This window comes from Parasphingomonas zepuensis (assembly GCF_036663735.1).
Classification (GTDB): domain Bacteria; phylum Pseudomonadota; class Alphaproteobacteria; order Sphingomonadales; family Sphingomonadaceae; genus Sphingomonas.
This window is the reverse complement of sequence record NZ_JAXOJO010000008.1, coordinates 57152-113924: the sequence shown is the minus strand read 5'-3', so window position 1 is coordinate 113924 and position 56773 is coordinate 57152. Positions and strand designations below refer to the sequence as shown.

At 66.5% G+C, this 56773-nt stretch carries 55 protein-coding genes (2 of these 55 cut by a window edge); 24 read left to right on the top strand and 31 right to left on the bottom strand.

Annotation, left to right across the window (positions count from 1 at the left end; genetic code table 11):
• The 5 genes from U1769_RS23265 to U1769_RS23245 all read left to right on the top strand — a co-directional run.
• Positions 1-629 carry the 3' portion of a response regulator transcription factor gene (locus U1769_RS23265; protein ID WP_332720499.1) on the top strand. The gene continues 115 nt to the left of window position 1, outside the view, so only the last 629 of its 744 coding nucleotides appear in the window; its start codon lies off the left edge, out of view; its stop codon occupies positions 627-629.
• A complete protein-coding gene (locus tag U1769_RS23260) occupies positions 626-1945 on the top strand; it encodes an ATP-binding protein (protein ID WP_332720497.1) in 1320 nt (439 codons plus the stop codon). The genes U1769_RS23265 and U1769_RS23260 overlap by 4 nt, the downstream gene beginning before the upstream one ends.
• Positions 1946-2042: 97 nt before the next feature.
• Positions 2043-2738: a carbonic anhydrase gene (locus tag U1769_RS23255; RefSeq protein ID WP_332720495.1), complete on the top strand. Its 696-nt coding sequence runs from the start codon at positions 2043-2045 to the stop codon at positions 2736-2738.
• The gene (locus tag U1769_RS23250) at positions 2735-4249 is read left to right on the top strand and encodes a SulP family inorganic anion transporter (protein ID WP_332720494.1); all 1515 of its coding nucleotides are present in this window, start codon (positions 2735-2737) and stop codon (positions 4247-4249) included. Before U1769_RS23255 ends, U1769_RS23250 begins: the two co-directional genes overlap by 4 nt.
• 158 nt (positions 4250-4407) lie before the next feature.
• Entirely contained in the window at positions 4408-5223 is an 816-nt protein-coding gene (locus U1769_RS23245) for a TorF family putative porin (RefSeq protein ID WP_332720493.1), read from the top strand.
• A gap of 46 nt (positions 5224-5269) precedes the next feature.
• Here U1769_RS23245 and U1769_RS23240 read toward each other — a convergent pair whose 3' ends face one another.
• The 10 genes from U1769_RS23240 to U1769_RS23195 form a co-directional block, all read right to left on the bottom strand.
• Complete coding sequence (locus U1769_RS23240) at positions 5270-6976, bottom strand: hypothetical protein (protein ID WP_332720492.1); 1707 nt, start codon at positions 6974-6976, stop codon at positions 5270-5272.
• A 163-nt stretch (positions 6977-7139) separates the two neighbouring features.
• The gene (locus tag U1769_RS23235; protein ID WP_332720490.1) at positions 7140-9041 is read right to left on the bottom strand and encodes an asparagine synthetase B family protein; all 1902 of its coding nucleotides are present in this window, start codon (positions 9039-9041) and stop codon (positions 7140-7142) included.
• Positions 9038-9391 carry a hypothetical protein gene (locus U1769_RS23230; RefSeq protein ID WP_332720489.1) on the bottom strand — a complete coding sequence of 118 codons (354 nt, stop codon included), beginning with the start codon at positions 9389-9391 and terminating at the stop codon, positions 9038-9040. Before U1769_RS23230 ends, U1769_RS23235 begins: the two co-directional genes overlap by 4 nt.
• A 159-nt stretch (positions 9392-9550) precedes the next feature.
• Entirely contained in the window at positions 9551-10234 is a 684-nt protein-coding gene (locus U1769_RS23225) for an SdpI family protein (RefSeq protein WP_332720488.1), read from the bottom strand.
• Complete coding sequence (locus U1769_RS23220) at positions 10231-10527, bottom strand: autorepressor SdpR family transcription factor (protein ID WP_332720487.1); 297 nt, start codon at positions 10525-10527, stop codon at positions 10231-10233. The genes U1769_RS23225 and U1769_RS23220 overlap by 4 nt, the downstream gene beginning before the upstream one ends.
• Positions 10528-10536: 9 nt before the next feature.
• Positions 10537-11208: a helix-turn-helix domain-containing protein gene (locus U1769_RS23215; protein ID WP_332720485.1), complete on the bottom strand. Its 672-nt coding sequence runs from the start codon at positions 11206-11208 to the stop codon at positions 10537-10539.
• 74 nt (positions 11209-11282) lie between these two features.
• Positions 11283-13187 (bottom strand): TonB-dependent receptor, encoded by a 1905-nt coding sequence (locus tag U1769_RS23210; RefSeq protein WP_332720484.1) that lies wholly within the window; start codon positions 13185-13187, stop codon positions 11283-11285.
• Between the two features lie 35 nt (positions 13188-13222).
• Positions 13223-14179: a hypothetical protein gene (locus tag U1769_RS23205; protein ID WP_332720483.1), complete on the bottom strand. Its 957-nt coding sequence runs from the start codon at positions 14177-14179 to the stop codon at positions 13223-13225.
• 1 nt (position 14180) lies between these two features.
• Positions 14181-15368 carry a hypothetical protein gene (locus U1769_RS23200; RefSeq protein WP_332720482.1) on the bottom strand — a complete coding sequence of 396 codons (1188 nt, stop codon included), beginning with the start codon at positions 15366-15368 and terminating at the stop codon, positions 14181-14183.
• Positions 15369-15535: 167 nt separating this feature from the next.
• The gene (locus U1769_RS23195; protein WP_332720481.1) at positions 15536-15751 is read right to left on the bottom strand and encodes a hypothetical protein; all 216 of its coding nucleotides are present in this window, start codon (positions 15749-15751) and stop codon (positions 15536-15538) included.
• 403 nt (positions 15752-16154) lie between these two features.
• Between U1769_RS23195 and U1769_RS23190 the strand changes: the two genes are divergently transcribed.
• Entirely contained in the window at positions 16155-16811 is a 657-nt protein-coding gene (locus U1769_RS23190) for a flavin reductase family protein (RefSeq protein ID WP_332720479.1), read from the top strand.
• A 327-nt stretch (positions 16812-17138) separates the two neighbouring features.
• On the opposite strand, the gene U1769_RS23185 is transcribed toward U1769_RS23190, so the two are convergent.
• The 4 genes from U1769_RS23185 to U1769_RS23170 form a co-directional block, all read right to left on the bottom strand.
• Positions 17139-19064, bottom strand: a complete 1926-nt coding sequence (locus U1769_RS23185; RefSeq protein ID WP_332720478.1) for a S9 family peptidase — start codon at positions 19062-19064, stop codon at positions 17139-17141.
• Between the two features lie 243 nt (positions 19065-19307).
• Positions 19308-19625: a hypothetical protein gene (locus tag U1769_RS23180; protein WP_332720477.1), complete on the bottom strand. Its 318-nt coding sequence runs from the start codon at positions 19623-19625 to the stop codon at positions 19308-19310.
• A 713-nt stretch (positions 19626-20338) separates the two neighbouring features.
• Entirely contained in the window at positions 20339-20776 is a 438-nt protein-coding gene (locus tag U1769_RS23175) for an HIT family protein (protein ID WP_332720476.1), read from the bottom strand.
• A gap of 157 nt (positions 20777-20933) precedes the next feature.
• Positions 20934-21797, bottom strand: a complete 864-nt coding sequence (locus tag U1769_RS23170; protein ID WP_332720475.1) for a lipase family protein — start codon at positions 21795-21797, stop codon at positions 20934-20936.
• Between the two features lie 269 nt (positions 21798-22066).
• Here U1769_RS23170 and U1769_RS23165 point away from each other — a divergent pair, with 269 nt between their 5' ends.
• From U1769_RS23165 to U1769_RS23145, 5 genes are all read left to right on the top strand, one after another.
• Positions 22067-22657, top strand: a complete 591-nt coding sequence (locus tag U1769_RS23165) for an RNA polymerase sigma factor (protein WP_332720474.1) — start codon at positions 22067-22069, stop codon at positions 22655-22657.
• Positions 22635-23657, top strand: a complete 1023-nt coding sequence (locus U1769_RS23160; protein WP_332720473.1) for a FecR family protein — start codon at positions 22635-22637, stop codon at positions 23655-23657. The genes U1769_RS23165 and U1769_RS23160 overlap by 23 nt, the downstream gene beginning before the upstream one ends.
• Positions 23658-23751: 94 nt before the next feature.
• Positions 23752-26865, top strand: coding sequence for a TonB-dependent receptor domain-containing protein (locus tag U1769_RS23155; protein ID WP_332720472.1), 3114 nt, complete (start codon positions 23752-23754; stop codon positions 26863-26865).
• 12 nt (positions 26866-26877) lie between these two features.
• Complete coding sequence (locus tag U1769_RS23150; protein ID WP_332720471.1) at positions 26878-27816, top strand: glycerophosphodiester phosphodiesterase; 939 nt, start codon at positions 26878-26880, stop codon at positions 27814-27816.
• 94 nt (positions 27817-27910) lie between these two features.
• Complete coding sequence (locus U1769_RS23145) at positions 27911-29473, top strand: alkaline phosphatase D family protein (protein ID WP_332720470.1); 1563 nt, start codon at positions 27911-27913, stop codon at positions 29471-29473.
• Between the two features lie 68 nt (positions 29474-29541).
• Here the strand turns inward: U1769_RS23145 and U1769_RS23140 are convergent, their stop codons facing one another.
• The 3 genes from U1769_RS23140 to U1769_RS23130 all read right to left on the bottom strand — a co-directional run bounded on the left by U1769_RS23140 (position 29542) and on the right by U1769_RS23130 (position 32298).
• Entirely contained in the window at positions 29542-29997 is a 456-nt protein-coding gene (locus tag U1769_RS23140) for a hypothetical protein (protein ID WP_332720469.1), read from the bottom strand.
• Between the two features lie 157 nt (positions 29998-30154).
• Positions 30155-30721 carry a nucleotide synthetase gene (locus U1769_RS23135; RefSeq protein ID WP_332720468.1) on the bottom strand — a complete coding sequence of 189 codons (567 nt, stop codon included), beginning with the start codon at positions 30719-30721 and terminating at the stop codon, positions 30155-30157.
• The gene (locus U1769_RS23130) at positions 30718-32298 is read right to left on the bottom strand and encodes a toll/interleukin-1 receptor domain-containing protein (protein ID WP_332720467.1); all 1581 of its coding nucleotides are present in this window, start codon (positions 32296-32298) and stop codon (positions 30718-30720) included. The genes U1769_RS23135 and U1769_RS23130 overlap by 4 nt, the downstream gene beginning before the upstream one ends.
• A gap of 207 nt (positions 32299-32505) precedes the next feature.
• Between U1769_RS23130 and U1769_RS23125 the strand changes: the two genes are divergently transcribed.
• Positions 32506-32886 (top strand): hypothetical protein, encoded by a 381-nt coding sequence (locus tag U1769_RS23125; RefSeq protein ID WP_332720466.1) that lies wholly within the window; start codon positions 32506-32508, stop codon positions 32884-32886.
• A gap of 52 nt (positions 32887-32938) precedes the next feature.
• Complete coding sequence (locus U1769_RS23120; protein ID WP_332720465.1) at positions 32939-34111, top strand: patatin-like phospholipase family protein; 1173 nt, start codon at positions 32939-32941, stop codon at positions 34109-34111.
• Positions 34112-34130: 19 nt separating this feature from the next.
• Here the strand turns inward: U1769_RS23120 and U1769_RS23115 are convergent, their stop codons facing one another.
• Positions 34131-34991, bottom strand: a complete 861-nt coding sequence (locus tag U1769_RS23115; RefSeq protein WP_332720464.1) for an NAD(P)-dependent oxidoreductase — start codon at positions 34989-34991, stop codon at positions 34131-34133.
• 186 nt (positions 34992-35177) lie between these two features.
• Between U1769_RS23115 and U1769_RS23110 the strand changes: the two genes are divergently transcribed.
• The 3 genes from U1769_RS23110 to U1769_RS23100 all read left to right on the top strand — a co-directional run bounded on the left by U1769_RS23110 (position 35178) and on the right by U1769_RS23100 (position 37027).
• The gene (locus tag U1769_RS23110) at positions 35178-35351 is read left to right on the top strand and encodes a hypothetical protein (protein ID WP_332720462.1); all 174 of its coding nucleotides are present in this window, start codon (positions 35178-35180) and stop codon (positions 35349-35351) included.
• 324 nt (positions 35352-35675) lie between these two features.
• Positions 35676-36440 (top strand): winged helix-turn-helix domain-containing protein, encoded by a 765-nt coding sequence (locus U1769_RS23105; RefSeq protein ID WP_332720461.1) that lies wholly within the window; start codon positions 35676-35678, stop codon positions 36438-36440.
• Between the two features lie 137 nt (positions 36441-36577).
• Positions 36578-37027 carry a nuclear transport factor 2 family protein gene (locus U1769_RS23100; protein WP_332720460.1) on the top strand — a complete coding sequence of 150 codons (450 nt, stop codon included), beginning with the start codon at positions 36578-36580 and terminating at the stop codon, positions 37025-37027.
• Between the two features lie 185 nt (positions 37028-37212).
• Here the strand turns inward: U1769_RS23100 and U1769_RS23095 are convergent, their stop codons facing one another.
• On the bottom strand, positions 37213-38613 hold the full coding sequence (locus U1769_RS23095; RefSeq protein ID WP_332720459.1) for an epoxide hydrolase family protein: 1401 nt from the start codon (positions 38611-38613) through the stop codon (positions 37213-37215).
• 174 nt (positions 38614-38787) lie between these two features.
• A complete protein-coding gene (locus tag U1769_RS23090; RefSeq protein WP_332720458.1) occupies positions 38788-39729 on the bottom strand; it encodes a 3-keto-disaccharide hydrolase in 942 nt (313 codons plus the stop codon).
• 130 nt (positions 39730-39859) lie between these two features.
• On the opposite strand from U1769_RS23090, the gene U1769_RS23085 reads away from it, so the two are divergent.
• On the top strand, positions 39860-40663 hold the full coding sequence (locus U1769_RS23085; protein WP_332720457.1) for a TspO-related membrane protein: 804 nt from the start codon (positions 39860-39862) through the stop codon (positions 40661-40663).
• A 134-nt stretch (positions 40664-40797) separates the two neighbouring features.
• On the top strand, positions 40798-41088 hold the full coding sequence (locus tag U1769_RS23080; RefSeq protein ID WP_332720456.1) for a PqqD family peptide modification chaperone: 291 nt from the start codon (positions 40798-40800) through the stop codon (positions 41086-41088).
• A gap of 54 nt (positions 41089-41142) precedes the next feature.
• On the opposite strand, the gene U1769_RS23075 is transcribed toward U1769_RS23080, so the two are convergent.
• On the bottom strand, positions 41143-42036 hold the full coding sequence (locus U1769_RS23075) for a LysR family transcriptional regulator (protein ID WP_332720455.1): 894 nt from the start codon (positions 42034-42036) through the stop codon (positions 41143-41145).
• A 94-nt stretch (positions 42037-42130) separates the two neighbouring features.
• On the opposite strand from U1769_RS23075, the gene U1769_RS23070 reads away from it, so the two are divergent.
• The 4 genes from U1769_RS23070 to U1769_RS23055 are packed head-to-tail and all read left to right on the top strand — an operon-like array spanning position 42131 to position 44464.
• Positions 42131-42868: an SDR family oxidoreductase gene (locus U1769_RS23070; protein WP_332720454.1), complete on the top strand. Its 738-nt coding sequence runs from the start codon at positions 42131-42133 to the stop codon at positions 42866-42868.
• On the top strand, positions 42868-43773 hold the full coding sequence (locus U1769_RS23065; protein WP_332720453.1) for an SDR family NAD(P)-dependent oxidoreductase: 906 nt from the start codon (positions 42868-42870) through the stop codon (positions 43771-43773). The genes U1769_RS23070 and U1769_RS23065 overlap by 1 nt, the downstream gene beginning before the upstream one ends.
• Complete coding sequence (locus tag U1769_RS23060; protein ID WP_332720452.1) at positions 43770-44225, top strand: DoxX family protein; 456 nt, start codon at positions 43770-43772, stop codon at positions 44223-44225. The genes U1769_RS23065 and U1769_RS23060 overlap by 4 nt, the downstream gene beginning before the upstream one ends.
• 26 nt (positions 44226-44251) lie before the next feature.
• Positions 44252-44464: a tautomerase family protein gene (locus U1769_RS23055; RefSeq protein WP_332720451.1), complete on the top strand. Its 213-nt coding sequence runs from the start codon at positions 44252-44254 to the stop codon at positions 44462-44464.
• Positions 44465-44471: 7 nt separating this feature from the next.
• On the opposite strand, the gene U1769_RS23050 is transcribed toward U1769_RS23055, so the two are convergent.
• The 8 genes from U1769_RS23050 to U1769_RS23015 form a co-directional block, all read right to left on the bottom strand.
• Complete coding sequence (locus U1769_RS23050) at positions 44472-45767, bottom strand: cation:proton antiporter (RefSeq protein WP_332720450.1); 1296 nt, start codon at positions 45765-45767, stop codon at positions 44472-44474.
• A 42-nt stretch (positions 45768-45809) separates the two neighbouring features.
• On the bottom strand, positions 45810-46586 hold the full coding sequence (locus tag U1769_RS23045; protein WP_332720448.1) for a sulfotransferase family protein: 777 nt from the start codon (positions 46584-46586) through the stop codon (positions 45810-45812).
• On the bottom strand, positions 46583-47470 hold the full coding sequence (locus tag U1769_RS23040; RefSeq protein ID WP_332720446.1) for a S8 family peptidase: 888 nt from the start codon (positions 47468-47470) through the stop codon (positions 46583-46585). The genes U1769_RS23045 and U1769_RS23040 overlap by 4 nt, the downstream gene beginning before the upstream one ends.
• Before the next feature lie 34 nt (positions 47471-47504).
• Positions 47505-49691 (bottom strand): cyanobactin maturation protease PatG family protein, encoded by a 2187-nt coding sequence (locus U1769_RS23035; protein ID WP_332720445.1) that lies wholly within the window; start codon positions 49689-49691, stop codon positions 47505-47507.
• A gap of 194 nt (positions 49692-49885) precedes the next feature.
• Entirely contained in the window at positions 49886-50347 is a 462-nt protein-coding gene (locus U1769_RS23030; protein ID WP_332720444.1) for a hypothetical protein, read from the bottom strand.
• A gap of 207 nt (positions 50348-50554) precedes the next feature.
• On the bottom strand, positions 50555-51856 hold the full coding sequence (locus U1769_RS23025) for an OmpP1/FadL family transporter (protein WP_332720443.1): 1302 nt from the start codon (positions 51854-51856) through the stop codon (positions 50555-50557).
• Between the two features lie 44 nt (positions 51857-51900).
• The gene (locus tag U1769_RS23020; protein ID WP_332720547.1) at positions 51901-52317 is read right to left on the bottom strand and encodes a DUF2147 domain-containing protein; all 417 of its coding nucleotides are present in this window, start codon (positions 52315-52317) and stop codon (positions 51901-51903) included.
• 300 nt (positions 52318-52617) lie between these two features.
• Positions 52618-53739 (bottom strand): phosphatase PAP2 family protein, encoded by a 1122-nt coding sequence (locus tag U1769_RS23015; RefSeq protein WP_332720441.1) that lies wholly within the window; start codon positions 53737-53739, stop codon positions 52618-52620.
• Positions 53740-53950: 211 nt separating this feature from the next.
• Between U1769_RS23015 and U1769_RS23010 the strand changes: the two genes are divergently transcribed.
• Entirely contained in the window at positions 53951-54355 is a 405-nt protein-coding gene (locus U1769_RS23010) for a hypothetical protein (RefSeq protein ID WP_332720440.1), read from the top strand.
• A 10-nt stretch (positions 54356-54365) separates the two neighbouring features.
• Here the strand turns inward: U1769_RS23010 and U1769_RS23005 are convergent, their stop codons facing one another.
• Positions 54366-54929: a TetR/AcrR family transcriptional regulator gene (locus tag U1769_RS23005; RefSeq protein ID WP_332720439.1), complete on the bottom strand. Its 564-nt coding sequence runs from the start codon at positions 54927-54929 to the stop codon at positions 54366-54368.
• 90 nt (positions 54930-55019) lie between these two features.
• On the opposite strand from U1769_RS23005, the gene U1769_RS23000 reads away from it, so the two are divergent.
• Positions 55020-55706 (top strand): glutathione S-transferase family protein, encoded by a 687-nt coding sequence (locus U1769_RS23000; protein ID WP_332720438.1) that lies wholly within the window; start codon positions 55020-55022, stop codon positions 55704-55706.
• A 58-nt stretch (positions 55707-55764) separates the two neighbouring features.
• Here U1769_RS23000 and U1769_RS22995 read toward each other — a convergent pair whose 3' ends face one another.
• Positions 55765-56773, bottom strand: the 3' end of a protein-coding gene (locus U1769_RS22995; protein WP_332720437.1) for a TonB-dependent receptor. 1388 nt of this gene lie beyond the right edge of the window; the window shows 1009 of its 2397 coding nt (coding positions 1389-2397); its start codon lies off the right edge, out of view — the gene reads right to left on this strand; the stop codon is at positions 55765-55767.

Here is a 56773-nt window from a genome sequence, read left to right as displayed (position 1 = left end):
ATGTCGTCCGCCCTGCCTCGGCCGCGCCGGAGATGTGGCAGGCACTGAAGTCCGGCCCGGTCGATCTCATCCTGCTCGACATCATGCTCCCCGGCACCAGCGGGATCGAGCTGTGCCGTCAGCTGCGCAAGACCAGCGACGTGCCGATCATCTTCGTCAGCGCGAAGGGCAGCGAGACTGACCGCGTGATCGGTCTCGAGCTGGGCGCCGACGATTATCTCGCCAAGCCGTTCGGCACGCGCGAGCTGACGGCGCGAGTGCGGGCCGTGCTTCGGCGCGGTGCCCTCGACCGCAGCAGCGGCGAACGCGAGCAGGGCGTGCTCAGCTTCGACGGCTGGACCGTCAACCTGCCGCGCCGCGAGCTGCTGTCGCCGGCCGGCGCGGTGGTTGAGCTCACCGGTGCGGAATTCGACCTGCTGATCAGCCTGCTCGACAATGCCGGTCGCGTCATCGCGCGCGAACGGCTGATCGAATTGTCGCGGACCCGCATGGCGGACAGCTCGGATCGCAGTGTCGATGTGCTGGTCAGCCGGTTGCGCCGCAAACTGACCACCGGCGACAAGGCCGCACCGATCGTGACGGTGCGCGGTATCGGCTATATGTTGAACACGGGCGTCAGCCGAAGTTGAGGCAATTGGTCCGCCCCTCGATCGGCCTGCTTGGGCAGATCGTGGCGATCCTGCTGCTGGTGGTCCTCGTCGAATTTACCGCCAGTACCATCCTCTACGAGCGCGCCAGCCAGTTCTCGGCGAGCGACGACCGCGCCCGGCGCCTGGCCGAGCATCTCGTCATTGCGCGCCGCCTGGTCGCAGAATTGCCCGCTGAGCAGCGACCCGCGATGGCGGCTGAGCTCTCGACCGACCACTACATGATCGCCTGGGAAGGCAGCCGTCCGCCGCCCCCACCATTGGCCCCGGCGCTCGACCAGATGCGCGAACAGGTGGTGTCGTGGGAGCCCTCGCTCGCGCCGACCGACCTGCGATTCCGCCTGGTACCTTTCGGCAATCGCTCCGTGGTGGTGGGGGGCGTAACCCTGCCCGACGGCACCTGGCTGCATTTCCAGACGCTCAAGCCGGTCGGGAATTTCGATTTCGTCGGCAACCGCATCCTGGTGGCCTCGCTGCTCGCCCTCGCTGTGCTGTTGCTGGGCGGCCTGCTGATCCGCCGCACCCTGCAGCCCATGCGCCTGCTCGCCGACGCGGCTGACCGTTATGGCGGACCTGAGCAGGTCCAGGTCAAGGAGGCCGGGCCCGGCGAGGTACGGCGCGTGATCGGCGCGTTCAACCGGATGCAGGCGCGTATCCACCGGCTGATCGTCGATCGGACGCAGGCGCTTGCCGCGGTGGGCCACGATCTGCGCACGCCGCTCGCGCGGTTACGGTTGCGCGCTGACCGGGTCGGCGAAGCGGACTTGCGTGAGACGATCCATGGCGACGTTGCCGAGATGGAGGCGATGGTCGACTCGTTGCTGGCGTTCCTCGGCGGAGAGGGGGATGCCGAAACACCCGTCCTGGCTGATCTCGCCGTGCTGTGCGCGACCATTGCCGACAATGCGTCCGATACGGGCCATGACGTGCGGTATGCGGGCCCGGCCCACCTTGAGACCTTCATCCGGACATCGGCGATGCGCCGGGCAATCGGCAACCTCGTCGAGAATGGCCTGCATTACGGCGATGCCGTGGTCATCACCCTGGCGCAGCGGGCCGGCCGGATCACCATCCGGATCGAGGATGATGGCCCCGGCATTCCCCATGAATCGCTCGAATCGGTGCTCGAACCGTTCGTCCGGCTGGATAGCGCGCGCAGCCGCGACACCGTTGGCTTCGGCCTGGGGCTGCCGATCGTCGTGAAGGCGATCGAGAATGAGGGTGGCTCGATCACCTTGTCCAACCGTCGCGAAGGTGGTCTGCGCGCCGAACTCGTCCTGTTCGCGCGGGAGACATAATTCCTTACAAGGATGCGGCGTCGCAGCAAAACTGGATTCCTAGATACCCTGCCTAAGCCGCCCCACCTGTCGGGGCGGGCAGCAGGAGTTCGGACCAGTGAACGATCTTATCGGCCGCGTGCTCAGCTTCGAGAAGCAGATTTTCCCTAATCAGAGCGCGCTTTATACAAAGCTTGCCACCGATGGGCAGAGCCCCAAGGCCCTCATGATTTCCTGCGCGGATTCGCGCGTGGTGCCTGAACAGATCATGCAGGCTGCCCCAGGCGACCTGTTCGTGTGTCGCAACGCGGGCAATGTCGTCCCGCCCTTTTCCAACGCCAATGGCGGCGTTTCCTCGACCGTCGAATATGCCGTGGTCGCGCTGGGCGTCCGCGACATCATCGTGTGCGGCCATTCCGGTTGCGGCGCGATGAAAGCGCTGATGAACCCCTCCAGCCTGGAGCGCATGCCCAATGTCGCGGCCTGGCTGCGCCACAGCCATGCCGCTGCGAGCGTCGTGAACGAATGCTATCCGGAAATGGACGAGGCGGAGCGCGTCCACACCGCCGCGCTGGAGAATGTCGTCGCCCAGATCGCGCATCTGCGGACTCATCCGTCGGTCGCCTCTGCGATCGCTCGGGGTGAGCTTGCGCTGCACGGCTGGTTCTTCGACATCCACCAGGGCACGATCCTGGCGCTTGACGGTCTGTCCGGCCGCTTCATGCCGATCAGCGACGATCGTCCGCTGCCGATCGCGTTGCCCGCGGCGCAGCGCCTCGCTTCCGGCTCCGCCTGGCTCGAGGCGGCCGAATGAGGATCGCGGGTTTCGAACTGCCGTCGTTCAGCGTGTTTTCGCGCGACTTTACTGCCTCGATCGTCGTCTTCCTGGTCGCGATGCCCCTGTGCATGGGCATCGCGATCGCGTCGGGTGTGCCGCCCGAGCGCGGGCTGATCACGGGGATCATCGGCGGTCTGGTGGTCGGCGCAATCGCCGGATCGCCGCTGCAGGTCAGCGGCCCGGCCGCCGGCCTCGCCGTGATCGTATTCGAGCTGGTCCGCGACAAGGGCCTGTCGGCGCTTGGGCCGATCCTGATTCTCGCCGGGCTCATCCAGGTGATCGCCGGTATCATGCGGCTGGGCGGATGGTTCCGCGCCATCTCTCCCGCCGTGGTCCACGGCATGCTCGCCGGCATCGGCGTGCTGATCGTGGTCGGGCAATTCCATGTCCTGTTCGACGCGCAGCCGCTGTCCAGCGGCCTTGCCAATATCGCGGCGATGCCGGGCCGTTTGCTGGGGCTGTCGTTCGACGTCTCCACGGTCGAGCGCGCCTTTGCCATCGGCCTGCTCACCATCGGCACGATGCTTGGATGGGAAAAATTCCGTCCGGCCGCGCTCAAGCAGGTGCCCGGCGCGCTGATTGGCGTGGTCGCCGGTACGCTGACCGCTTTCCTGCTGGGCCTGGATGTGACCCGGGTCGATGTGCCCCAGTCGATCGGCTCGGCGATCTCGCTGCCTGGCGCCGATCTGCTCTCCCGCTGGATGGATCCGTCAGTTGTCGTCGCGGCGCTTGCCATTGCCTTCATCGCCAGCGCCGAGACCCTGTTGTCCGCCGCCGCAGTCGACAAGATGCATGACGGCGTGCGCACTGACTATAACAAGGAGCTTCGCGCCCAGGGCGTCGGCAATCTGTTGTGCGGCGTCGCTGGCGCCTTGCCGATGACCGGCGTGATCGTGCGCAGCTCCGCCAACGTGCAGGCGGGCGCGACGACACGGCTGTCGACCATGCTGCATGGTGCCTGGATTCTCGGTTTCGTGGCGCTGCTGCCGTGGCTGCTGCGCGAGATCCCAATGGCGGCGCTGGGTGCGGTGCTGGTGGTGACGGGCTGGCGCCTGGTGAGCGTTGCGCATGTCCGGCATCTGTTCGGCAGCTATGGCGTGTTGCCGGCCGCGATCTGGGCGATCACCCTGATCCTGGTGGTGGTGGAGGATCTGCTGACCGGTGTGCTGGTCGGTATCGCCCTGTCGCTGCTCGAACTGCTCCCCCATGCCCGGCGCCTGCGCCTGAAGGTTGCGGCGCATGATGATGAGGAAGGTCGCGCGATCCAGTTGTCGGGCAGCGCGACATTCGTGACCCTGCCCAAGCTCTCGGATGCGCTCGAAGGCGCCTCGACGGGCGAGAAGGTGCGCCTCGATCTGTCGCGCCTGGCGACGATCGATCACACCTGTGCCGAGTTACTGAAGGACTGGCTGGCGCGTCGTCGCGCGGCGGGACAGGCCGTCACCGTCATCGGCGGGTCCCCCAAGACCGCGGCCTTCGCGACCTAAGCAACAATTCGTTACGAAGCAGCAATCACGGCGAATCCGTGACTCGCTAGATGATTCCTGACCGGGCCGACCGTTTCCCGCCACCGATTCCCCGCGGTGGCGAGAGCAAATGGCGGACCCGGCGCAGGCGGGACCCTAACAATCAAAAGGGGTGTCCCATGAAAACTCTCTACCTCCTGAGCGCTGCCATGCTGTCCGTGGCTGCAATGCCCGCGGCTGCACAGGATACAGCGCCGCCGCCGCCGATCACGGTTAGCGGGAGCGTCGGCCTCGTCACCGATTACCGGTTCCGCGGCGTATCGCAGAGCGACAAGGAAATGGCCGTGCAGGGCGGCATCACCGTCGCGCATGAGAGCGGCTTCTATGCCGGCGTATGGGGCTCGAACCTGGCTGGCTGGGGCACGTTCGGCGGCTCCAATATGGAGCTCGACCTGATCGGCGGATTCAAGATGCCGCTCGCTGGCGGCACGCTCGACGTCGGCCTCACCTGGTACATGTATCCCGGCGGCGCCGATAACACCGATTTCGCTGAGCCTTATGTGAAACTGAGCGGCACGGCCGGCCCGGTCAACCTGCTCGCGGGTGTGGCGTTTGCGCCGAAGCAGGAAGCACTCGGCAATTTCTCGAACACGCCGCAGAGCAACGGGCAGAGCAAGCATAACCTGTACCTCTGGGGTGACGCGAGCGCCGGCATCCCGGGCACGCCGGTTACCGCCAAGGCGCATATCGGCTATTCCGACGGCAATCCCGGCCTGGGGCCGAATGGGACGAGCGTGGCGCCGACCGGCGAATATTTCGACTGGATGCTTGGCCTCGATTATGTGCTCGGCCCGGTCACGCTCGGCGCGGCCTATGTCGATACCGACATCACCAAGGCCGAGGCAGCGTATCTGCAGCCCAATTTCTCGAGCACCAAGGACGGATCGTCGATCGCTTCCGGCAAGGTCGTGTTCTCCGTGACCGCAGCCTTCTGACGATTGGGCGCCGCCATGAGCCGGGGGGCTCATGGCGGCGCCGACCCTATCGGGCGGGGGCGCGCAGCGCGCCCGTCAGCGGTGCGACCGGCGCGGTGCCGCCGCCGGCATAGCTCGCCTTCTGGCTGAGCAGCCAGGAGAAGTCGGCGGTCAGCTGGCCCGATTGGTTGCCGGTGCCGCTCGAAGGATCATAGCTGGTCCAGATCCCGGCCGAAGAATGGCAGCCGGTGCAGCTTTCGGTGATGAAGGTCTGGGTGTTGACGCCCGGCGTCACTGGGTTGCCGAGATTGTTGAGCGTCGAATTCCACACCGGCGGCTCGACCGCCCCGGTCGGGCAGGTGAAGCTGTTCGGCGTTTCCTCGCCCTTGCAGGCCGGCTGATTGCCCTTCTGGAAATAGGTTTCCATGGTGATGTTGGTGAGGAAGGCCGGCGTCGGGCGACCGCCCGGCTTGTTGGTGATGGCGTCGGGCAGGCCGCCATCCCAAGGCGAGGGCGCCGCGCCGGGATCGGTCGGCCACTGTGTGTCGATCAGCTGATAATATTGCCAGACGCTGCCCAGCTTCGCGAGAACCGCTTGTGCTTCAGCGTTCAGCCGTTGCTTGTCCGCCGGGATCGGGATCGCGCGCCAGGCCTGGGTCGGGATGCGCGGATAGACGCCGCTGACCTTCTCCGGCAGTTGATTGACCGCGCAGATCGGGCAGTTGGTATCCGTGAAGGACGGCCGGAGTTTCGGATGTGCCACGGCATCTGCCTCCAGATTGTCGACCTGTTCGAAGGTCGACCAGATCCATTGCGGCGACGTCGAGCTCTTGTGGCCGATATGCATGCCGACCATGCCGACCGTCACCTTGCGCTCGACCTGTGCGCCGTCGGGCCCCTGATCGATCACGACCGCCGGCATGGTGTAGAAGCGGCTGAAATCGTCCTTGCCCTCCTTCAGGATGCGCCAGGCGAATTTCAGCTCGGTCGAACCGCTCCAGTCCTTGTCGGGCGTGCCGAACGGCATCGCCACCTTGCCGCCCGCTGAGTTGAAGGCGACCTGGCCGTTGATGTTGTAGAGCTTGTTCGCGCAGAGATACGCGACCTCGGTCGGGTCGATCAGAATCTCGTAATAGACGAACTCCCCGTTCTGATCGATCAGCGGCCCCGAAAACGCCTGATCGATCTCGCCGAGATTGGCGGCATTGAGCTCGCCCACGGCCGAGATGACGCCAAGGAAGCGCGTCTGGCGCGAATCCGCGTTCGCCGTCGCCTGGGCGGAGAAGGCCTTCAACCCGCGGCTGACCGGTTTGCCGAGGTCCCGGTGCAGCACGAGATTGCGGGCGCCGGCCTTGGCCTGGCAGGCTGCCGGTGTCGCCCCATCGGCCTGGAAGATCGCGCTAGAGGCGGGCCACAGCGTCCAGTGCGGCGCGCCGAACGCGGTATCGGTCAGCTTCGGCGCGGCCTTGCCCTCATTGTCGGTCGGCCAGTTCAGCGCGAGGAACAACTGCCACGAATAGAGATCGAATTCGCGCTGCACCTCCGCAAACTTTTGTTCCTTTTCGAGCCGCGACTTGAGCGACACATCGACGTCGCCGGGGAATTGCGCGGTGATGTCGGGCGCGAAATTCGGGAAGGCGGCGAGATAGGAAGGGCCGGCCGGCTTCACCGGCTTCGCCGTGCAGGCAGCCAGCAAGCCGATCGCCGAAATCGCCGCGACCATCGCCGCAGCCCCGCGCCGGCCGATCCGGCGCCGCTTGATCGAGAATGTCATTATCGTCCCCTATGTCGAATTCACTGAATTCGGCGACGATGACGCTGTCGCCGGCGTTCGCCTCCCGCCAGCGGCGGGGCGCGACGGGGGACGATATGCCTCCGCGATTCAGATGCAACGGGAGACGAAATCGTTTCGGTGCGAAAGCGTAACGGGTTTGGGGTTATTCGTTCGATCGCGTCGCGCGGCGGAGGAAATGGCCGCTGGCGAGGGCGCGGAGCAGGCCAAGGCGATAGCGCGTGGTGATCCGGGGCTGCTCCCAGCCCTGCGCCGGCCAGTCCTCGATCATCTGTCGTAGCCTGGGCAGATCGAGAAGCGTTCGGGTGTCGGCGCAGGCGTCCAGCCGCGCCAGTTCCGCCGCCAGCAGATCGGGCGCGGCGGCCATGCCCAGATGCCAGTCGGCCGCCTGCAGGCCCTTGCTGCGCGACTGGACGACGGCCGCGGGCAGGCGATCCGCCAGGCTATGGCGGGCCAGTGCGGCAGATTGGCCGTCGCGGAAATACTGGTCCTCCGGAACCGACAGGCAGAATTCGACGAAACGCCGGTCCGCCGTCGGATCGCGCTGATCGATACCCCAATGGGCGAGGATGCCCTTGGCATAGTTCGCCGGATCGACGTGGCGGAGCGCGGCGAGGCGATCGGCGTGGCTGTCGGCGCCGCGATTGGCCGGGGGTCGGAATTGCGGCAGGCCAAGATCGGTGCGCAGGGCCGGGTTGAGCAAGGTGGCGTCGAGCGGATCGGCGGGGTCGCTGCGCCTGAACCAGCCGCGTATCCGGCGGGTCGGTGCTGGGCCGATGATCTGCGCGACTACGCCGGCCACGCTGCTGCCCGCGCGGCGCAGAGCGTAAGCCTCGCGCGCCAGCCGCAGGAAGCGGCCGCGCCGTAACAGCGCCGGCAGCAGCCGGGCGCCGTCATAGCTGAGCGTCAGGTTGCCCATCTGGCCGGTGAGCATGACGGTCAGGCCACGGGCCCTGGCGAGATCGGCGATGTGATCGGACCAGACCGCGTTGCACGGGTTCGGCACCGGCTGCTCGTAGAGGTGGAAGGCGCGGTCGAGGCCGTCGAGCGGGGAGCGGCCCTGCGTGTGGACCAGCACATGATCGATATTCGGGTGGAGCGCGGCGGTCTCGGCCGCGAGCGGGCCCTCGTCGATGATCCGGCCGGACGGGGCGATGCCGTCGAAGCCGGGCACGGGCACGGCGGTGAAGGCAATGACCCGGCGGTCGGTGCCTGACAGGAGCCGCGCCGCCGTCGCGGTGACGGCACTGCTGTCGATCCCGCCGCTCAGCTGCGCCCCGACATCGCCGGCGCCGCGCAGCCGCACCGCGACGGCGCGGTCGAGTTCGGCGCGCAGCCGGGCGTGATAGTCCGCCGCACGGGGCAGCTCGAGCAAGGCGGGGCTGGGGTTCCAGTGGTGATGATGGGTGATGCCGGCACTGGTGACGACGGCATATTCGCCCATGCCGATCCGGGCGATGTGGCGGAAGCTGCTCGACCGGGGATCGGTTGGGAGCAGATCGAGCGTGCGGGCGAGCGTATCGGTATCGGGCTCGTAGGGGATTTCGGGGAGGGCGTGCAGGCCCTTGGGCATCGAGGCGAAGGCGAAGCAGCGATCGCTGCGGTGATAGTGGAGCGGCTTGCCGCCCAGCGCGTCGCGCGCGAGGATCCAGCGCGGCTCGGCTCGGTCCCACACGGCGAAAGCGTAGCTGCCGTAGAGGTGGTCGAAGCAGTTCAGCCCCCAGCGCTCGAACGCGGCGAGGACGAAGGCCGCATCGCTCATCTCGGCCGCGCGGGAATCGAGGACGAGGGCGGCGGCCAGATCGTCTCGATTGTCGAGGAAGGCGTCGGCGACTAGCGTGAAGCGGCCGTCGCGGCTGATCAGCGGTTGGGTGTCGAAGCGATCTTCGGGCAGAATCCGCTTGAGCTGGCGGCCCATTGCCACATTGCTTTCGGACCAGGCCGCCATGTGATCCGGCCCGTAGAGCCGCTGCGCCGCGAGCATCCGGTCGAGCGGATCGCGGGCGGGGCAGCCATCGGTGTACCAGAGCCCGGCGAGCGCGGTCACACGGCTCCGGGCCGGACGATGCTCATCATCCCGCCGGGCTGGAGGATGACGACCCAGTCAAGCGCCCGCTCGCCCTTGCCGGGGGCGCAGTGGGCGGTCCAGGCGTGGCGGCCCCCGACAGGGGCGTGGGGGGCGGAGCCAGTGACGGCCTCGCAATCGCCGCCGGCGTCCTTGATCGCCTTGAACAGGACGGCGTCGCGCTGCTGCTCGGTGAGGGCGTTGATGCGGTCGGCGTAATAGTCCTTCTCGGCGGGCGCCGGCGTCGCCTGGGCGGCATTGTCGGCGGCGGGGGGCGGCTGGCAGCCGGCGAGCAGGAGGGTGAGGGCGGAAGCCAGGGCTGCGGTCTTCATCGGTGCGCACTCCGGTTGGGCGGACGACCCTGGGAATGAACGGGGAGGGCGGGGGTCGTCAATGCCATGGGAGTAACCGTACACGGGAAGGCCATGTCCGGGAGTCGATTTTTTGCCTTATATCATTGATATATAACGATATTGAATCCGGACACCGAATCAGCGATCGTCCCGCAGAATCTTGTGCGTCGGGCCAGTCGGGCCGGGCGAAATGACGGCCGAATAGACGATCGCGGCGATCGCGGCGGCCAGGGCCGGCAGGAGCAGGGACATCACCGCGAACAGGCGGTCCTGGAACAGCCAGCCGCCCAGGATGGCGATCCCGCCAGCTGCCACGAGCCAGGTGCCGACGACCCGGTGAGTCCGATCCCAGACCCGTTCGTTCCGCACCGTCCAGGGCGTGCGTACGCCAAAGACAGGGTTGAGGCGGACCTTGGGCAGATAATTGCCGACCACGACGAGCAACGCGCCGCTCACCACGACGCAGGCGCGGACAATGTCGATGCCCGTGCCCATTACGCCGGCGAGCAGGATCAGGTGAAGCGCCAGCAAGGTGGCGAGCACACCATGCCACACAAGCATGTAAGCGAGCGTGGAGCGGCTCAAGGCACCCTGCATCCGGGCGATCGTCGGGAGGGTCGCGAAAACAAGCCCGACAAGGGCCGTGGTCGCGGGAAGCAGGAACAGGATAAAATCCGGGAGCTGCCCGGGGATCGTCTTGCCGAGGATGGTCATGTGCAGGCCAGCCGACTCTCCGCGCGGCGCAGTGCGCACCCAGGCCGTGGCGGCCATCATGAAGGCGACCACCGCTACGGTAAGCGCAACGGACCTGGCATGTCTCATGTCTGGGGTTCCTCGGCCGGCGACCGGCGGCCAGTGGCAAAACCGAACGCATCCATCGATTCGAGCAGCGCCTCTTCGAGCACCGAGGCATTGAGGCGATAGATCAGGGTCGTGCCGCGGCGCTGCACCTCGACGAGACCGGCATCCCGCAGCGCGTTGAAATGGCCGGTCATGGTGGGCTTGGACGAGTCGAAGCGATCGGCGATGTCGCCGGCGCTCATTTCGCGGTCACGCAGCAGCCGCAGGATCGCGCGGCGTGTCGGGTGGGACAGGGCCTTGAAGACCTTAGACATGGTGCCCGCTCACCCCGCCGCACCACCGGGACGGGCCGTCAGCGGGCGCAGCAAGTGTTCGTCCGAACCGGCCATGACGTTCAGTACCGTGGCCTCGTCGCAGCCCGCGGCCGCGAGGCAATGGCCCATGCTCGAATCGATGTACATCGCCTGGCCCTGGCCCAGCATCGCCGGATCGTAGAATTCGGTGTGCACGGCGATCCGCCCACTCAGCACATAGATGAATTTCTCGCCGGAACAGCGGACGAACGGGCCGGTTTCCGACGCCGTGGCACGAAGCCTGGTGATCACCGGGATCATGCGCTTCCGTCGAAGCTCGGGGCAGAGATAATAATAGTCGCGGTCCGGCGCCTCCACATGGGCGGCACGATCCAGATCGCCAAGACTGCGGCGACCAGTTACGGACGGCCCGGCGCCCTTGTCCGTCTGGGCAAGCAATTCGGCCATGGACAGGCCGAGGCGCTGGCTCACCGCACAGACCTTGTCATAGCTCAGGGTCAGCCGGCCGTGTTCGATCTTGGACAGGGTCGAAACGGGAATGCCGCTCTTCAGGCTCATTTCCTTGAGCGTCCAGCGTTGCCGGCCGCGCAGGTTGCGGAGCAGCACGGCAAGCGTCGGGGGCGCAACGGACCCGCCATTCCCTCGCCCGACTGCCTGCACGTCCGTCGCGTGATGATCCACGCCGCATCTCCGATCGAATTTAGGCGAATCGCTAATTAGGGTTTAAACTAACGAACCGGCATTGCAACATCGCCTCAGTTCAGCCTGAGGCCGAGGCGGACGGTGCGGCCGGGGGCGGGGAGGCCGAGCTGGGGCTCGACGCGGGTGTCGGCGAGGTTGTCGACGCGGGCGAACAGCTCGATCCGGGACAGGCGATAGCCGAGGCGGGCGTTGACGCTGGCCGAGCGGCGCAGCGGGAAGAGCGCGCCGGCGGGATCGGCCGAATAGGCGCGGCCGGTGAACTGCGCCTCGACCCCGGCCGACACCCCGGCGGGCGGCGCGTAGCTGGCGGCGACGGTGGCGAGCAGCGCCGGCTTCTCGGCCAGACGGTTGCGCTGGCCAGCGGGCGGAGGTTTGCGGCGGACACGCGACCAGGTCGCGTTGCCCGACAGAGCGAGATGGCCGAACACTCGCCAGTCCGCGCCGAGCTCGATCCCGCGCACGGTGGAGCCCGGCAGGTTGAAGCGCTGGCGGAGCTGGCCGACATTGCGCTGATCGATCGTGCCGGTGAGATCCTGGACGAAAGGGATGAGATGGAAACCGCCGGCCGGACCGCGCCATTCGGCGCCAAGCTCGGCCGTCACGATCCGCTCTGGCCGGAGCGCGGGATTGGGCAGGAAACGGCTGATGCCCTCCCCGAAACGCTCGCGCATGGTCGGCGCGCGCATCTTGCGGCCCGCCGCGCCGCGCAACCGCCAGCCGCTACCGGCATCGAACACCAGCCCGACGCGCCCGGTCCAGTCGTGCGCGGCGGGGACCGGCGGCTTGTCTCCGGTGCGCAGGTAATCGACCCGGTCATAGCCGAGGCCAATCTCCCCCAGCAGCCCCGGCGCCAGCGCATATTCGAGTTCCGCGCCGATACTCCAGGCGCGCTGGCGATAGAGCAGGGCGGCGGGCAGGACGGCCGGCGGCGCGCCGGCGACATAGGCGATGTCGCGCTGCCGGTGCGTGGAAGCGAGCAGGTTGAACGATCCGACCAGGGTGGCCGGGCCGGTGCGGTGGGTGAGCAGCTCGCGCACGCCCCAGCTGCGATCGCGATCGACCTGCCGCGCGGTGATGCGGGCGTAGGCAGCGCTGGCATAGCTGTCGATCGTCTGGCCGAAACGCTGGTGCCAGAACGCGCTGTCGAGCCGGGTCGTCGGGCCGAGCCGGCTCGCGACCGAACCGACGAGCAGACTGTGGCGGATCGCGGGATAGCGCCAGAAGCGCGCGCCCGATGCGCGGTTGCCCTCCGGCGCGATGCCCTTGTCGCCCCAGACATGGAAGGCAGTGAAGCGCAGATCCTGCCCGGCGAGCGATCCCTGAACCCGACCGAACAGACTGGACAGCTCGCGATCGGTGTTGGTGCGCAGGCTCGTGCCGGGCTGGGAAAAGGGGAGGTCGGCGCGCCGCGACAGGGGTTCGCCGTCGCGCCGCGCATAGCTGCCGCCGAGCAGCGCCGGGCCGAGCGGGACCGCGAGGTGCGCCTCGGCCAGATCGCCCGAGCCATAGGCTGCGCCAGCGGCAAGGCCCGGGGCGGGCGACAGGCTGATCGCGCCGAGCGCGTTGACGCCGTAATGCGGGGCGAGCGGGCCGGCGGCCGTCCGCACGCTGCCGATCAGCCCGGCGGGCAGCAGCGACAGATCGAGCCGGTTATCCCAGGGGATGTTGATATCGGCCCCTTCGTAGAAGATCGCGACCTGGCGCTCCGCGGCGTTGCGCAGGAAGGCGATGCTCTCCCCGCGCGAATTGACCGGGACATGGACGGCCGGCAGGCGGCGCAGCACATCCTCCGCGAATATTCCGTCGAGCGCCGCAACCGCAGCGGCATCGAGCGCATGGCGCGTCTCGAACGAGGCCGCCCCGGGGGGCTCGCGATAGCCGCGCACGACGATCGATTCGGACAGCGGGGGATCGGCGCCGGACGGCTCCTCCTGCGCAGCGGCGGGAAGCGCGACCATCGCCAGCGCGAGCGGCGCGAACCGGCCGGCCGGGCTCAGGGATCGCGGCCCGTCGGGTGGCGGCCGATGCCCACGGCGGCGATCAGGCCGGAGGATGCTGCGCCAGTCGCATCCAGGTGGCAATCATTGCATTCGATCAGCTGAGCGCTTTCGATGTCATGGATCTCATTATGCTGGTGGCTCGAATCGGTGACCCAGCGGCCAGTGAGGTTCATGATGCAGCCACGCGTGATCGCTTCGCCGCGCTCGTCGAAATCGCTCGCCGCATCGATGATCCAGCCGATTCCGGCGCCGATCGAATTGCCGACGATGCCGCCCAATGTCGCGCCCGCGAGCACCGCGATCGCGACGATCAGCAGGCACAGGGCAGCGCCGATGCCGAAGGTGAAGATGCCGATCGCGACACAGGCGGCGATGCCGAGCGCAGCGCCGGCCACCGCGCCGGCGGTCGCGCCGACAGCGCCGCCGATCGCGGCCGCATCGCCGATGGCGGAGCCGATCTCGCAATGCAGGATCGACCGGCCCGACGACGGATCGACGACCTTTTCGGCGGGGCCGTTGCCCGGCGCATCGCGCGTGCGCACTTCATCGATATCGAGCCCGGCGACGATCGGCGCGAGCACGGCCCAGCGCGGCTCCCCGATGTTGAAGGTCCAGTCATTGTCGTTGAACGGCGGATAGCCGGTGTTCTTGCCGGCGCACTGGACGCAGCCGGAAATGGTGATCGTGCGGGGATCCTGCACGTGCAGGCGATCGAACCAGTTGACCGCCCAGCCGATGAAGAAGGCGAGCACGGCGCCGGCCAGCGCGGCGACGCCGATCGCGGCGAGCGCGGTGCCGAGCGTCGCGAAGCCGCCGGCGAGGATCAGTTCGACGATGACATAGCCAGCAAAGGCGCCGGCGCCGCCAAGCACCCAGGCGATGACGCGCCCCGCCGCCGAATCATAATCGCCGACGCCGGGGACTTCGGGCGTGGTACCGCATCCGGCCATGTCAGCCTCCTCTCGTGATGAGCAGGGTCACGCCGCCAGTCGGCACGCCGCCCTGGCGCACGCTGACGTTGAAATGGCCCGGCGGCCCGGGATCGTCCGGCGCGGCGACATCGAGCCGGACGTCGCGGTAAGCCTCCCCCGGGAGGAAGGCGAAGAGCGGCGGCGTGACGGTGGCGGGCCACACCGGCGCCTGGCCGGCAAAGGCGGTGGCGGGATCGAAATCCTTGCCGATCTTGTCTTCGAACACATAGGAATCGACCGTGACTTCGACCAGGTGGCAATCGATCCGGTCACGCTTCGGATCGCGGCCGCGGCGCGCGTTGCGGCCCCGGGCGAGCGCGGCATAAGCGGATTCGAAGAACAGGCCGGCCAGCGCGCCGATCGCGTAGCCGAGCACGAGCAGATAGAGGAAACGCAGGACCAGCGGGGTTTCGGCGACGGCCAGATCGTGATGGCCGCCATGGAACAGGAACAGCGCGGCGACCGCGCCGACCATGCCCCAGCCGAGCAGCACCCGGTGCGGCCGCAGCACCGGCCCGCCACCTTCGCGCACCGGCGGGCAATCGCCGGGATATTGATTGAAGACGCGGATTTCCCGCGTGACCGGCGAGTGGGCGGCATGGACCTGAGTGTTGTTCCAGCCGCGATTATTGGCGGGATTGCCGTCTTCGGGATGCGCCAGATCGACCTCGATGCAATAGTGGCCGGGCAGATCGGGCGTGCGCCACGGCACGGCGACCGTCGCGGTGCCGGGCCACAAGGGCACATCGGCCGGGACCGTCGCGATGGCATGCCGGATCTGCGCGCCGGCGCCGAATTCGATCCAGTCGACCGCCACCTGCGTGCCCAGCGCCGGCTTGTCGCGCGAGGAATTATGCACGGTGATCTCGACGACGTAATCCGTGCCGACGGCGAGATCATAGGTATATTGTTCGACCCCGTTGAGGAAGATTTTGACGTCGGGATTGTCCCAGGTGACGGGCTGGCCGAGCTGCATCAGCATGAACTGGCTGTAGATGCAGGGATCGGGCTTGCGGATGACATGGCCGGGGACGACGACGCAGGGATCGCCATAGGGCGTCTTGCGCTCCTTCAGGACCCGCCAGATGCTGCACAGGATGCAGCCGCGGCGCCATCGCGCCGCTCCCCGGATCGTTCCCTGCTCGCCTGCCGGCCCGCAACATCCCATATCCGCACCTCCCGACTCTTTGGCCAGACGCTTCCGCGCGGGCTTGCGCGGTGGCGCGGCCCGGCCTGACCGGAGCATGTCGGCCGACAACGGCATCGGCCCGCCCCGGCTTTCGGTATCGCATCGGGAAAGCCGAAAACCGCGACGTCGGTTTTCAGCCCGATGCCCTATGTCCGCCCGGCACCCGGCGCGCGATCATCCTTGCGCGATACGAGTCCGATGGCGGCATCCAGCACAAACCAGGTTGCGAGGAACGCCCCGCATTCAAGCAGGAAGCTGTGGAATTTATAGAATATCTCGGCGATCAGCAGCGCGGCCAACAGGCTTGGCAATTGCCGCTTCAGCAGCTCGCCGCGATCAAGTCTGACAAACAAGCTATACATTCGGACAAGCTCCCGAGCTGTACCGTAGATATGCTATCGCAGATGAACGACTCTAATGGTTAATGTTATAGACGATTTTGGGTAGGATTTATACCGGGGAATCGTGAATTGGGACCAGTGTGGGGGTTTGTCTTTGGGGTGGAGGCCGAAATGGGCGGTGGTTCGTCGGGTGTTTCCGACAGGTCGGCGGCCAATCTCGGCCTGCAGGCGCGGCGACACGATCCGAAAGCCGAGGTTCCTTCACGTCGGGGCGTTGGACACGAAGGGGTGGAGAACGGACTTCCATCGCCACCGTCCGAAAATTTCTTAGACGCAGGCGCAAACACGACGTATAGGCCCGAGATCGAACACGAAACCGGAAATTATTCCGGTTCTTCCAGCTTGCCAGGGGACTTGCGCCATCATGAGAGAATTTCACTCCTATCGCCCGGCCGCGGGCCATCGTCTCAAGCATGAGCCAGCCAATTCGATCGTCGCGCCCCGCCCGATCGGCTGGATCAGCACGGTCAGCACGGAGGGGGTCGCCAATCTCGCTCCGTTCAGCTTGTTCAACATCTCCAGCTATCGCCCGCTGATCATCGGCTTCTCCTCCGGCGGGGAGAAGGACAGCGTCCGCAATGCGCGGGAAACCGGTGAATTCGTCTGGAACCTGGTTGGCCGCGATGTCACCGACGTGATGATCCTGACGGGGGACGAGGTGGGCCCCGACGTCGACGAGTTCGACATGGCGGGGATCGAGAAGATCGCCTCGATCGATGTCGCACCGCCGCGCGTGGCGGCGAGCCCCGCCCAGTTCGAATGCAAGGTGACCGAGATCGTCCACCTCAAGGATCTGGACGGCGTCCCCAGCGACTTCCGGATGGTGTTCGGCCAGGTCGTGCATGTGCACATCAATCAGGAATGCATCCTCGACGGCATCTATCAGACCACCCATGCGGTCCCAGTGTCGCGCGGGGGCGGTCCGGCCGATTATTATGAGGCGCGTGCCGATGCCCTGGTTCAGAAATGGCGGCGCGGCCCGATCACGCCGGTCAACCGCAAGCGAGAGTTTTCCAAGTGACTTGCCCGCTCGAAATGCGCGCTTGAGGAGAATCCGGTCTCACCCGTTCTAACAGATGACGACGGGAGCCGAGAGCACGACGACGGCGTGGAGGACGCTGGGCATCTTCACAGGGCCTAGCCACGCTTCCCCAAGTCTTTCAGGCGGACGACATCGGCAACGACGACGTTTGAAGCGGTTGACGGGTGTGAAACGTCAGTTGCCAGGTCTTTTGGATTTGCAGGACGATGGACTGGGATTGGGGTGGTTAGCTGCCATTTTCCGCCGCCTGGCCACGCGTGAACGAGCGTCCGGTTTCGGGTAACATGAAAATCAATGGCATCCGTTTCAGCGTTCGAACAGCTTCCGGAGAAATACAGTTTCCACTTCGCGGCGCAGGTCGTTGTTCGGCTTTTTGAGGAAGCCGTGCCCTTCGTCGGCAAACAGGACATACCATGTCTCGTTCCCGTTCGCGCGCAGCCGTGCAACGACCTGATCCGATTCGGATTGCGGCACGCGCGGATCGTTGGCGCCCTGCATCACCAGCATCGGCCTGGTGATCCGCGAGACATTGGTGATCGGCGACACCCGCGTCAGCACCGCGCGCATTGCCGGTTCGCGCTCGTCACCATATTCGGCGCGGCGGTTGTCGCGGCGATAGGCCTCCGTGTTCTGGAGAAAGGTGTTCCAGTTGCTGATGCCGTAGCGCTCGACGCCGCCGACCAGCCGGCCCGAATAATGCGTCATCACGGCAAGGCTCATATAGCCGCCATAGGACTGGCCATAAACGGCGACGCGGCCCGCATCGAGGCCTGGCTGTGCGCCGATCCAGTCCAGCAGCGCGCCGATGTCCTTGACTGAATCCTCGCGCTTCGCCCCGTTGTCGAGGTTGAGGTATTTTTTGCCATAGCCGTCACTGCCGCGGACGTTGGGCAGGATCACCGTCGCTTTCAGCGCGTCGGCGAAATATTGCGCGCCATAGTTCCAGATCGGCCGCGTCTGCGCTTCCGGTCCGCCATGGATATCGATGATCACCGGCGTACGCGTGCCCGCAGGTATGCCCTTCGGCCGATAAACAAGCGCCGGGATGGAAAGACCGTCGAACGACTTGAAGCGCACCAGTTCGGGCTCGGCGAGCGTCGCCGGATCAAGTTCGCCCAACTCGGAGGTCGTCCAGCGCGTCAGCACGCCGCCGATGACGGCCCAGCTCCACACGTCACCCGCCGAGGTCGCCGAGGTCAGGCCAATCGCGAGATTCTTGCCGTCGGGCGAGAACTTGAGCGCGGTCAACACGCCGCGCGGCAACATCGGCTGCGGCAGCGCTCGGCGGGTCACGCGGTCCTGCACCACCACGCGCGAGAAGCCGTCCTCGTTCACGGCATAACCGAGCACGCGCCCGTCGGCCGACAGGTCGTAGTCCTCGACATCCCATTTGAGATCGGGCGTCAGCACCGTCTGTGCGCCGGTCGCGATGTCGATCTCGACCAATTGGCGCGTGTCGCTGCCGCGGTCGGAGATGGCGACCAGCTTCCGACCGCCGGGCAGGTAGCGGGGCTCCATATAGACTGCCGCCTCCGCCCTGGGGGCGATACGGCTGGCTTCGCCGCTCTTCAGATCCAGCTCGAACAGCTGGTCCTCGCGGTTGGAGAGGCTGCGAACGAACACCAGCCGCGATGCGTCTGGCGCGATATCGGCGGGGGCCACTGCACCATCGGACTGGTAGAGCGTCCGTGGCTTCCCGCCCGCTTTCGGATCGACGCCCATGATCGCGTAGGCGGCGCTGCCCTTTGTCGCCCGCGCCCAGGCCATCAGGGCACCGTCCTTGCTGAATACCGCGGACTGATTGCGCGTGCCGGCTTCGGTCAGGTGCGTCGCGACGCCGGTGAGGCCGCGCGTGTAGAGCTGGAACCATTCGTCCCCGCCCGTGTCGCGAGTCATCACGAAGCGGTCGCTGCCGGGTATCGTCGTGGCGGCGGCGATCGGCTCGGCGCCGAAGGTGACCTGCGTGCGCGCGCCGCCCGGGGCGGCGACGTGATGGAGCTGCTGCGTCGCGCCGAAGCGCGTGGCGATCAGCATCGAGCCGTCCGGCAGCCAATCTTCGAACTGCGCGGCGCGGCTGTTCTGGTAGCGCTGCACGGCCTCGCGCACGTCGGCGGGAATCTCGGGGACCCCGGAGAGCGTGGCGGCGCCGACCTGACGGGTGGGGACGGTCTGCGCGGCGGTTCCGGCGGTGAGCGCGAAAAGCGCGACGGTGGCTGCGAGATGCTTGATCATCTGTCGCTTCTCGAATGCCGGCCCGCGCGCCGTCAAGCGTGAATGGTAATCGTCGCGCAGCGTTGCCGACGCAGCAAGGCGGCTGGCCAACGCGGATCGCGCGCGCCGAGCAGACAATTCCGCCTTCGATCCGTGCCGATCAATCGACGTGAACAAATGTCGGAAGTTGGGAGGCGCCTGAGCGTCGGTGAATGGCGAATTGTGGGTCCTCACCGCCGGAAGCTGTCGGGCGGGAGTCGACGATCAGTCGCCGTTTGCATCCACCACGAAGACCATCGGCTTGCCGCGGGATGCCGGCTCCCACCCCGCCGATAGTGCCGCGCGAATGCCGCGGGCGGCAATCGCGTCGTTTATCTGGGAGCGGCCCTTGGGCAGCCCCTTCAACAGGCGTTTGGGCGTGGGGAATTCCAGGAGCGCCTCGCGCTGGGTATCCACCTGCCGCAACGAGACCGTCATGCCCTTCCAGCCATCCGCCGTGAATTGCGGCTCCCGCTGGAGCTCCCACTCATATTTCAGGCCGTCGATGTCGACGGTGCCAGCCAGACTACGCAGATGAACCATGACGCGCCGTAACAGGTATAGGGCTGTTTTCCATCAGGGCAGGCTTTCCGATCGACGATGGCGCGTTCCGGAAGCGGCCGACCTGATAGCTGCCAGTCGGGAAGCGCCCCGATTGCGGTCGTTCACGTTTCGCTGAGTTTGCCGTGATAGTTGCCGTCATCTTGCGGGGAGATGACGGTGCGAGAGCTGGCGCTTCTAGGGGTGCATGGGGTGGTCAGCACCGTTTTCACGGTTGGCGCAGTGATCATTGGCCCTCGTTCGATCGAGGCTCAGACCGAGCATAATGCTCTCGTGACCTACACCCTGCTCCAGATCTTCGCGGCACTCTTGATTGCTGCGGCTGCTCGACCCGGCTCGAAGGTGCCAATCGCTGTTGGGGCGGCGGCGGCGGCAGCCTGGGGTGTTTGGTGCACAATCGTGGCTGGGATGGCGTTTAGCGGCAGCTGGCTATGACCGCTTCCCATCCACCCTTTGCCGTTCAGCTGGCACCACCTCTGAGCCGGAAGCGGTCATCGGGTCGACATTAGTGAATGGCAGCATCCGGGACGCCGGGAAGTGACCGTGAATGCCCGGGTTCGGGCCCTCGCCGGCGAAGCTGCCGGGGCTTCGACCGGCTGGAAACGGTCACCCATGGCTACTCGATCTGTCGTCCCACAGATCCGCATCCCGCATCGATGACACTCAGCACACACGCTCTGCCCGCCAGCGTGCGATCAATCGAGGGCGGCGGCGATGCGGGCGGCGAGGGCGAGCAGGGTTTCCGGCCTAGCCATCGGCGCCTGGCCGTGGCCCTTCATCGGCAGGTCCTTCCAGCTGGGGATGATGTGGAAATGCAGATGGAAGACGCTCTGGCCGCTGGCCGCGCCGTTCAGCTGCACGATCAGGAAGCCGTCGGGATCGAGCGCGCCGACCACGGCGCGGGCGGTGCGCTGGGTGGCGGCGGCGAGCCGGGCGAGCGTTTTGGGCTCCACCTCCAGCAAGGTGCTGGCGGTGGAGGTTTTCGAGATCACCAGGACGTGGCCCTCGGACTGGGGAAAGGCATCCATGAAAGCGAGGACATGATCGTCCTCCCAGACCCGGGCGGCGGGGACCTCGCCGCGCAGGATGCGGGCGAAGATGTTGTCCGGATCATAGGGCGAGGCGATGGGCATCTGGGGCTCCGGCTGAGAGGTCGTGCTGCGCCAGGCGATAGCGCGCCGGCGAGCCTGAGCCTCCGGTGTGACGGGCCGGCTTCAAATGCCGCGCCTTGGGTGACGTTTGAAACCTGCGGCGTCTGTTCGGGCGGGGTCGATGTCAGTCGAGAGGGCGTCAGCGCAGTGCTGCGATGCGCCTCTGGCGTATGTCGCGAAGAATCCGCACGCGGTTTCTCGTCTCGACATCGTCGCTCAGGATGCAGCAATCCGTCGTGCAGGGCGTCCCGTCCGGACTGAGCAGATAGATATAGGTCAGGAGGGAATGTTCGCATTCGGGCGTTGGCCAGATGTCGTAACTGATGAGGTCGATGCCGGTGTCCACCTGCGTGTAAAGCCCATCCAGACTGGAGGCGATTACGTCCAGCTCGTTGATGTAGCGGTGGCTGTCCGGAACCCTATCGTTGAACTCCTGCGCGAACGTCTCGTCGCCGGTGGCGGGCGAGGCCGCGGTGACCAGCCTGACCTTGAGATTGGGTGCGGATACCGAGAGATCGGCCGCGATCAACGTCGCCATCGATCCGCCCAGGCTGTGGCCGACGATGACGATGCCCTGCTGATTGCCCCGCACGACATCCAGAGTCGTTATCGGGTTCGTGCCGCTTCCCTGCGGGGACAGCCACTGGATGCCCTGGTAGAATTCGTAAAAGCCGGTTTCGACATAAACCGTGGTCTGGTCGTTGCTGTACGGCGGAAACGCGATCGGCAGGAGATCGGCGTCGGTGTACCATTCGCTGATATCGTAGGTGCCGCGGATCGCCAGGATTGCCGGGGCCTGAAGTTCGGGGGATCCCGCCAGGAATCCGAAAAACACCCGCTGGCCGGAATCCAGATCGACGCTGCTCATATAGGCAGTAACGGTGTAGCCGCGCGGAAAATCTATCGGGGGCGGACGAAGATTCGACCCGTCCTGACCGAACATCAGATAGGCGCTGTTCACGAAGTTGAGGTATTTGATGGCCTGAGCGTTGCTTAGCGACATCGGCGAATCCTCATTCGCTGTTTGCCGAAGAAAGCTGACACGCGGCGGCAGCCGGCACAACATCGATCGAAGCCAATCTGGATGTTGCGCCGCAAAGTTCGGACGTCACACGGGTTGGCGACTCTCGGTGGCTCCTCGCCATCCTGCGCCGCTCCGCGGGCCGGCACCCCGCGCGCTTGTCATCAGCGTGTCACAGGCAGCGCCTTAGGCATCCGCGCCCGCCGGCCATCGGCGCGCCCGGACGACAGGAAAGAGCAGCGGCGACGTCGATGGACGATGAGCGCGACATCATTGCCGGCTGGATGGCGCGGGAAATCGTTCCGCACGAGCGCGGCGTCCGTTTGTGGCTCGCGCGTCACTGGCGGCATGTGGATGCCGAAGACGTGATTCAGGAGGCCTATTGCCGGATCGCCAATCTTGCCTCGATCGATCATATCGAAAATCCCGCCGGCTATTTCCGGCGGACAGTCCGGGCGGTCGCGACCGACCTGATGCGCCGTGCCGGCGTCCTTAATTTCACGTCGCTGAGCCAAAATGAATGGTCGACCGTCAAGGACAATGAACCCTTGCCCGATCGGGTGATCGAGGCGGGGCAGGAACTGAGGCGGCTGGACGGATTGCTGTCCAAATTGTCCGACACGTGCCGGCGCATCATCGAACTGCGCCGCATCGAAGGACTGTCGCGAAAAGAAACGGCCGAGCGCCTGGGATTGACCGAGAATGAAGTGAAGAACGACCTGGTTCGCGGCTTGCAGAAAGTCATGAGAACGATAGCGGAGCAAGACGCGGACATGAGCGGTTGTGAACGAGCGGCGATCGAGCGGAAGGTGGAAGCGATTGGCAAGCGCCGGCCCCTCTAACAGCATCAACGATCGGGCTGCCGAATGGGCGGTGGAGACGGCATATGGCGACCTGACGCCCGATGCCCGCACCGACCTCGAGGCCTGGCTCGCAGCGGATAGCCGCCATCGCGGCGCGTATATGCGCGCGTGCGCCTGGCTGCGCGCGACCGAGGACGGGGTCGTGGCGGGCACGGCGTCTGCACCCCGCCTGTCGGCATTGTGGGCCACGACCGCGCACCAGGACGGCCCGAACGGCAATGCTCAGGCCCTGCCCGTCGCGCATCGCCACTGGAGCGGCAGGACCGTCGGGGCGGGGGCGGCGCTGGCGGCGTCGATCGCGGGGCTGATGGTGGTGGCGCTGCCGCTATTCGGCCCGTCGGGACCGGCCCGATCCAGCGCAGCGCGCAACGTGATGACCCTGAACGACGGAACGGTCGCGACGCTCGGCCAGAATGCGCAGATCGACGTCGCGATGACGGACGAAGTGCGCAGGATCACGTTGCTGCGCGGCGAAGTCAGCTTCCGCGTCGCGCACGACAAGGCCCGCCCGTTCGTCGTGCGATCGGGCGAAGTCTATGCGCAGGCGACCGGCACCGTCTATTCGGTCAGCCGCGTGGACAGCACCGGCGGCACGGTGAAGGTCACCGAGGGAAGCGTGCTGGTATGGCCGCGCGACGAGCGCGATCAGGCGGTGCTGCTTCACGCCGGCGGCACCGTGACGCTCGATCCGGGGCCGAACCCGGCCGTGCGCAAGCCGGCGGCATCGGCACCGCCGCGCCTGCCGCCGCCCGAGCTGGCGCAAATCTCGCTCGATGACGTGACGGTCAGTTCGGCGGTGGCGCGTTTCAATCGGGTCAACAGCGTCAAGATCGTGGTTGCCGATCCGAAGATCGGCAATACCCGGATCATCGGACTCTATCGCGCCAACGATCCTGAACAGTTCTCGAAAGCCGTCGCTGCAATATCCGGCGGATATGTTGAACGTGACGGCAATGAGATTGTAATAAGAGCGAAATAATATTGTAAGATAACATAAATTATCGCCAATTCTGATCCAGAACTGGTTTCCCCGCGTCATTGGGTTTGAGCGGATCAAACTGTGGGGAAATCAAATGAGTTTTGTCGTATTGCGGCAATCCGTCGCGGTGGCGGCGGTCGCGGTGGCAATCTGTGCGCCCGCCACGGCGCAGGCACAGGCCCGCACCTTCAACATTCCGGCGCAGTCGGCGTCGAGCGGAATCCGCGAGTTCGCCCGGCAGGCCGGAATCCAGGTCACGCTGGCCAGCCGCGATGCGCAGGGGCGATCGACCAATCAGGTCGAAGGCGTGCTCGGCATGCGCGAAGCGCTCGATCAACTGCTTGCGGGATCGGGACTGGTCGTTCTGTCGCTCGACGGGAAAGTCGCGATCCTTGGTGCCGCCGCGGCGCAGGCTACTGCCGATGCCGGGGAGGACGTGGTCGTCACTGGATCGCGGATCGCACGCCCCGAACTGGAATCGGCGATGCCGATCGGCGTGGTCGACATGCAGACCGCGCTGCGCGCCGGCAATACTTCGGCCTATGAGACGATCCTGCGCGACGTGGCGGTCGGCCCCGGCAACGGCCCCTATAACAGCGCGCCCGAGGGCCAGTATGACGGCGGCATCGCCACGATCGAGTTGCGCAACATGGGGGTCAGCCGATCGCTGACACTGGTCGATGGCCGGCGCCGGGTATCGGGGGCAGCGTCTTCGTCGGCGGTCGACATCAACATGATCCCGGTGGCCCTGATCGAGCGGATCGAGATCGTGACCGGCGGCGCCGCGGCGATCTACGGCGCCGACGCCGTGACCGGTGCCGCGAACATCATCACCCGGAAGAATTTCACCGGGCTCGAGCTGTCGGCGACGGCCGGCACGACCGAGCAGGGCGGCGGCAGCAAATACCAGGCCTCCGTGGTTGCCGGCGGGAAATTCGCGGACGATCGCGGCTCGATCGTCCTGGGCGGCACCTGGATGAAGAACGACCCGATCTATTTCCACCAGCGCTTCTCCAAGGACACCAATATCAGCTACCAGGTCAACCCGGCGAGCACCGGGCCGGCCGACGGCATCCCGGATCGGACGATCCGGTACCACATGACCAACATGTACCTGCAGCCGGTCGCCAATATCTATGTGAACAAGAACACCTATCTGCTGCAACCGGACGGCTCCGCGCAGATCGGCGCCTATGCCAATGGCTGCATCTCGGGCTGCGGCACATCACGCGACGGCGGCGATGGCGGCTTTGCCCAGAGCCAGTATTGGAGCGATTTCCTGATCGCGCCGATCGAGAATTATTCGTTCATCGGCCGCTTCGACTATGATCTGGCGGACTGGGTCAGCCTGGGCGCCCGGGTCGATTACGGGCGTTCGCGCTACGATGCCTATCGCAGGCCGTACCGCGACGATGACCGCCTGACCTGGCTCAACGGTGCGGGTGGCGCGACCGCCTATCTCGACAATCCCTATCTGCCGCAGTCGTTTCGACAGATCATGGTCGGCGCGGGCCTGACTTCGACGCCGGTGCGCCGCAGCTACGAGAATTTCGGCCAGATGAGCGACTATAGCGATCGCCAGAGCCTGACGGTGGGCAGCAACCTCACCGGGAAACTGCCCGGCGGGTTCACCTGGGAGGCGTTCTGGCAATATGGCCGGAGCACGAACGACATCCATGCCGACAACGTGCCGATCGCATCGCGGTTTATCGCCGCGCGCGACGTCATCTCCGATCCCATCAGCGGCCAGGCGGTCTGCCGGGACAAGGCGGCGCGGGCGATCGGATGCGTTCCGTTCAACATCTTCAGCACCGAGCCGCTGACCGCGGAACAGCGCGCCTGGATGATGGCGACGCGCCGCAAGCAGCGCGAGCAGAAGCAGACGCTGTACGGCGCCAGCCTGGCCGGCAGCCCGTTCTCGCTGCCGGCGGGCAAGGTGCAGGCCGTCCTCGGCCTGGAGCATCGCAAGGAATCGATCCACAATGTCGACGACAATGGCGCAGCCCCGCCGGCCAAGGAGCTGTCGCATCTGGGGGCCTGGGCGCCCTATGAGCCGGAGCTGACAGCGTCCAACGACGTTTCCGAAATCTATGGCGAGCTGGTCGTCCCGGTGTTGCGCGACCTGCCCTTCGTTCACCGGCTGACGATCGAGGGCGCCTATCGCTATTCCAACTATAGCGACTTCGATGCGACCAATACCTGGAAGATCGGTGGAAGCTGGGCGCCGTTCAAGCAGCTGACGTTGCGCGCCGTGCGATCGAGGAGCGTGCGCGTGCCCAATTTCGGGGAGCGTTATTCGTCGCGCGCCATCCAGGAAATCGGCGTGCGCGATGCCTGTCTGCAGACCACCTACAATGCCAATCCGACCCGGCAGCAGAACTGCGCGACGCTGATGAAGCAGCTTGGCGTTCCGACTCCCTATCTGCCGAGCGAGATCGGCACGGGCTATGTCGTTAGCGGCGGCAGCGCCGATGTGACGCCGGAGAAATCGGACAGCCTGACCGTCGGCGCGGTCTGGCAGCCAAGCTTCCTTCGCGGTTTCGACCTGACCGTCGATTACTGGGATATCAAGATCGGCAACATGATCGCTGCGATCGGACAGCAGGATATCCTCAACCTGTGCGTCGATCTGCCGTCGCTCGACAATCAGTTCTGCGATCGCGTCACGCGGGACTCGCGAGGCTATGCCGAGGGTGTCGACCAGAGCTACATGAACGTCTCGCAATCGCGGGCGCAAGGCATCGATTTCGGCGCCAGCTATCGATCCACCCTCGGCGCCGGCAAGGTCAGCGTCGCGGTGCGCGCCAGCTATCTCCTGAAGTTCGAGACGACGACCCTGCCGGGCGTCGACACCAGCCGGATCATCTATGACGGCGGCTATCAGAACCCCCGAATCCGCGGCAACATGTTCGCACGGTACGAGCTGGGCGACTGGGACGTCGGCCTCAACACGCGTCTGTGGGGCAGCGCGGTCAACTACACCAATGTCTCCGACGAAGCCTATGAGGCCAACAAGCTGCCGGCCAAGGTCTATAACGACCTGAATATCGGCTGGAACCTCAACGAACGGGCAACCTTGCGGGTCGGCGTCAACAACGTGTTCGACGTCCAGCCCTCGTTCCGGCCGCGGACCTATTACCAGGGCGGGGGCGGCGTTTACGACGTCTATGGCCGCTATGTGTTCACCAACGTCAACTTCCGTTTCTGAGGGGCGTTGATCATGACGAACACGCAAAACACGCATCGCGCCCGCCACCGGAATTGGGTGGCGGGGGGGATGGCCGCAGCGATCATGCTGCTGTCAGCGCCGGCCCATACCCAGGATAAAAAGCCTGTGGCGGCAGCGCCGCACATCGCGGTGATCGCGCACCGCGGCGGCGCCATGAGCCGCCCGGAGAATACCATGCCGGCGTTTCGGCACGCCGCTGCCCTGGGGGCGGAGATCATCGAATTCGACATGGAGATGACCGCCGACGATCGGATCGTCGTGTACCATGATGCGGACATCAATCCGGCTTTCTGTTTTCCGCCCAAGGGTTCCAAAATCGTCCCGGGTCCGGTGCGCGGGCTGAGCTTTGCCGATAGCCAGACGTTCGATTGCGGTTCGGGCGTGCGACCGGCTTATTCGGTCAAGGGCCATGTCGCCGTGCCGGGTGCGCGCATCCCGGCGCTCGATGAGGTGCTGAGCGCGTTTCAGGGCGGCGATGCCATCCTCTTCGCCGAGACCAAGATTCCCAAGCCTGCGCCAGGCCTGGCCGACATCGATCCGGTCAAGTTCGCCACGATGCTCGATACCGCGGTCCGCAAATACGGGCTGGAGGATCGGCTGATCCTGCAATCCTTCGACTTCCGCACGATCGATGCGCTGCACGACATCAACCCGCGCGTCCGCACCTGCCTGCTCGGCGCGCCAAAGTTGACGAGCGACTATCCGGCGTTGCTCCGGCAGCATCACGCTTCCTGCATCGTGTTGGGCAGCGCTCAGGTCGATCGGGACGGTGTCGCGCGGTTGCGCGAAGCGGGCGTCCTGGTGTTCTCCGATGTGGTCGATACGCCGGCCGATTGGGAGAAGGTCAGCGCGCTCGGCATGGATGCGATCTTCACCAACGATCCGGCCGGCCTGATCGGGTTCCTGAAGCAAGCCGGATTGCGCCCGTAGCAGCTTCCCGACCGACGTACCGAGGCGGCGGCGCGATGTCGCCGCGCTCCGGCGATCGGATGCCATGCTGTTTTCCAGACAAGGACCCGAACCGATGAAATTCGATCGTCGAGAACTGCTCAAGGCGGGCGGGGGACTGGCCATCTTCACCAGCCTGTCCCGCGCGCCGCTCCACGCAAAGCCGCTCGGCGCGAACCCGTTCTCGCTGGGGATCGCCGCGGGCGACCCCTGGCCGGACGGCTTCGTGATCTGGACTCGGCTGGCGCCTCGCCCGCTGGACGAGCATGGCGGGATGCCGGCGGTCGCGGTGCCCGTCCGCTGGGAAGTGGCGGAAGACGATCGCTTTGCCCGCGTCGTGCGAAGCGGGGACGCGGTCGCCGTTCCGGAACTCGCGCACTCCGTGCACGTCGAGGTCGCCGGCCTGCAGCCGCACCGCCGATACTGGTATCGGTTCATCGTCACCGGATCGGATGTCAGCCCGATAGGCACCGCCCGCACCGCTCCCGCGTCAGGGGCATTGGTCGATCGGCTGCGCATCGGCGTTGCCGGCTGCCAGAATTACGAAATGGGCTATTACGACGCGTGGAAGCATCTGGCGGCCGAGCCCGACCTGGACCTGATCTTTCATTACGGCGATTACATCTATGAGGGCGGCAGATCGACGCTCGGGATCCAGCCGAACGGCGCCAATATCGTGCGGCAGCATGCCGGCGACGAAATCTACAGCATCGACGATTACCGCCGACGCTACGCGCAATATAAGAGCGACCCGCACCTGCAGGCAGCTCATGCCGCCGCGGCCTTCGCGATATCCTTCGACGATCACGAGATCGACAATAACTGGGCCGGCGCCTTCGACCAGGACGGCACCACCCCGGAGATATTCGCGCTGCGGCGCTTCGCCGGCCTTCAGGCCTGGTATGAGCATATGCCGGTGCGCAAGGCGCAGTTCCCGACGCTCGGCGGGCTGACCGCCTTTCGCCGACTCGATTATGGCCGGCTGATGCGCATGCATGTGCTCGATACGCGATCGTTTCGCTCCGACCAGCCCTGCAACGACGGCAAGATCAAGCCATGTCCGCCGGAGGCGCACGACGCGCCAGAGATGCTCGGCCGGGCGCAGGAAGCCTGGCTGCACGAAGGACTGGGTAATAGCAGCAGCTGGAACCTGCTCGCCCAGCAAGTCATCGTGATGCCGGCGGATCTACGCGCGCTGGATGCGACGGAGGCGCGCCATGCGACGGATCTGTGGGACGGATATCGCCCGGCGCGCCGGCGATTGATCCAGTCGATCCGCGACCATCGGCTCACCAACGTCGTCTTCGCGACCGGCGACCATCATCGCCACCTCATCGGATCAGTGCCGGAGCGCGACGAGGATCCCGAGGGCAGAAAAGTCGCGGTCGAGTTCCAGGCTGCATCGATTACGACCAACGGGAATGGCAAGGGTGAGCGCGCATTTGCGCATGTGCTCAGGAACAATCCCCACTTCGATCTCTACACCGACCAGCGCGGATATCAGCTGTTCGACGTGACACCGAAGGCGTGGACCACCGCGGTGAAAGTAATGGATCGGGTCGAAGCCCCGGGCGGGAGCATCAGCACGCTTGCCACGTTCGTCGTGACGCCCGAGGCGCCGGTCCTGCATCGCGGCTGACCGACATCGCTGTTGAAGGTCCGCTTAAACGGATCCGTTGTTTGAAATTCCGAAAGCTGCCGGGCTGATCACGGCCGCGAACGGCATCGCTCGACGCTCAGCACGAACGCCGCGCCGGCCAGCGCGCCGCCAAGGAGGTAAAGCGGCAAGGTCGCGCCATCGAACCGGGTGCCGGTCAGCGCGGCCGCGAAACCACGGGAGAGATCCGGCGGGACTAGGGTGATGGTCGCAACCATCACCGCCATGCCGAGGGCGACGCCGCCGGCGAGGCGTCGTCCCGGGCCGGAGAGGGGCGACCGCAGCAATCCAAGAAAGCACAGGAGCAGCAGGCCGCCGATCATGAGCTTGACCGCCGGCCCGACATCGTCGGCGACTCGCCAGGTGGTGGCGAGGAAATGATCGAAGCCCGTGCCGATCGCTGCCGCCGCTGGCGAGAGGCCGAGCCAGGCGATGAGCGCGCTCGGCAGGAACACCGCCACGGCCCAGGCGGCAATCCAGGCGGGCAGGAAGCATCTGAACGTCATTTATCGCTCCGACCGGGCCGGTTGCCGGCCCGGCACTGTCCGCCGGAACCTATGATGAGCGCAAGAGGCGGCAGCGATCGGGCGCGTCGTCGTGTCGGATCGTTCACCAAGGTCGGCCGCGGACTGGAGGATCTCCGCGGCCCGCCCTGGTGCCGGGTCATTCGCCCTTATTCTCGATGTCGGGGTCGATCAGCGTCGGCAGGCGATATCTGCCTTCGATGAAATCGACGTAGAGATTGATCCCGTGCCGTGCGTTGGTGGCCTTTGGCTCGATCGCCTGCGCATAGAAAGACACCGCCCGCAGCTTGCCGTCCGTGTCGAAATGCTGCTGGAGCTTGCGGTAGCGCTGGTCCGAATGCTTGTTCTTGGTGCGGATCGTCTGACCCTGACCCGAGGGCGGGTTCGGCGCGAATTCCCAGAACTTGCCGATGAGTTTCAGCACGACGCAGCACGGCTTCTGCAGGGGAAAATCCAGCTGAGTCGGATCCCGGTGCAGGGGAAGCGGCAGTTCAGGCGCCGCGTCGACGAACTTGCCGATATAATCGTCGATCGCGTTCGCGCCGACATCCTTGCCGGGGCCATCCTGATCTTCCTTTTCGAAGCCGTAGATGTGGAAGCGCAGATCCTCGAGCGGACCTTCCCGCTCGCCGGAAACATAGATCTGCAAACGCTTGATGTGTGTGACGCCGGTGGGCGCGGTCGAGGGGATTTCATAGTCGGTCATGGCATGTCTCCTTCCACTGTGACGAGTTCGGCATTCATTCTCTTCAGGGTCGCCGCGAGTTCCTGATCGTTCGGGTCCGCGGCGACCAGGCGCCGCAAAGCCGCCCGGGCACCGCGAAGGCGCGCAGTGCCCGTCGCAGTATCCCCCATGCGCAGCTCGATCCTGGCGAGCGCCCGATCGGCCCAGATGCGCAGGCGATGGTTCAGAACGTTGCGTGGATCGCGTGTGGAGAGCGCGTCCAGGATCGCGATCTGCGCCAGGCGCTGCCGGCGTGCCGCTTCGAGATCGCCGACCTTGACATAGGCATCGGCGAGCCAGCCGCGGCGATTGACGATATCGCGCTGTGCCTTGTCGCCGGGCTGGCGTCGCGCGACTTCCGCCATTGCCCCGAGCGACCGGGCGCACAGGGTGACGACATGGGCCTTTTCATCCTGTGCGAGCCGAAGCGTGCAGAGATTGCCCGCAGCATAGGCGACTTCCTTGAGGCCGCGCGGATCATCCGGCGTGAGGAGGGCCAGCCGCCCGGCGAGCCGCTCATAGGCGATGAAATGCTGCTCCGCCGTCGTGAAGTCCTTCGCGCCAAAGGCCAAGCTGCCCATCCAGAACTCGCTTTGCGCATGGGCGAAGATTATTTCGGGATCGTCGGGATCGCGCGCGATCAGCGCTTCCGTCGCGCGATAGGCCTGGTTGAAGGCCTTCGTCGCGCGCGCCGGTTCGCCGGCCTTGTCCTCATCCTCGCCCCACGTCATCATCGCGCGTGCCTGGCGCGCCAGCGATGTCGCGGGCTGATCGTCGAGATCCTGGCCGGTATAATAAGCGAGCGCGCGCTCATTGGCCGACCGCAGCACGTCGAGCCGGCCGACCTTCTTGAGTTCATCTCGCAAATCGGTGAGCATGAATTCGACCAGTTCCTCTGCGCGCACGCGCTGATCCTCCGCCTCGGCGCGGGCCCTCAGTGCGACGATCGTCAACGCCGCCATCGCTAGCACCGCCGCGAACGCGACGAGCGTGACGGCCATCACATTCCTGAGACGCGCCTGCGCGTCGCGCTGCACCAGCGTATCGAGCGGCACGCCGACCACGCCGGCCACGAGCTTGAGGAGGCCGAGCCTTCGCCCGTCGCGACCGCGCCGGAAATCGGCAGCGAGCGGCTCGGCGGCTTCACCACGGGAAGACTGCCACAGGGGCGCCGGGATGGCCTGGGCCGGTTCGCCATCGATGAGAGCGGCGAGCACGGGGCCGCCTGGATTCAACTGGCGGAAAAGCTCGATCTCACGCGCGACCCATTGCGATGCAGCGGCGGCAGGCGAGCAGATAACGATCAGGCTGTCGGATGCGGCGAGCGCGGCGCGGACCTCGGCGCTGAGGTCGTCAGCGGCAGGAAGTTCGTCGAGATCGCGAAAGAGGCGCCCGAGGCGGGAAGGGATGGCGCCGCGCCTGCCGTCGGAGCCGGCGAGTTTCCTCGGGATGCGATATCGCTCGAGCCGGCGATGAAGCTGGCGGGCCACGCGCCGATCGACATGGCTGTAACTGATGAAAGCGCCGTAGCGCGTCTCGGCTGAACCCACTGATGTCACGGTGCTGTCCCCCGGTCCCGTTCAAGCAACATGCCGGATGCCAGAATAATCGACAAGGGCGTGACCGCGATCACGCGCACCGGATTTTCCACCATTTAAGTTACCACATGCATTCAAGCCCGATCGCGGATGCGCTAATATTCAGCATCGGTGCGAACATTGTGGAGCATTGCCTGAAGCATATTTTTAGAGTCGGAGGAGGAAGGGATGAACTATCGTCTTGTCGCCGCAGCCGCAATTCTCGGCTGCTATGCCGCGCTCGCCGGCGTTCTGTTCGCGATGGCCCCCGACATGACGGAGGTCGCCTGGCCCCGCGTGCTCAGCGTGTTCAGCGCATTCGGGGCAATGGCGACGGCCGCCGCCTCGGTCCTGCTCGGGGTCGAGGTGCAGCGGACCAATGTCGATGCAGCGAATGCGCGGACCCTGCAGGCGACCGTGCAACTCGCCGCCTCGCGTAACGCCATCCGGGATGCGCTGGCGGCAACGACCCGCGTTCCAGTCAGCGCCGCCCAGGCTACCGACGATGCGCGGCTGGGAGAGATCCAGACGATCCTCGCGCGCGCCGCGTTCGAAACGGACGTGCGCTGAGGGCCCGCGATCCAGTGATGAAGCCGCGATTCAAACCAGGGAGATTGGTGAGATGAAACATATTCTGCTCGGCGCACTGGCCTGCTTGCTCAGCGCGTGCGCGACCGATCGGCCGCTCGACTTCGCGTGCCCGCCTTTCGACGAATTCCGCATCCCGATCGCCACCACGCCGGGGCAAAGCGACCAGACCGTCGCGCGCGCGCGGCCTTCGCCCCTCACCGACGCGATCGAGCAGAGCTTTGGCCGCGTTTCGCGGGACGGCGTGACGGCGGCGGCGCCGGGCCGGCCACAGGTCCTCGTGCTGTCGGGCGGCGGGCAATGGGGTGCCTTTGGCGCGACCTTCCTGCAGGAATGGTCCGCACGCGGGAGCGGAGACGCGGCCCGCCCCCGCGCGTTCGACACGGTCACTGGCGTAAGCACGGGCGCGCTTCAGGCGACTTATGCCTTTCTCGGGCGTGACTATGACCAGAAGCTCGTCGATGCCTATACGATCACCAGCGAGAAGCAGCTGGTCGACCGCCACGGATCGCTGTTTTTCGTAAGCCATGCATCGATGGCGGACATCAAGCCGCTCGAAACCTATGTCCGGACCAATCTGCGCCCGTTGCTCAAGCAGGTCGCGGACGCCGCGCAAGGCGGGCGCAAGCTGTTTGTCGGCGTGGTCGACGGGCTCGACGGCCGCGCCTATGCGGTCGACCTCACCGAAATCGCCAGGCGCCTGAGCGGGACGGAACGAGAGACCTGCTATGTCGGCGCGTTGCTCGCGTCGTCCGCGGTTCCGGTGGTCTTTCGTCAGGTCACGATCAACGGGCGGCCCTATCTCGACGGCGGCGTGCGGCATTCGGTGTTCATCACCGAGGTCCAGCAGGCAGCGGGCGAGGCCGCGAGCCGCCGGCAGGTCGAGGGCGATCTGTATATCCTGATGAACGGCGACCTCAGCCCGACATCGGTCCCCACCTTGCCGGCAAAGCTGCTCCCCACGCTCAACCGCATGCGGACGATCGTCTTCAACCAGATCGAACTGGCATCGGTGTTCGGCACCGCGAGCCGCTATCCCGGCCTGCGCACCCGCGTCGCGACCGCGGCGGGAAACACGTGCGAGACGGTGTCCGACGAGGAAGCCGAAATCTTCGATCCCAAGGCGATGGAATGCCTGCGCGCCTATGGCCGCGAGCGCTGGAAGCAGGGCGTGCCCTGGTCCGAATATCGCGTGCCGCAGAAGTGAGCTTCCGATCCTGGCGCTCTCAGCGGCCGGCGTTGAGGGTGAAATCCGCCATGGCCGACCAGTCGCGGTCGCCCATGCCGGCATCGAGGGCAGCGGTCATCTGCGCGCGGACGGCGGCGAGGAGGGGGAGGGGCATGGGCAGGCCGGCGCTGGCTTCGCTCGCCAGGCGCAGGTCCTTGAGGCCGAGCGCCAGGCGGAAGCCGGCCTCGAAATCGCCGGTGACGATCTTGCCGCCGTAATTCTCATAGACGCGGCCGCCGAACAGGGTCTGCGTCATCAGATCGAGAAACGCCTTGCGATCTACGCCCTGCGCCTCGGTGATGGCGACGGCCTCGGCCATTGCCTCGATCGCCAGTGCGATCATCATGTTGCCGGCGACCTTGGCCGCATTGGCCTGGGCCGGTTCCTCGCCCATCACGAAGACGCGCTGGCCGATCACGTCGAACAGCGGCGTCACGCGATCGATCGCGTCGGCTGGGCCGGCGGCCATGATGTTGAGCTTGCCTGCCTCGGCGACGTCCGGGCGGCCGAAGACCGGCGCGGAGACATAGGCGATGCCGCGATCGGCGTGGAGCGCGGCCAGTTCCTGCGCGAAGGCGACCGAGATGGTCGCGGCGACGACATGTACCAGCCCGCCGCGCGGGGCGGCGAAGGCGTCGCCGTCGAGCAGCACCGTGCGGATCGCGGCGTCGTCCGAGAGCATGGTGAAGACGACATCGGCGTCGAAGACTTCGGCCGGCGTTGCCACGATCCGGCCGTCCGGGATGGCGCCGGGCTCGACCGGGGAGCGGTTCCAGGCGCTGACCCGGTGCCCGGCGTCTGCCAGGTTGCGGGCCATGGCGAGGCCCATGCGGCCGAGGCCGATAAATCCGACGTCCATTGGGATTTCCTTTTCAGCGAGCGGCGGATCACCAAAATCGATCGATTGGCGTGAGGCTCCATATGTAACCAAGGTTAGGACTCAAAAAACAATATATGTTACCGTGCGATATCGCCGATCTTCACTCCAAGCGATTCGGCGACTGAGGGCAGATGGAGAGCTCCCCGCTAGACAACGGGGGTTGCCATGCCCAACGAACAGGACCGCGACTATTTCCTTCGCCGCGAAGCCCAGGAACGCGCGGCGGCCGTGAAAACGGCGAGTTCGGCGAGTGTCATCCATACCGAGCTGGCCAATCTTTACGCCCGGCTGATCAACGACCCTGAGTCGCCTGAAGTGGGCGGTACGCCGAAGCGCTAAAGCAGTCCATGCCGGGAAAGGGAACGATCGAGCGGGCGTTCGAGCTGGCGCGAAGCGGCTCGTCACTCGACCGATGACATCAGGCGCGTCCTGACGCGGGAAGGCCATGAGAGCGTGGCATCGCATCTGTCGGGCAAGACAGTCGTCAAGCAATTGCGGGCGCTCATCTCGGCGGCGACGCCGAAGGGCTGAGTGGTTGGGGCTGGACAGGATTTCCCCCCATCATAGGATACCGTATGTAGCGGCCGAAGGAAGTGAGTCGATCGATCCGGCGCCCCTCAATGCCATGCGAGGCCGTAGAACAGGGACATGCCATCGGCTCCCATGATTGGACAGACCCACAGGATCGGATCGTGGCAGTTCGACGCGGCGACGGCCACGTTGCGGCACGCTGGGGTCGAGAAATCCCTCGAGGATCGATCCGCCCGCGTTCTCGAGCTGCTCTGCCGCCGTCGTGGCGAAACAGTGTCGAAGGACGAGCTGCTGCGCGAGGTCTGGCAGGGACGTATAGTGAGCCCGAACAGTGTTGCCATCGTGATCGGCGATCTTCGGCGCGCGCTGGGCGACGACCCGACCCAGCCGGCCCATATCGTGACGGTTGGGAAAAGAGGATATCGGCTCACCCCCACGCCCGAACAACCGGCTCCCGGCACGTCACGCAGCACGCGCCGGGCCGTTGGGGTGGTGATCGCGACGATCGTGATGCTCGTCGCCGCGCTGGCGCTTCGCGAGCGCGCGGCGACGCCGGTCGACCTGGCCGTGGCGCCTGTCCGGAACGAGACCGGTCAGGCGCGGTACGACGATCTCGCGCGATCGTTGACGGCGGTGGTGACGGACTGTGCGGTGCGGTTTCGGGGCGTGCGCGTGCTCTCCGGCGACGCCGCATTGCCCGACAGGCGCATCGTCTATCTGAATTCCCGGCTGATCCTCTGGAATGGGGCGCCGGAACTGGCGATCACCGCCACTGATGCGTCCAGCCATTCAGTCCTGTGGTCAGGTTTCGCGAAGGGCGATTCGGGCAATCTCGCGCGGGACACCGCCGAGCGGCTGGATGGCCTGCAGGAGCGCCTCGCCCGTCGTGCCAGGTGACGACGAACCGTTCTTGAGCGCTTCTTGAGTCGTTCAAGCGAGTGTCCGCGGCTTAGCGGGATGATCCCGTCACCGAGGATTGCCCCATGTCTCCTTCCGGATTTCTCTGCCTCACCCTGTCCTGCTGTGTTCTTGCCATGTCCGCTCCCGGCGCCCGCGCCTCGACGCAGACGGACGCGGTCGACGTACGACGGCTGATGGAGGAATATCATTCGGCCGTCGTCGGCCATGACGGCGCGCGCCTCGCAGGACTCTTCGTTCCGACAGGCAGTGCATGGTTCAACGTCCTTTCCGGCCCTGGCTATGCCGTCGCGCGTGCAAAGACGCCGGATGCGCCGAAGGTCCGTCCGGGCACCGTGGATGGCTTCGTCAGATTCGTGAGCAGCAGCAAGGCGAAGCTCGATCCGCAACACGGCCCGGTCACCATCCGGGCCGATGGCGCGATCGCGTCCGTCTATTTCGACTTTCGCTTCCTGATCGACGGCAAGGTCCAGAACCAGGGCAGCGAAAGCTGGCAGCTCGTGAAGTTCGCCGATGGCTGGCGGATCGCGTCGATCGTCTATTCCTCGACGCCGCCCGCGGCCTGACCGCAACCGGCTCCCCATGCCCGAGCCGGTCCGGGCGACGGTTCGCCACCGGAGACCCTCCGGTGGCGGCGACTGGAGCAGGCTGCGTAAAATCCGACGCGCTCCGCCTGCTCTAGATATTTGTTATCGCATCGTTTTTGCGAAAAACCGGTTCCCACTTTTTCTCACGATGCTCTAGCGGCGGATCAGGTGCCGCGCAGCGAGCGGAAGGTGGCGCGCAGATCCTCCGTGAAGGCCTGGGGCTGCTCCCACGCGGCGAAGTGCGTGCCCCTGGCGTGACGCTTGTAGAAGACGAGGTTGGGATAGGCCTTGCGCGTCCAGCTTTCCGGCGCCTGGTAGATCTCCTCGGCAAAGGCGCTCACCCCGGTCGGCAGCTCGATGCCCTTGGGCGCGAAGAAGGGCAGCTTGCTTTCCCAATAGAGCCGCGCGGAGGATACGGCCGTGTTGGTCAGCCAGTAGAGCGTGACATTGTCGAGGATGTCGTCGCGGGTCAGCCCTTCGCTGGCGCCGTCGAAGACGCGGGCGATCAGCTTATAGCTGCGGATGTCGTGATCGAGCATCCATGCGGCGAGGCCGACGGGCGAATCCGCCAGCGCGTAGAGCGTCTGCGGCCGCCCCGCCATTTCCTGCGCATAGCCGAGGCCGTGCGCGTAGAAATCGACGAGCTGGTCCCAGGCATATTTCTCGTCAGCCGACAGGCCGGCGGGCTCAGGCCCCGCCGGCAGCAACGCCGAGATGCTGTCGGGTACGGTTGCCGGCATGTTGGTGTGGATGCCGACCAGCCCGGCGGGCTTCTGCAGCGCCATCTGCTCGGTGACGGCGTTGCCCCAGTCGCCACCCTGGGCGACGTAGCGGGTGTAGCCGAGCCGGGTCATCAGCGTGCCCCAGGCCCGCGCGACGCGCTGCGGATCCCAGCCGGTCGCGGCCGGCTTGCCCGAAAAGCCATAGCCGGGGAGCGACGGGATCACGACATCGAACGCATCGGCGGCGGTGCCGCCATGCGCGGTCGGATCCGTCAGTGGGCCGATGACCTTGAGCTGCTCGATGATCGATCCCGGCCAGCCATGGGTGATGATGACCGGGAGCGCATTGGGATGCTTCGATTTCACCTGGATGAAGTGGATGTCGAGGCCGTCGATGGCGGTGAGGAAAGCGGGATAGGCGTTGAGCTGCGCTTCGGCGCGGCGCCAGTCATGATGATGCTGCCAGTAATCGGCGACCTTCTGCATCGTCGCCAGCGTCACGCCTTGCGACGTGTCGTTTACCGTCTCGCGCTCGGGCCATTTGGTGGCGGCGAGGCGGCGGCGGAGATCGGCAAGCGCTTCGTCGGGCGCGTGGTAGCGGAAGGGCCGGATGGATTCGTCGCCGGCCGGGACAGCCGTGGCGGCGGCAACGACAGCGACGCTGCCGGCGGCGGTGAGATCGGCCCGGGCGGACGCCGGCGTCTGGGCATCGGCAGGTCCGGTCGAAGGTGGTGCGGTGGTTTCAGCATGCGCGGCGCTGCCCGACAGGATTGCCCCGAACGCACCCACCACGGTCGACGCCAGAAGCTGGCGCCGGCCGATCGAAGACCATAATATGCCCATGATCACTCTCCCGATCGGGCGGGCAGGAATGATGCGTTCGCTTTTCGAAAAGACCCTGACCAGCGCACGCGCTTAAGGGGGCCGCCCGTGCGGGGATGATGCCCGAGCGCGGACGAGTCGGTCAAATATGGTTAACCTGTCTGAGGTTCTCCTACGCAGCGTCGCCGCCCGACTTCAGCCGCCCGCGACGACGATGCGGGGCAGGGCGCGGATCGGTTCGACCGTGATATTGCGGAACCAGGTTTCGGCGCCTTCGGACTGGAACTGGACGTGGCCGTGCGTCAGCGGCTGGCGCGAGCCGTCCGGCGCGATGGTCGCGAGGCCGCCGAGTTCGGCGACCGGCACGCCGTTGACGAGGTGGATTGCGCGGTCGCCGAGGACGTAGAGATCGAGCGTGTTCCATTCGCCGGCGGGGCGTTCGGCATCGCTGGCGCCCTCGACATTCCAGGTCGGGGTGCGGTTGATCATGTCGACCGGCTGGCCGCCGACGCGGAAGCGAAGGTGCGGCGCGATCAGCGACGGATCGAACGCCACAGTGGTGCGGGCGCGCACCTTCGGGCCGACCATCACGATCATGCCGGTCGATCCCTTCATGATCTCGAATTCGACCGAGGGCCGCCACGTGCCGAACACTTCGCCGGGCACGCCGTGGCTGTGGTAGAGCAGGCCGTTGTTCCGCGGCAGCTTTTCGCGCGGCGCCCAGGTCTTCGTGCCCCATTTATACTGGAGGCGGAGATGATAGTCGCGCAGATCGGCGTGGTGGACGAGGCTGCCCCAGGTCTCGCCCTTCACCCAGATCGCGGGCGCGCCATCGACCTGACGGACGGCGAAGTCGCCGCCGGTGTCTCGGCTCGTGCCGATCGGCGTGGCGCCGGGATCGGCCTTGTAGGTCACGGCGGGATCGGGATAGCCGAGCCATGCCTGCCAGCCCGTGAGGCTGCGGCCGTCGAACAGGGCGGTGCGCTTGCCGGTGGGCTTGGGCAGATCGGCGATCGTCAGGCGCTGGGCAGTCGCGGGTGCGGGGCCCGCGACAGCGCGTGCCCGCTCAACCGAATCCTGCGCCAGCGCGGTGGCGGGCATCAACAACAGAGCCAGCAGCGCCCGTTTCATCGCCATGATCTTTTCCCTTCGGTGACGCGCCCTTTTAGGTCCAGGCAGCGGCCCTGCCCACCGCGACCATTGGCGGGGGTCTGAGGGCCGACCATCCGGTCCGGAACCCGGGGTGCTCGACCGACGTTCGCGCTGCATGACATCCATCGGCTATTCTCACCCTGCCAGGCGCAGCGACCTGCAGCGCACGGCGATCCTCCTGCTGGCGATCCTCCAGGTGCTGGTCACTTTGCTGCCGTCGCTCGGGCTTGGCGAGCCGATCGGCGAGCGATCCGATGCCGTGCGCACCGCGATCACGCCGGCGGGCTGGGCCTTCTCGATCTGGGGGCTGCTTTACGCGGGATCTCTTGCCTACGCGATCTATCAGTTTCTCCCGGCGCAGCGGACCAATGCGTTGCTCGCGAGGATCGGCTGGGCGAGCGCCGGCGCTTTCCTGGGCAATGCGCTGTGGGCGCTCTACACGCAGTTCGTCGATCTGAACGCGCTGTCGGTGGTGATCATCACGGGCACGTTGTTGTGCCTGCTCGCCTGCTATCGGCGCTTCGCCACCCTGCCGCGGCGGTTGACGCGGGGCGAGCAGTTCCTCGTCGCGCTGCCGCTGAGCGGCCTTGCCGCCTGGCTGACGGCGGCGACGATCGTCAATATCGCGGCGTCGCTGAAATTCCACGGTGTCGATCCGGGCGAGACGGCGCCGCTGGCTGGGGCCGCGGTGGTGGCATCGGGTGGCGTGATCGCCAGCGCGGCGATCTGGAACGGTCGCGGCAATCCCTGGTACGCGCTGATATTCCTGTGGGCGCTCGCCGGCATCCACGCCCGTCAGACGAGCGCTAACGGCATTGCCGTGGCTGTGATCGCCGCCGCCTTGCTGGTCGTTGCCAGCACGCTGGTGCGGCTTGGCCGTGCGGCCGACCGCGAGCGGTGGTTCGGCACGGGCGGCTGACGATTTCGAGCGGGCGGCGCCACAAATCCTGACAGGTTCGGTGGGGCCCCTCGATCTATTTGCAATAGACGGCCCGGTCGGCTGGCAGTAGCGTTTCCCGCGTCGCACCGCGACCTTTTGCAGACGAGGAAACAGTGCGCGAAAACATGGTGGTGAGGCGAACGGGCGAGCTTCTCCAGGCGGATGTCGACGGAGAGACGGTCGCCCTCAGCATCGAGAACGGCACCTGCTACAGTTTCAACGATTCGGCGGCGCGCGTCTGGGCCCTGACCGAGCAACCGCGGACTGTCGGGGAAATCCGTGACGCGTTGGTCGCCATCTATGCCGTCGACCGGGAAACCTGCGAGCGCGGCCTGCACGCGATCCTCGATGAACTTGTCGCGGATGGCCTCGTCGAGATCTCCCCGCCCGAAAACCAGCCATAGGTTGAGCCATTCGCCGACGCGCCGGAGTTCGCCGACCGTCTATCAAGCTCGGCGCTACAGCGCGGCCTGGCGGAAGATGTCGGTAATATAATCGAGGAAGACGCGCAGGCGCGGGGCGAGATGCCGGTTGTGGGGATAGAGCGCGGATAGCGGCGTTGGTGTGGGCGGATGATCGGCCAAGACTTCGACCAGGGTTCCCGCCGCCAGCTCGGCGGCGAAGCGATAGCGTGGGGCCTGGACGAGGCCGAGCCCGGCGCGGGCGAGATCGGCCGAGGTATCCGAATGATTGGCGCTGACCTGCACCGGCAGGCGCACTTCATGGGGCGTGCCGTCCACCGTGAATTCGAGCGGCATCACGTCGCCCGTCAGCGACGACAGGAAGCCGATCATCCTGTGACCGGCGAGATCGTCGATCGATCGCGGCACGCCGTGCCGTGCGAGATAGTCCGGGCTGGCGACGGTGACTTCGCTGATCATGCCGAGCCGCCGCAGCATCAGGCCGCTGTCGACTGGCTCGCCGACGCGGAGGACGCAGTCGACGCCTTCGCGTACCAGATCTACCAGCCGGTCGGTCTGGCCGATATGGAGCTGGATGCGGGGATAGCGCGCCAGGAAGGCAGGCAGGCCGGGCAGCAGGAAAGTCCTGGTCAGCAGCCCCGGCGCATCCATGCGCAGCCGCCCATGCGGTTCGCTGTCGCGCAGCACTGCCTCGGCATCGTCGAGCTCGGCGAGGATTGCGGTGCAGCGCTCATAATAGAGCTGCCCGTCGGGCGTCGGCGCGACGTGCCGGGTGGTCCGTTCGAGCAGCCGCGCGCCGAGCCGCCCCTCGAGCCGGCGGATCGCCTCCGTCGCGGTCGAGCGAGGGACGTTGAGATCGGCGGCGGCCGTGGTGAAGCTGCGGCGTTCGACGACGCGTGCGAACAGGCGCAACGATTGGAGATGGTCCATGGCCGTTGTTCGGATATTCCGAACATAGTTGTCAATTCACGAGCGATTATCCCGGATCTGGAAAAGCCTATCTCCTCAGCGAAGGAGACTCAGCATGTCGAACATCGCACGCACCGCCATCGTCACCGGCGGATCAAAGGGTATCGGGGCCGCGATCAGCCGGCGGCTCGCAGCCGACGGGTTCGCCGTCGTCGTCAATTACGCACATGGGCGGGACGCAGCCGAAGAGGTTGTCGGCACCATCGCGGCGGCGGGCGGTCGCGCCATCGCAGTCGCCGCGGACATCGCCGAGCCCTCGGGCATGCGCACGCTGTTCGATGCCGCCGAACGGGCGTTCGGACCAGTCGACATGCTGGTAAACAATGCTGGCATCATGACGCTTGGGCCCATTGCCGAGCAGGACGACGAGGCCTTTGCGCGGCAAATCGCGACGAACCTGGGCGGCGTGTTCCGCGGCATGCGCGAGGCAGCCAGGCGGCTGGCCGATGGCGGGCGCATCGTGAGCTTCTCGTCGAGCGTCGTCGGGCTCTACCAGCCGGGCTACGGCGTCTATGCCGCGACCAAGGCAGCGGTCGAGGCGCTGACTCATGTGCTTGCCAAGGAGTTGGGCGCGCGCGGCATCACGGTCAACGCCGTCGCACCGGGGCCGGTGGGGACCGACCTGTTTCTGCACGGCAAATCCGACGAGCAAATCGCCGCCATCGCGAAGATGAACCCGTTCGGCCGCCTCGGCGAACCCGACGACATTGCGCGTGTCGTCGCCTTCCTCGGAAGCGCCGATGGCGGCTGGATCAACGGCCAGGTGATCCGCGCCAATGGCGGTGTGATCTGATGAGCAGCATCATCCTCGTCACCGGCGCGTCGAGCGGCTTCGGCAAGATGATCGCGCGCGGCCTCGCCCGGGCGGGACACAGCGTCTATGCCTCGATGCGCGGCACGGGCGGGAGGAACGCGGCCGCAGTCGCGGCGAGCGCCACCTATGCCGCCGAGCACCGTATCGACCTGCGCACGATCGAGCTCGACGTGCAGGACGAGCCGTCGATCGCGGCCGCGACGGCGGCGATCCTGGCCGAGCAGGGGCGGATCGACGTGGTCGTCCACAATGCCGGCCATATGGTGTGGGGGCCGGGCGAAGCCTTCACGCCGGAGCAGCTTGCCGAGCTGTACGACATCAACGTGCTCGGCACCCAGCGAGTCAACCGGGCGATCCTGCCGCCGATGCGCGCGGCGGGCAGCGGCCTGCTGATCTGGATCGGCAGCAGCAGCGTCGCGGGCGGCGTGCCGCCGCTGCTCGGCCCTTATTTCGCGGCCAAGGCGGCGATGGATGCGCTGGCGGTATGCTACGCGAAGGAGCTGGCGCCGCTCGGGATCGAAACCTCGATCGTCGTGCCGGGGGCCTTCACCACCGGCACCAACCACTTCGCCCATGCCGGGGCTCCCGCCGACGCCACAGTCACAGCGGCCTACGACGATGCCTATGCCCCGGGTTTCGCCGACGCGATGAAGGCAGCGCTGGCGGCCACCGTGCCGGGCGACGCCGACCCCGGCGCGGTGGGGCGGGCAGTGGTCGACCTGGTCGCCATGCCCGCCGGCGCGCGGCCGCTCAGGGTGCATGTCGATCCCGCCAGCGACGGGGCGGCGGTGAGCTTCGCCGTGATAGACCGGGTGCGCGAGGAGTTCCTGCACCGGATCGGCCATGCCGATCTGCTGCACCCCGCCCGAGCGTCGGGCGCATGATGCCCGGTGCGGACGGGCTGGCGCGCCTTCAGGCGGCGGGCGAACCGCTGGCCTATGCAGCGCTGCGGATCGGTTTCGGCCTGACGCTGATGACTCATGGCCTGCCCAAGCTGTTCGGCCTGCCGCATGGATCGATGGCTGATCCGATGGCCGGCTCGATCCGGCTGATCGATACGGTGCTCGGCCTGCCGTTCGCGCCGCAGATCGGCCTCGTCATCGCGCTGCTCGAAGGGGTGGGCGGACCGTTGCTGGCGCTTGGCCTCGGCACGCGAGCCCTCGCTCTGGCCTTTGGGCTGCAGATGGTCGGCATCTGCCTGGTGCTCGGGCCGACCTATCCGTGGATCGACCGCGGCATCGAATATCCGATCATCCTCGGGCTGGTCGCCCTGGCCATCGCGCTGCGCGGCGGTGGCCGCTTCGCGCTCGACCGCCGGCTGGCCCACGCCGTCTGACCATCATTTCGACAAGGAGAAAACCAATGCCGTTCGTGAACTTCAAGGTACCCGAAGCAGCCCTGACTCGCGCGCAGAAGGAGGAGATCGTCCACCGCACCACCGACATGCTGGCCGAATATTTCACCGAGGCAGCCCGCCCGCACACGATGGTGCTGATCGAGGAGGTCAAGGACGGCGGCTATGCACGCGCCGATACGGTGTTCGTCATCCCGGACGCGTATCGCGCCAGAGAATGATCCCCAGTCATGTCGTTTGGGCGGCGGGCTCAGCGTCGAGATCGGCATCCGGATCGCGGCCCTGGGACCGATCCAGCGTTCGCATGATCGGCGTGACCGTCAGGCCGTGCAACAGGATGGACAGCAGGACGACGAGCCCGACCACGCCCCATAGCCGCTCCGCGATGTCGATCTGCATGTGGTTGAGGCCGTAGGCGAGATAGTAGATCGACCCGACGCCGCGGATGCCGAAAAAGGCGAGGGTCAGCTTCTCGCCGCGGGCGGCTGGGTGCCCAGTCAGGCCGATCAGGCCCGTCACGGGGCGGATGACGAGCAGGATGACCAAGGCGACGACGATATCGATCCAGCCGATCGTCGCGAACAGGCCGCTGACGATCGCCCCGCCGAAGAGCAACAACAGGATCATCATCGCGAGCCGCTCCACCTGCTCGGTCACGTCATGCATGTCTCGCTGGAAATCATGTTCGCGGTGCGTGTGGCGGAAGCTGAGGGCCGTTACGAACACCGCAAGGAAGCCGTAGCAATGGATGATCTCGGTCAGGCCGTAGGACACGAAGGTGGCGGCGAGAGCGATCAGGCCGTCGCCGGTCTTCGCCAGCTTCGTTTCCGCCGGCACGTGGAAGGTGAGCCAGCCGAACAGGCGGCCGATGAGCCAGCCACCGACGACGCCGGCGCCGATCTCCCATAGCACGCGGTATCCCAGCCACTCGAAGAACCATGGCTGGTTAGTCCCGGCGACCGCCGCGAGGACGACCGCCAAATGGACAAACGGGAAAGCGAAGCCATCGTTCAGGCCGGCCTCCGAGGTCAGGCCGAAGCGGACTTCATCTTCCTCGCCGGTCTTGGGTGGGCCCACCTGGACATCGGCGGCGAGTACCGGATCAGTCGGCGCGAGGCTGGCTGCCAGCAGCAGCGCGATCGCCCAAGGCAGTCCCATCGTCCAGCCGGCCAGCAGGGTGATGGCGAGGATCGACAGCGGCATCGTCACCGCGACCAGGCGCCAGGCGACTGACCATTGCCGCCAGTTGAAGATGCGATCGATCTTCAGGCCCGCTCCCATCAGCGCGATGATGACGACGAACTCGGCGAAGCGTTCGGTGATCTCGGGATAGAGCAGGGGCAGGGGGCGCAACGTCACCTGCGGCAAGGAAAACAGCGCCGCGCCGATGCCGATGCAGACGATCGGCAGCGACAGCGGCAGTCGCTTGAGCGCCAGGGGCAGCCAGGCGACAAGGGCGATGAGCAGTCCAAGGCCCGTCAGGACGAGGATATAGGGATCGGGCAGCAGGTTATCGGGAATCATGGGTCGGCAACGAGCGACGGACGGGATCGGGCACTATCGCATTTAGAAAATGGCAGCCGCCCGGGTTTCGTGCGCGCGCGCGATGGCCAGCTTTGCGCGATAGTGTTCGAAGGACGCGATATCCTTGGCGAAGAAGCGCGTCAGCGCCGCCCGGCCCCACAGGCGCGTGGGGCGGGGAGGGCCCTGGTTGATGCGGCGGTCGTTCGCGATGCGGATGCCGAGGCCGGCGTTGAGCAGATCGAGCGACTGGTCCATCAGTTCGACCACGCCGACCATGTCGTGCTGGTCCAGATTCTTCGGCAGATAGAAAATCTCGTCGATCGGGCCGTAGATCGTGCCGTCGCGATCGAACCGGATCTGGCCGTCGCAATCGAGGAAGTGGCGGACGAAGCCCGCCAGATCCTGGCTGAACAGCGCGACCATCTCCGGATAGCGCTCACGGTAGCGCACCCGGCCGGTGCCGACGCCGGACTGGGCTGGAGGGCAGGTGAGATGGTGGTTTCCGTAATAATAAGCCGAGTAGAAGCGGTCGACCGGGTGGCGGATGAAGGTGAAGGAATAATCGCCGGCCACGTGTTGAAAACGCTCCGCGGCGAACACGCCGAAGGAGAAATCGATCTTGCGCAAATGGGTCAGATCGAAGCGGGACAGCGGCTCGCCCGCGGGCTCGAACAGGATCGGCAACTGGCCGGGCGGCTGCACCGAAAGGAGCTGCATCGGTTCGTAATATTGCTTCGTCCGCTTGCGCCGCAATTCGGCCAGCAGCTTGACCGTGAGGAAGCGGCGGGCGGCCTTGGGCAGGCTGTGGAAGACGATCATGCCGCCACCCCGGCCGATGGATGGCGCCGTTCGAGCCAGGCGAGGCTGGCGGCGGCATCGAGCAACGGCGGGACGATGCTGCGGACCCGGCGGGGATCGAGCAGCAGCGCCTCCCGCAGCCGGGCCGCCGGAAGCCGCGGATGGAGCGCGCGCAGCAGCGCCAGCGTGCCGGTGACGAATGTGGTGGCGACGCTTGAACCACCCATGATGCCAGCGCCGTCCGGCGCCACCGCGCCGCGCACGCCGGAAGGAGCGCGGAGGCCGCGGCGGCCGATGCCGGGCCCGAGGTTGGAGCGCAGATCGATCGCGCCGTCGGCCAGGCAGGCGGCGACCGGGATCACCCAATCATGCGCGAAAAGCCAGACCGGCCCGAGCCGCCCCTGATTGCCCGAGGCAGCGACGAGCAAAGTGCCGGTCGCGCGTGCGCGATCGCATGCCTCGACCATTTCGGGGATCGGCCGCGGGCTGCCGGCAGCGATGCCGACGCTGAGATTGATCACATCGGCCCGGGCATCGATCAGGCGGTGGATCGCCGCCGCCAGCAGCGCCGGATTGACCGCGGGAGCGCCTGCCCCGGCCGGCAGATCGGCAAAGACCGGGAGGCTGACCAGCGTTGCCTGCGGGCAGATGCCGTGGATGTCGAGCGCGCCGTTGCCGACCAGCAGGCTGGCGAGGAAAGTGCCGTGCCGGCAGCCGATGCTGTCGGCGAGCAGGCAGCGCGCGCCGTCCCCATCTCCGGCGGGTGTCTCGATCCGGGCGGTGGCGAGCGCCGGGTGGCTGCCCTCGACCGCGCCGTCGATCAGCCCGATCCGCACCCCCGCCGCGCCGCCCGCCCGGTCCATCAGGCGATCGAGCCGGGCCAGCGCGAACGCCGGCCGGGTCACCGGATGGCTCCGGCATGCGGCGCGGCCAGCACGATCAGTCCTTTTCGAAGACGGGGCGCAGCGCGCTCACCATGAAGGGGAACATGCCAGTGACGTCGACGCGCGCCGCGTAGAGCTCCCGCACGTCGGTCTTGCGGCTGACGAAGCGGAGCGTGACATCGACGAGGCGGCGCTGTGACCGAGTCGAGACCGGGCTGATCCCGACGCCCTGCAGGCTGAGATCGCGGCCGTAATTCTCGACCACCAGGCTGTAGATCGCGGGATAGCGCATCGCGAGATAATTGACCGCGCGGTGTTCGTCGAGATCGCCGACATTGTCGATCAGCTGCGTGATGCGGTTGAGCAGATCCTTGCCGGCGGCGACCTGGCCCTGATCGAGCGGCAGCGCCTTCACGAATTCGTCGATGCTGAACGAATAGATCTTGCTGGCGATCACCGTCGGCAGCGACAGCCCGCCACAGGCGCTGGCCGGGATCGACAAGGCCGAGCGCGAGCCGATCAGCACATTGGTCGCGCCGGGATCGGAGCCGAGGCCGAGCGAGCCTATCAGCTCGGCCAGTTCGATGCCCGATTTCGGCAGGATCGTGAACGTCTCGACCCCGCCGACACTGAACACCCAGCACATCTCGCGCGCGATATAGGCGTTGTCGGGCTGGCTCAGCACCTGATGCAGCACTTCGCGATCGGACAGGTTCACGGTCTCGGTCGAGCGGACGACCTGGGCCAGTTCCTTCTCGATATCGATCGACGGGAAGCGCGCGTTGATCCGGCCGATCGCATAGACATGGCCCGGATCGACCGGCCCGTCGGCGCAGCTCGCGCAGCCGCATCCGCCGGAACCGGCGGGGCTGGCATGATCGCGCGTGTCGCTCATCGGCGCGATGCGCGGGTCGGCATCCTGCGTGGCATAGGTCATTGATGGTCCTCCTTCGGATGGTCGGGATGAGATGGCGGTTGGCGTCATGGCGGCAGCGGGGCCGTCCGCCGCGGAACCCGGCGGGATCGTGAGGAAACCCTTGCGGACGAGTTCGCCGGCAAGCCCGGCGCGTTCGGCCGCAGAGGCGAGACCGGGGATCGCGCCGACCGCGAATCCGTCGGCGGTGGCGAGGAAATCGAGCGCCGGGCGCGCGGCGAGCGGGCGCCTGACGCTATCCTCCAGGAAATGCAGTACTGCCTCGTCGGCCGCGATCTCGACCGCGGCGACGAGGCCGGTGCGACGGCGCAACCGGGTTGCCTCGCCGAGGGCCGCGGCGCGATCCAGCGCCGCCCAATAGCCGTCCGGAACGGGCTCCTGTCCGCCGCGATAGCGATCGTGCCAGAGCGCGATGCCGCGGGCGAGATCGAACTCCCCACCGACCCGCGCCACCGCTTCGGGGGCGGCGGCAAGATCGTGCGTGCCGGTGCCGTCCGCTGCAAGGACGAGCGGGATCGCGGCGCGCAGCCGGTCCGAATCCAGCGCGTCGCGCGCGAGCGCATGCTCGGTCGCGTCGAGCCAGGTAAGGCCGTGCAGCGCGACGGTGAGGTGGAGGGATATCTCCTCCCGGTTGACCACTTCGTGGCCGAAGCCGCGCGGGACATAGAGGAGATCGCCGGGGCCGAGATCGAATTCCTCGATGAACGGCCCGGCTTCCCAGCTGTCCGCGGCGGGCAGCGCCCGTTCGGCGAGCTCGATCATGCGGCGGACGGGGTGCACGCGGTTGCCCGGCCCGAACAGGCGCCAGCGCTTCGTGCCGTGGAGCTGGAAGATGAAGAAGTCGTGGGTGTCGTAATGCTTGGGATAGGCCTGCCCGTCCGGCGGGGAGAGATAGGCATTGGTGGTGACCGGGCAGGCGAGCGCGCGTTCCAGCTCCCGCGTGACGACGGCCATGGCGGGCAGGCGCTTGTGCAGCCCGTGGATGACGATCGCCTGGCCCTGTTCGAACGCCCGGTAGAATTCGGTGACGGGCGGCGCCTTGTTCATCTCGTCCCGGCCGCGGAACTGGAGATCCACGCCCTCGCCGCTTTGGGACAGGCGGTATTCGCCCGGGCGCAGGCGCCCGGCATAGAGCAGGGTGTCGATGTCGGCGAGCGACAGCAAATGCTGGTAGAACAGCGGCTGACCGCGGCGCACGAGCAGGGGCCTGTCGCCCCAATAGCCGGACAGGAAATCGGCCGGCGAAACGTCGTGCAGCAGCCGCCGCAGCGTCATTTCGTCGGGAGTCGGGCTGAGATCGCCGCTCATGCCGGTGTCCGATGCGACTGGCGCGGGCGCAGATAGGGAAGCGACGCGACACGCATTGGTCTCATCCGCACATGAAGGTGATGACAGGAGCCCCGCGGCGCGGGCCATGCCCGCGCCGAAAGCAGATATGCCGGGCGGGTGCCCGGGGCCGTGACGGCGCCGATCAGGCGCGCGTAAGGCGTGGCGCGGGGGCGTCAGGTGCCCTTGCAGACGTCGTTGAGCATGTTCCCGACATTGCCGCCTTCGGAGCAGACCGTCTTCATCAGCGGATAGAAAGCGGAGACGACCGTGGCGCATTTGACGGCACCGCCGGAATCCGTTCGGTTCGACTCGATGCATTTCTGCACCATCTGGGCGTAACTTGCATTCGGGCTTCGGCCGTCGCAGCGCATGAACTGGCCGATCCAGGAACTGCAGGCGAAGCCGCGCGAGCCGCTGCCGCCCTGCATGTTGCTGATCACGTCGCCGAGCCCGTTCATCGCGGCGCGCGCCGCCGCGGACATGCCGTCCTTGATCGCTTCGATCGCCTCACGGATGAAATCCAGGAACTGCGGCTCGACCATGCCGTCCGATTCCACGAGGAGGCTGGGGCCGCCATAATAAGCCGAGGTGCTGGGCGCGAGGCTGTTGGTGGCGGTGAAGCCGGGCATGCTCATGTCGTCGATCCCCCTTTCGGCCGGTGCTTGGCTGAACTCATCCTCCGCCATCGGCCGACCGGCGGGGATGCCGCACTTTCATGCTGTCCACAGGCGCTTCCTAGCCGCGGAAAAGTCGTTACGGGGCCGGCACTGCCCCAACATGGGTAGTGCCATAAATGGGGGTAATATCGCGGGGACCGGGGCCTGCCCGATCCCCGCCGACGATCAGAAGGTGACGCGGCCGCCCAGCGAGAGGACGACGGCGTGCGCGTTGCGAATCTCGCCCGAGGTGAGGATCGGCGTCTGCGCCGCGGTGCCGACATAGGCTGCGGTGTTGCGGTCGATGCTCTGATCCTCGAACGACACGTAATTCGCGCCGGCATCGATCGCGAAGCGCGAAGTCAGTTTGTAGCTGGCGCCCATGCCGTAGTTCCACCGGTTCGAATCCGGCACGCGGGCATCGCGGTCGCCCGTTTGAGTCGGCGTCTGGCCGCGCTGGACACCGGCGCGCACCGTCAGCCGGGGCGTCGCTTCATAATCGACGCCGCCCGCCACGCTGAGGCTGTTGCGGTAGAGCTCCGGGATCGCCGCATTAAGCGGGGCGCCGAGCCGGATCGCATCGAAATCCGCCCAGGTGAAGCGCACTGCCTGCGCATTGAGGGTCACCCGCGGCGCGACCTTCAGCCGGGCGCCGACGATGATCTGCGCCGGCGTGCTGAAGCGCGCCTCGATATCCGATACGGTCCCGTTCGAGCCGGCGAGCGGGCCGACCAGGCCGCTGATCGTGACGTCCCCCTTCAACGTGTGCTTGATGCCGGATTTATAGGCGATGCCGACGGTCACGACATCATTGTGGAGCTGCACGCCGGCGCTCCAGCCGAGATCCCAGCCATTGCCCTTCAGCTCCTGCCGTCCGTCCGGCAGCGTGGCGAGCACGTTGGGCAGCGCATTGCTGAGGGTCGCATCGGTATATTCGACGTTCAGCGCCGCGCCGACGCGCAGCCAATCAGTGAGCGCGACACCGATCGACGGCTGGATATCGATCGTGAGCAGCTTGGTGCGATCGGCCGAATAGCGTGCCCAGCTGTCGGAATCATAATCGGTGGTGAAGCTGTAGGGCGAACTGACGGCGAGGCCGAACGCCACCCGGTCGCTCAGCGGAATCGCGATCGCGCCCGACGGGAGCACGCCGTTGGAAATGGGATTGCGCGATTCCGACTGGCCGCCGACCGGCGCGAAGGGCTGGCCGGGCCGGGCGATCAGCGTGCCGGTGTCCACGACCTGGCTGCGCGGGAGGATGGCGGCGGCGGCGACCACCGCCTCGGCGTCGCTAGTGCCCGCGATGGCGGCGGGGTTCCACCAGAGCGACGGCGCCCCGGTATCGGCCACTTCGCCCGAAAAGGCACGGCCGGCGCCGCGCGCGGACTGTTCCTGCAGATAAAAGGCCTGGGCATGGGCCGCGCCCGCGCCGGCGAACACCGCGCCGAGGGTGGACGCGGTGAGGAGGGAAGTCCTGAGATATGACATGATGGTATTCCTGTAAGCAGTACGCACCGATGGCCGGGATGGGATCAGCCCACTCGGGTCCAGGTCTGGGTCTTGCAGAACGGCTTGAACACGCAGCCGCGCAGCTTGAGTTGGTTCGCGCCGGCGAGGGTGATTTCGGCGTTATAGGTCTTGCCGTCCTCGGCATTGTAGATCTTGCCGCCGTACCAGCCGCCGTCCTGCTGTTTGAAGCCGCCGAGGATCTGGAGACCGCGCAGCGGCCGGTTGCGCAAACTTGCGTCCGGATTGCGGGAATCCTTGAAATTCGGATTGGTGCGCAGCGCATCCGAGGTCAGCACGCGGCCGCAGATCGACGGACCGCACCGCGCGATCTCGACGATGCCACCGCGGGTCTCGGTCTTCCAGCGGCCGACCACTGCATCGGGTTGTGGCGCCGCCTGCGGCGCGCCGGCGAGCGCGAGGGCGGCGAATAGGGAAATCATAACGCGATCTTTCGTGTTGCCGCGACCGCCGGTTCGCCCGGCGCCCGCGGTGCGTTGCCCGTTCATCGATGCGTCAAAAGGCGTCGGAGGGCCCGGCGGATTTTGGCGTAGCCGTCAGCGGCGATGCCCGTTTGCGATTTGCAAAGCGCGCGAAAGCGCTTCCGGGTCCAATGCCCGGATCATTTCTTTTCCACAATGCGACGAGCCGAGGGACGGCTGGCAAAACGGGGGCTGGCAGGAACGGGGCTGGCAGGAACGGGGGCTGGCAGGAACGGGGCCGGAAGGAATGGGGCAGTCCGATCAGCCCGGCGATATCGCGACCGGGGCGGCGAGCACCGGCGCGCGCCAGGACAGGGCGAGCCAGCGCCCGTACAACAACCCGTCGACCAGTCGGCCCGCAGCGACCCAGATGACGATGGCTGCCAGCGCGCCGGTGATGCTGTCGATCGCATAATGCCAGTTGAGATACACCGAGCCGATCGCGATCAGCACGGCATAGCCGCTCATCAACAACCCGACCGTGCGGTTGATGCGGAAGCTGGCGAGCGCGAACAGTACCGCGAGCGCGTTGTGGACCGATGGCATGCCGGAAATGCCGCCACCCATGATCAGCACCGGCCTGTTGTAGCTGGTCAGGAGCATCTGCTTGATCTGGACCGAGGACAGGATCTCCCCGTTAGCCGCCTGGTGCGTTGCGAGGATATGGTTGATCCGCACGAAGGGCTCGGCGCCGACGGGACCGACCAGCGCGTCATAGAAGCAGGGCCCCGCCGCCGGCACGAGATAGGCCCCGACCGCGCCGAGCAGGATCCAGATCCCGACATAGGCCGTCATATATTGCGCACGGGTGCGCGAGCCAGCGCACAGGGCGACCAGCGCGACACCGATCGCCATGGGGAAGAACCAGGCATGGTAGATCGTATCGAGCATATACGTGACGGCGGGGCTGCCGATCTTGTCGTGCAGCCACAGCCCCGGATCGACCCCGAACAGGCGCCGGTCGACCGCGGCGAGCCTGGCGTCGAAGTGAAAGCCGGCCTGGGGCAGGATACGCTGCTTGAACGCGTTGAAGCTGGCCATCAGCAGCGGGAACAGCAGCATCGGCCACAGCAGGGCGAACAGGCCGCCTTCCCGCAGCCGGCGGCGCAGCGCCGCGCCAGTCGCCTGGCCCGGTGCGCCGGCCCAGCCGCTGGCGACGCCGGCGCGGCCGAGCTGCCACGCCGTGAAGCAGACGATTGCCGCAAAGGCGAGCACGATCGTCATCTGGAGATACCCGCTCAGCAGCGCGGCGAAACTGGCGAAGGCGATGCCGCGATGATCCAGCACATAGGCCATGAACACCAGCACCACGGCCAGGTTCAGGGCCGCGACCAGGCGTTCCCGGCGAAGCGGCGCGGGAGCGGAAGTGGCGGAGGCGGGCATAGCTCCGCGCTTCGCATAACAAGGTTAATAATTCCTGATCTCCGACTGCGCGTCCGGGCGGCTTTCGCTGCCGCAGGCGCCCTTTCGGTTGGGGCGGATCATACTTATGTCTAGCTCGCACCCGGCGCCGTGCCACCCATGTTGTGGGGCGGGCATCGCCGCGACCATCGGATCGCGCCGGGGCCATTCATCTGGAAAAAGGCAGATCACCATGCGCATCCTTTCCTCCTTCCTGCTCGGCGCGGCCCTGATCGGTTCGGCGGTGCCGGCGTTTGCGGCCGAGCGCGACACGGCGCGCGGCGAGGCGGCGCTGGCCAAGGCGCTGGCCGGGCGCGTCGCCGAGAAGCCGGTCAGCTGCATCAGCCAGATCGGCATCAGCTCCAGCCAGATCATCGACGGCACCGCGATCCTCTACCGCGTCGGCAGCAAGATCTACGTCAACCGCCCGCGTATCGGGGCCGACTCGCTCGACGACGACGCGATCCTGGTCAGCAAGACCCAGGGCGATCAGTTGTGCAGCCTCGATTCGATCCGGTTGCTCGACCAGGGATCGCGGTTCGAGCGCGGCTTCGTCACGCTGGGCGACTTCGTGCCCTACAGCAAGGCGCCGAATTGAGCCGGGGCGCCTAGGACGGGATCAGGCCGGCGGCGCGGTAGCTGTCGATGATCTCGTCATAGACGGCGATGTCGCCGCGGCTGCGCGCAGTGAGCTGCGCACCGCCGATCGCGGCGAAGATCGCGCGTGCCCGCCGTTCGGCCGCGGCGGCGTCACCGGCCGGGTCGGCCGCGACCAGCACCCGGGCCAGCCAGGCGATGTTGATATCGGCAAAGCCCTGCACCTCGACCCGCACGGCCTCCGGCAGATCGTCATATTCCGCGGCCATGAAGCCGCACAGGCACATGCGGTTGTCGTTTTCCAGGGCCAGGCGAAATACCGCGGCGTATTGCTGCAGGCATGCCGCCGGATCGGGCGTTTCGACCCATAGCCGATCGAGCGTGGCGGCGGCGTCCTCGGCATAGCGCCGGGCCAGAGCCGCGCCGAGATCGCCCTTGGTCGGGAAATGATAATGGATGCTGGCGCTCTTCACGCCGACGGCGCGCGCGAGCTCCCGGAAGCTGAGGCCGTTATAGCCATGGGCCTGAGCAGTCGTCCGGGCAACGGCCATGATCGTTTCGCGCGTATCCAGCATGGGGTTCCTTACACCGATCGCAGACTGGCTTGACAGACCCGGCGTCGTTATCGCTATACCGCACCTATCTACTGATAGATAGGGAATCATATGAAGCTTCATGATCGCCAGGGAACACCCAATGCAGCGCGCATCCGCATCGTGCTTGCGGCCAAGGGTATGAACGACGACGTCGAGTTCGTCAGCGTCGACCTGATCGCCGCCGAGCAGAAGCAGCCGGCGTTCCTGGCGCTCAACCCGATCGGCAAGACCCCGCTGCTCGAACTGGAAGACGGGCTGGTGATTTCGGAATCGACCGCGATCACCGAATATCTCGACAATCTCGACGGCGATCCGATCCTGACGGGGCGGACGCCGCGCGAAAAGGCGATCATCCACATGATGCAGCGCCGTGTGGAGATGCTGCTGCTCGAGCCAGTCGACGATTATTTCCATTACGGCACGTCCGGGCTCGGCCCGGCGCTGCGGCCGTGGCGCAAGCCGGACTGGAGCGGCGCGAAGGAATGGGGCGAGCGGCGCGGGGCCGAGGCCGTCGCGAACCTGCCCTATTTCGACGCGGTGCTGCGCGAGCGGCCTTTCCTGGCCGGCGAGACCTTCACCATGCCCGACATAACGTTGTTCGCCAGCCTCGTCTTTGCCGCCGCGGCCGGGTTGCCGATCGCGCCGGAACTGACCGCGCTTGCCGCCTGGCGCGCGCGCGTGGAGGAACTGCCCGCGGTGAAGGATCGCAGCGGCCAGACGCTGCTGCCCGAGGATCTCGCGCGGCTCAGCGGCTGACCGGGCGCGGTGATCCGTCCGGACCGGGTGATCCCGGTCCGGACGAAGCGCCCGCGATTCAGAGGCGTACGCGCGCGGTGAGGCCGTAGGTGCGCGGGTTGCCGGGATAGCCCTGGATGATGCCCGTCGACTTCGTATAGCCGAGCAGGTTGATGTAATAGGCCTTGTCGAACAGGTTCTCGACCCAGATCTGCAGATCGAGCTTGTCGTTCATCAGCAGCGTGCCGACCCGGGCGCTGGCCAGGGCATAGCCCTTGATCTCGGCCGCCGGATCGAGCGTGATCGTGGTGTTCTGCTTCGAACGCCAGTTGATGTCGACCAGGCCGTAGAGCTTCGCATCGTCCGTGATGCGATGCGTGTAATCGGCGGTGAAATCCGCGGTCCATTCCGGCGCCCATGCCACCTGGCGACCGGTCAGGTCGCAGGTCAGCGCGGTCGACTGGCCCGGGCAGACCGAATTGTGGAAGGACGAATAGACCGCCTTGTCATAGGCGACGAAGCCCTTGGTGTGGAATCCCGGGAACAGCCAGGTCTGCGCTTCGAGCTCAATGCCCTTCGACGTCAGCGAGCCGACATTGGCGAGGAACTTCAGCGCTGTGTTGCCGACGCCGACCGCCTGGTTCGCCTGGTAATCGCGCACCTTGGTGTGGAAGGCCGTGAGGTTGAGCAGGATCTTGCGATCGAAGAACTCGCTCTTCACGCCGATCTCGAAATTGTCGGCCGTCTCGCCCTTCACGGTCTGCGCGGCGCCCAGTGCGATCGCCGAGGCGACGCCCGAATCCGGGTTGGTCGAGTTGTAGGGCAGCAGGTTGAAGCCGGCCGATTTGTTGCCGCGGGCATATTTGCCGTAGACGAAGACATCGGGCGTCACCCGGTAGTTGACGCCGATCTCGCCCGACAGCGAGCTGTCTTTCAGGCTGGTATCGACATGGCCGAGCTGAGCGTTGGCGCCGCTCGGCGACAAGGCCCTGAGCTGAGCGGTGGTCAGGCCGCCGGGGTTCGACGCGACGACGCCGTCATAGAGCTGTGAGCGGCGTTCCCAGGTCTGGCGCAGGCCGATATCGATG

Coding starts and splice junctions, on each gene's coding strand:
- U1769_RS23250 (WP_332720494.1), top strand. CDS start 2,735: ATGAGGATCGCGGGTTTCGAACTGCCGTCGTTCAGCGTGTTTTCGCGC.
- U1769_RS23245 (WP_332720493.1), top strand. CDS start 4,408: ATGAAAACTCTCTACCTCCTGAGCGCTGCCATGCTGTCCGTGGCTGCA.
- U1769_RS23240 (WP_332720492.1), bottom strand. CDS start 6,976: ATGACATTCTCGATCAAGCGGCGCCGGATCGGCCGGCGCGGGGCTGCG.
- U1769_RS23230 (WP_332720489.1), bottom strand. CDS start 9,391: ATGAAGACCGCAGCCCTGGCTTCCGCCCTCACCCTCCTGCTCGCCGGC.
- U1769_RS23225 (WP_332720488.1), bottom strand. CDS start 10,234: ATGAGACATGCCAGGTCCGTTGCGCTTACCGTAGCGGTGGTCGCCTTC.
- U1769_RS23220 (WP_332720487.1), bottom strand. CDS start 10,527: ATGTCTAAGGTCTTCAAGGCCCTGTCCCACCCGACACGCCGCGCGATC.
- U1769_RS23210 (WP_332720484.1), bottom strand. CDS start 13,187: ATGGTCGCGCTTCCCGCCGCTGCGCAGGAGGAGCCGTCCGGCGCCGAT.
- U1769_RS23205 (WP_332720483.1), bottom strand. CDS start 14,179: ATGGCCGGATGCGGTACCACGCCCGAAGTCCCCGGCGTCGGCGATTAT.
- U1769_RS23200 (WP_332720482.1), bottom strand. CDS start 15,368: ATGGGATGTTGCGGGCCGGCAGGCGAGCAGGGAACGATCCGGGGAGCG.
- U1769_RS23195 (WP_332720481.1), bottom strand. CDS start 15,751: ATGTATAGCTTGTTTGTCAGACTTGATCGCGGCGAGCTGCTGAAGCGG.
- U1769_RS23190 (WP_332720479.1), top strand. CDS start 16,155: ATGAGAGAATTTCACTCCTATCGCCCGGCCGCGGGCCATCGTCTCAAG.
- U1769_RS23185 (WP_332720478.1), bottom strand. CDS start 19,064: ATGATCAAGCATCTCGCAGCCACCGTCGCGCTTTTCGCGCTCACCGCC.
- U1769_RS23180 (WP_332720477.1), bottom strand. CDS start 19,625: ATGGTTCATCTGCGTAGTCTGGCTGGCACCGTCGACATCGACGGCCTG.
- U1769_RS23175 (WP_332720476.1), bottom strand. CDS start 20,776: ATGCCCATCGCCTCGCCCTATGATCCGGACAACATCTTCGCCCGCATC.
- U1769_RS23170 (WP_332720475.1), bottom strand. CDS start 21,797: ATGTCGCTAAGCAACGCTCAGGCCATCAAATACCTCAACTTCGTGAAC.
- U1769_RS23165 (WP_332720474.1), top strand. CDS start 22,067: ATGGACGATGAGCGCGACATCATTGCCGGCTGGATGGCGCGGGAAATC.
- U1769_RS23155 (WP_332720472.1), top strand. CDS start 23,752: ATGAGTTTTGTCGTATTGCGGCAATCCGTCGCGGTGGCGGCGGTCGCG.
- U1769_RS23150 (WP_332720471.1), top strand. CDS start 26,878: ATGACGAACACGCAAAACACGCATCGCGCCCGCCACCGGAATTGGGTG.
- U1769_RS23145 (WP_332720470.1), top strand. CDS start 27,911: ATGAAATTCGATCGTCGAGAACTGCTCAAGGCGGGCGGGGGACTGGCC.
- U1769_RS23140 (WP_332720469.1), bottom strand. CDS start 29,997: ATGACGTTCAGATGCTTCCTGCCCGCCTGGATTGCCGCCTGGGCCGTG.
- U1769_RS23135 (WP_332720468.1), bottom strand. CDS start 30,721: ATGACCGACTATGAAATCCCCTCGACCGCGCCCACCGGCGTCACACAC.
- U1769_RS23125 (WP_332720466.1), top strand. CDS start 32,506: ATGAACTATCGTCTTGTCGCCGCAGCCGCAATTCTCGGCTGCTATGCC.
- U1769_RS23120 (WP_332720465.1), top strand. CDS start 32,939: ATGAAACATATTCTGCTCGGCGCACTGGCCTGCTTGCTCAGCGCGTGC.
- U1769_RS23115 (WP_332720464.1), bottom strand. CDS start 34,991: ATGGACGTCGGATTTATCGGCCTCGGCCGCATGGGCCTCGCCATGGCC.
- U1769_RS23110 (WP_332720462.1), top strand. CDS start 35,178: ATGCCCAACGAACAGGACCGCGACTATTTCCTTCGCCGCGAAGCCCAG.
- U1769_RS23105 (WP_332720461.1), top strand. CDS start 35,676: ATGATTGGACAGACCCACAGGATCGGATCGTGGCAGTTCGACGCGGCG.
- U1769_RS23100 (WP_332720460.1), top strand. CDS start 36,578: ATGTCCGCTCCCGGCGCCCGCGCCTCGACGCAGACGGACGCGGTCGAC.
- U1769_RS23095 (WP_332720459.1), bottom strand. CDS start 38,613: ATGGGCATATTATGGTCTTCGATCGGCCGGCGCCAGCTTCTGGCGTCG.
- U1769_RS23090 (WP_332720458.1), bottom strand. CDS start 39,729: ATGGCGATGAAACGGGCGCTGCTGGCTCTGTTGTTGATGCCCGCCACC.
- U1769_RS23085 (WP_332720457.1), top strand. CDS start 39,860: ATGACATCCATCGGCTATTCTCACCCTGCCAGGCGCAGCGACCTGCAG.
- U1769_RS23075 (WP_332720455.1), bottom strand. CDS start 42,036: ATGGACCATCTCCAATCGTTGCGCCTGTTCGCACGCGTCGTCGAACGC.
- U1769_RS23070 (WP_332720454.1), top strand. CDS start 42,131: ATGTCGAACATCGCACGCACCGCCATCGTCACCGGCGGATCAAAGGGT.
- U1769_RS23065 (WP_332720453.1), top strand. CDS start 42,868: ATGAGCAGCATCATCCTCGTCACCGGCGCGTCGAGCGGCTTCGGCAAG.
- U1769_RS23060 (WP_332720452.1), top strand. CDS start 43,770: ATGATGCCCGGTGCGGACGGGCTGGCGCGCCTTCAGGCGGCGGGCGAA.
- U1769_RS23055 (WP_332720451.1), top strand. CDS start 44,252: ATGCCGTTCGTGAACTTCAAGGTACCCGAAGCAGCCCTGACTCGCGCG.
- U1769_RS23050 (WP_332720450.1), bottom strand. CDS start 45,767: ATGATTCCCGATAACCTGCTGCCCGATCCCTATATCCTCGTCCTGACG.
- U1769_RS23045 (WP_332720448.1), bottom strand. CDS start 46,586: ATGATCGTCTTCCACAGCCTGCCCAAGGCCGCCCGCCGCTTCCTCACG.
- U1769_RS23035 (WP_332720445.1), bottom strand. CDS start 49,691: ATGAGCGGCGATCTCAGCCCGACTCCCGACGAAATGACGCTGCGGCGG.
- U1769_RS23030 (WP_332720444.1), bottom strand. CDS start 50,347: ATGAGCATGCCCGGCTTCACCGCCACCAACAGCCTCGCGCCCAGCACC.
- U1769_RS23025 (WP_332720443.1), bottom strand. CDS start 51,856: ATGTCATATCTCAGGACTTCCCTCCTCACCGCGTCCACCCTCGGCGCG.
- U1769_RS23020 (WP_332720547.1), bottom strand. CDS start 52,317: ATGATTTCCCTATTCGCCGCCCTCGCGCTCGCCGGCGCGCCGCAGGCG.
- U1769_RS23015 (WP_332720441.1), bottom strand. CDS start 53,739: ATGCCCGCCTCCGCCACTTCCGCTCCCGCGCCGCTTCGCCGGGAACGC.
- U1769_RS23010 (WP_332720440.1), top strand. CDS start 53,951: ATGCGCATCCTTTCCTCCTTCCTGCTCGGCGCGGCCCTGATCGGTTCG.
- U1769_RS23005 (WP_332720439.1), bottom strand. CDS start 54,929: ATGCTGGATACGCGCGAAACGATCATGGCCGTTGCCCGGACGACTGCT.
- U1769_RS23000 (WP_332720438.1), top strand. CDS start 55,020: ATGAAGCTTCATGATCGCCAGGGAACACCCAATGCAGCGCGCATCCGC.